This window comes from Rhizobium herbae (assembly GCF_019511375.1).
GTDB classification, from domain to species: Bacteria; Pseudomonadota; Alphaproteobacteria; order Rhizobiales; family Rhizobiaceae; genus Pararhizobium; species Pararhizobium herbae_A.
On record NZ_JAEUAO010000006.1, the window covers coordinates 171,580 to 229,250 of the forward strand.

Below are 57,671 nucleotides of genomic sequence, written 5' to 3' on the forward strand. Positions count from 1 at the left end.
TGCCCACTCCATGGGCCGCCATCACTTCAGTAACCTGCTCGCCCACCGTCATCAGGGGGTTGAGCGCCGACAGCGGATCCTGAAAGATCATGGACACGACGCGGCCGCGCAGCTGGCGCAGCTTTTTTGCCGGCGCGCCAACTATGGTCGTTCCATCGAGATTGATCGCACCCGAGGAGACCTGAATAATCTTGGGCAAGAGGCCCATGATTGTGTTTGCCGTTACCGACTTGCCCGAGCCGGACTCGCCAATAATGCAAAGGATCTGACCACGCTTGAGGTCGAACGAAACGTTTTCGACGGCATGAACCCGTTCCATGCCTTTCGGCAGGTCGACTGTCAGAGCACGCACCGAAAGCGCTGCGTCGCCTGCTGTAACAGCGTCAGTCATAACCGCCATCGATAATCTCCTTTTTCTACGCAGCTTCTTGATTGAAGTTTTGTCGCCGCCTTACGCGTGCTGCTCATAAACTCTCGAGCGGTGCACAGCTTGTACCTTCAGCGTCATTCGCAACCAATCGGCCTTGGTTCTGTGACTAATATAAGATTGGTCTTGCCATTGGTGTCAACATAGATCAAATTGGTTTCGCAAAATATTTGTTGGAGGTCATATGAGCGTGGTGTTGAAAGACTTCATTGAAGCGGAAGGTCTGGAACCAGGCGATCGACTGCCCCCTGAGCGGGACCTGGCGCTGAAACTCGGGCTGCCGCGTACCGCCCTTAGAAGGATGCTCAGTGCGCTGGAGCAGGAAGGTCGCCTCATCAGGCATGTCGGCAGAGGCACCTTCATCGCCGGCAGTGGCGTAAGCTCCAGCGCCCTCCGCCGGCCGGCAGGCAGTGACGGAGACACGTTGCGGACCTATCCGGCGGAAGTCTTCGAGGCGAGGCTGATCATAGAGCCCAAGATAGCGGCGTTGGCAGCGTTACGCGCGACCAGGCAGGAAGTCGAAGAAATGCAGAAATCAATAGCCCGAGGTAGCGCATCGGAATCTCTGGGCGAATTTGAGAAATGGGACGCCGTCTTTCATCGCATTATCGTCCAAGCCGCGCGTAACGGTCTTCTTGCCTCGCTCTATGAAGGTATTCACGCGGTACGGGCCGGTAACCTCTGGGGAAAAATGAAGGAACAGTCGCTGACCTCTGAGCGCATGACGGCCTATATCGTCAGCCATCAGGCCATTCTCGATGCAATAAAGGATCGTGATAGCAGAGAGGCGGAGCGAAACATGTATGATCACATCATTGATGCCAGAACGAACATACTCGGTCCAAGTATCTGAGAACTTGGTCTGAAAATTGGTTCTGAGCGTGGCGACGCGCGTCCACCGTCTCGGCCGCGATCCTGATGTCGCCGATTCAGCCGATGGTCTGCGTAAACTGTCGGCGAAGCCAGGACAGGAAGCTTCGTTTCCTGGTATCGCGTTCGAAAGGAAGGCGGCTCAACAGGATGTAGCTGTAGCCGTTGTTGGAGAACCCCTGGGGAGCCACCAGTTGCCCGCTTTCCACAGCGTCGGCGACTAGCGGCTCTGGGCCGATCGCAGCACCCAGCCCAGCGATTGCCGCCTCGATACTCAAATAGAAATGTTCGAAGACCTGGCCGCCGGGTGGATTTGGATCTCCGATCTGGTTATCGGCGATGTACCGCGTCCACGCATCTCGACGCGTGGCCGAATGAATGCGGGGCAACGAGAGGATATCATTGCCGCCGGAAGCCAAAAGACTTGGCGCGCAAACGGGGCCGACACGTTCTTCGACAACTGTTTCCATGAAAAGTTCCGGCGGCCAGCTGAAATCGCTTCTCCGGAGCGCCAGATCAATATGGCTCCTGTCGAAGTTTACAGGGCCGCCAGCGGCCAAGACGTGAACCTCAATCTCCGGATGAAGTGCGTTAAATAGCGGAAGGCGCCGGATCAGCCAGCGTTGCGTGAATGTCGGTTCGCACGAGAGTACAAGCGGTGCCGAACCGCCACCTTTGATTTCATCGCAACACTCGCTGATCTGCCGAAACACTTCGCTCATCGTTACAAGCAGACGCCGTCCAGAGTCAGTCAGGAAAACGGCCCTGTTTCTTCGTTCGAAAAGGGCCACTCCCAAATCTTCCTCGAGCAAGCGGATCTGCTTGCTGACGGCGCTGTGCGTGACGAACAATTCATCGCCGGCACGCCCGAAATTCAAGTGCCGTGCAGCTGCTTCAAACACTCTAAGCGCGGATAAGGATGGGAATCGTGCGGCCATATCTGTGAGATAAAGTGACGGATTTCGGTCAGAATTGATCGTTTTATCGGCAAAAGCAATAGCGCTAATATCCTCGTCGCCACACAAAAACCGATAGGATGCCGACTTTGAAGGTAGGAATTCTGGCCGATGATCTGACAAGTGCAACGGATGGCGCCGCACCATTCGTGAGCATGGGGCACAGATGCCTTGTCTTCACCGACTCCGGACGATCGTCGCCTGGAAATGTCGCGATCATCTCTGTCAACAAGGCAAGTCGTGCCGCATCCGTGAAGGATGCTGTCGATCGGGCAACGCGGGCGGCAAAAAGCCTGGCGTCCGCAGAAATCCTTTACAATACCGTTGATTCCACCATTCGCGGCCACGTTGGAGCTGAGATAACAGCCGCGCTCGCGGCGTCTGGCCGGACCATCGCAATCGTCGCTCCAGCTTTTCCTGCAGGTGGACGCACTACTGAAGGAGGTCGTCAGCTTCTTCATGGCGTGCCGTTGGAGGAAACCGCGTTTGCAAAGGACCCGCTCCACCCCGTATCGGACTCCCATCTTCGGGCTCTGTTCCGGGATATCCCAGAGGCCGAAATCCGCCACCTTGGGCTTGAAGAAATCCGTGGATTGAAGCCCGGCGAGCTGACCGCAGATCACCGGGAGTTGTTGATCGCCGATGCGACCACGCAGGAGGATCTGGCCCGGCTGGTGAAATCGGCGGCGGATCCGAAGTACATCCTTTGGTGCGGTTCTCCAGGATTGGCAATCGCACTGGCAGACTATGTGGGTCGCGCCGATAACACCGCACCCTTCGCGGCGGTCAATCTCTTCGTCATTGGCAGCGTCAACCCCCTGAGCCGAGAGCAATGCTTGCGGCTTATGCGCACCGACAAGGTCCGGCAGATCATCATCGACGCCGAGGTGGCGTCTGGCTCTGCCGACCTTGCGGCCGAGGACGCCGCTGCCCAATACAGACAATCCGGAGCCAGCGGTGATGTAATTCTAACCACGTCGCACCGAGGCGCTTCCGCCGATCCTCGGTCCATCGCAATCGCTCTTGGCAAGGCTGTCCGCGCGATTATGGAGCATCATCCGGTAACCGGCCTCTTCCTGACTGGCGGTGACACCGCCGAATCCGTGCTGAGCGAACTTGAGCTCGGCTCTCTCAGTCTTCTCGGCGAGGTCGAGCCCGGCATCCCGGTGGGCCGCACGACCGGTCCCCATCCTATTCGCATCATCACAAAGGCGGGCGGCTTCGGTTCGTCCAATATCCTGCTGAAATCAGCCGAGTTGCTTCGGGGCCTCTGGCTGGGAGATAAGAAATGAAGAAACCTGTAGGCATAACGATGGGCGATCCCTGTGGAATCGGCCCGGAAATCATCGCGCGCGTTTTCGCCGACGGACTGCCGGAGCAAGCGGTGGTGATCGGCGACGCAAAGGTGATGGAACGCGCGGTTCGGGCCCTCGCTCTTCCTCTCCAAGTGCAGCCCGTCGCGTCGGTCGATGAGGCCGTCCGCGACGCGGCACTGATACCCGTACTCAACGTCTCGGATCTCCCGAACGATATGCCCATTGGTCAGGTGGACGCTCGCGCCGGGCGCGCGAGCTACGACTATGTCGTGAGAGCGATCGACGAAGCGCTGGCAGGAAACATCGGGGCGATCGTGACCGCGCCGATCAGTAAGGAAGCAATGAAGAAGGGCGGGCTCAATTATCCGGGCCATACCGAAATCCTTGCTGAACGGTCGGGGACCGACAAGTTCGCGATGATGCTGGCAAACGACGAACTGCGTGTCATCCTGGTGACGATCCACGTATCATTGCGCGACGCAATCGACCTGGTGACGCAGGATTCGGTGTTCAGAACGATCGAACTGGCGCACAAGGCAGGCAAGGCTTATGGCATCGGCTCGCCTCGCGTTGCGGTCGCCGGCCTGAATCCCCATGCCGGTGAAAACGGCATGTTCGGACGCGAAGATCTCGACATCATCGCGCCGGCGATCAGGCGCGCCCAGGAATGTGGAATAAACGCGTCCGGCCCCTGGCCCGGAGACACGATTTTCATGCGAGCCCGCATGGGCGAGTTCGACATAGTCGTTGCACAATACCACGACCAGGGGCTCATTCCGGTCAAGTATCTCGGGATCGACAACGGCGTCAACGTCACCATCGGCTTGCCCTTCATCCGTACCAGCGTCGATCACGGCACCGCATTCGACATCGCGGGCCAGGGCACGGCCGACCATTCCTCTCTTCGCTATGCCTTCGATCAGGCACTGATCCTCAATGCAATCTAGGAGCGCTTTCGATGCCCAAGTCTCCCCACTTCATTTTCATGCTGACCAACCAGGATCGGACCGTTGCCGACGCGGCCGAGCGCCTCAAGGATGTGCTTGCCGCAGGCATCAGACATGTAGGGTTCAAGGATATTGGCCTCCCGTTCGATGAACTCTTTGGCCTTGCTTCGGCCATCAAGAAGGCGGGTGCGACGCTCTATCTGGAAGTTGTCAGCCTCGACGAGGAGAGCGAGCGCCAGTCCGCGCAGGCTGCGGTCGACCTCGGCGTCGACATCTTGATGGGCGGAACCCGACCGGATGTCGTTCTGCCAATTATCGCTGGGAGGAACATCCAGTACTATCCCTTCCCCGGCAAGATCGTTGGTCATCCGAGCAAGCTCGATGGGACGATCGAAACAATTTTGGACAGTGCCCAGCAAATGGCCGCGCTCGACGGTGTGAGCGGTCTCGATCTGCTCGCCTATCGCTTCAACGGCGATGTCGAAGCGTTGATGACGCGCGTATGCGAGGCCATTGACAAGCCCGTAGTCGTTGCCGGATCGATCGACAGTCCTGAAAGGATGGCAGCGGTCGTACGAGCTGGCGCCGCAGGGTTTACCATCGGAACGGCGGCTTTCAATGGCGCCTTCTCAGGCAGTTCCAATCTGCGGTTGGAGATCGAGAAGGAGATCGAAGCGCTCATGCGGATTCAGGCCGACGCGGGTGATATTGCACTGTCACCATTAACAGCTGGCTGAATCGAACCTTTACCGACCATTAATTGCAATCTTTACGGTTTAGCGACAAGGTGAATTTCCAATTTGGAGATCAGATAGATGGATCTAACGACGTTCGACCCCTCCACTCGCTTGGCGACCACGACCACCCTCGAGACGCTGGAAACGCCCTGTCTGGTTCTGGACGCGGACCGGATGGACCGGAATATCACCCGTCTCAGGAACCGGCTCGATGACATGGGCGTGTCGCTTCGGCCGCATCTGAAAACGGCGAAGTCTATCGACGTGGCTCGGCGGGTCATGAGTGCGGCCGAGGGGCCGGCGACGGTTTCCACGCTGAAGGAGGCCGAGAAATTCGCGGCCGATGGTGTTCGCGATATGATCTATGCGGTCGGCATCGCGCCGGCAAAGCTTGCACGTGTCGTCGAGCTGCGCTCCAAGGGCGTCGATCTCGTGGTCGTACTGGATACCCTTGAGCAGGCGCAGGCGGTTGCCACGGCGTCCCGAGACGCCGGAATGCGGCTCCCAGCCATGATCGAGATCGATTGCGATGGCCACCGCTCGGGAGTGGTGCCAATCGATGACGTTCAGTTGCTGGAGATCGGAAAGGTCCTGGCCGCAGGGGCGGAGCTGCGTGGCGTTCTGACCCACGCCGGCGACAGCTACAAAGGTGGAGGCGACGAGGCCCAGCAGCACTATGCGGAAGCGGAGCGGTTGGCCGTTGTTAAAGCCGCGCAGCTTCTTCGCTGTGCGGGTCTGCCGTGCCCGGTCGTCAGCGTCGGTTCGACGCCGACAGCCCATTATGCGAAGGATCTAACCGGGGTGACTGAAGTCCGCGCCGGCGTGTTCGTGTTCTTCGATCTGGTGATGGCCGGCATCGGCATTTGCCAAGTCGATGACATCGCGCTCAGCGTTCTGGCGACGGTTATCGGACACCAGCGCGACAAGGGTTGGATCATAACTGATGGCGGATGGATGTCGCTGTCGCGGGACCGTGGAACCGGCAAGCAAGCCGTCGACCAGGGATATGGCCTCGTCTGTGATATCGACGGGAATGCCTACCAAGATGTCATCGTTGCCGATGCGAACCAGGAGCATGGCATCATCGCCACGCGGCCCGGCTCGCACGCTCGCCTGCCCGATCTGGCGATCGGAGACCGGGTGCGGATCCTGCCGAATCACGCCTGCGCAACCGCTGCGCAGCACGCAGTCTATCATGTGGTCAGTAGTGGTTCGCATGCCGTTGAGGCTTGCTGGCCACGCTTCGGAGGCTGGTGATGTCGAACATCATTACCGTAAATACCGATCGCGCCCCCGGCCCTGCCGGTCATTATGTCCAGGCGAAGTTGGCGGGCCGGCATCTTTATATATCAGGGCAGCTCCCGATCCGCCCGGACGCGGCGCCGCTTCCCGACGATAAGTTCGAGACGCAGGCGGGGCAGGCCATCGAGAACATGCTGGCGGTTCTGGAAGCCGCAGGCGGTAGCCCGGATGATCTCGTCAGGGTGACCGCCTACATCGTTGGCGTCAGCAACTGGCCGGGCTTCAACCAGGTTTATGCTGCGCGGCTGGGAGAGGCGCGCCCGGCGCGCACGGTGGTTCCGGTGCCCGAACTCCACTACGGCTATCTCGTCGAGATCGACGCGATCGCCGTGCTCGCGCAAGACGCGCCTGCGCGGCAGCCATAGAACAGCTCCGACTAATCCAATTCAGGTCAGCCACGATGTCACCACTCCTCAAACGCATACAGAGCGATCAAGAGCTTCCGGCAAAGGCCGACGTCGTCGTGATCGGCGGCGGCATTATTGGCGCGTCATCGGCATTTTTTCTCGCTGAGCGGGGGCTGTCCGTTGCTCTGATCGAAAAAGGATATGTCGGAGGTGAGCAGTCAAGCCGAAACTGGGGCTGGTGCCGCCGGCAGAACCGGGATGAGCGCGAGCTGCCGCTCTCAGGGATATCCATGCAGGCGTGGGACCAGTTTGCTGCTAAAATCGAAGAGGACGTCGGCTTCCGACAATGCGGCCTATTCTATGCGACAGATAACCCGCAGCAGCTGGCGGAATGGGAACAATGGCTTGATCTTGCCCGGCAATTCAACGTCAATACGAAGATGCTAACTGCCCGGGAGACGCATGACAGAGTTCCCGCGCAAGGTCGCCGCTGGCTCGGCGGCGTCCATTCAGTCGATGATGGAAAGGGCGAGCCGGCCATAGCGGCGCCGACGATCGCGAATGGTGCCCGCAAGTTCGGAGCGACCATCCACCAGGAATGCGCCGCACGAGGTCTAGATATCGTCAATGGTGCCGTTGCTGGGGTCATTACCGAAAAAGGGATAATCAGATCGCAGGCCGTCCTGAATGCCGGCGGTGCGTGGGCCTCCCTGTTCTGCCGCCGATATGGCGTGCGGTTCCCACAGGCAAGCGTACGCCAGACCGCAATTCGTACACGACCCACAACCAATCTCGGCGAGGCGATCTATACACCAGAGTGCTCGCTGACCCGTAGGTTGGATGGCAGTTACACACTTGCTGTCAGCGGCAGGGCGACCTTGGATATCACGCCGCAAGGCCTGCGCTATGCGCGCTGGTTCATGCCGATGTTTCTGAAGCGACTGAGGGCTGTCCAGATTGGCGTCGGCAGATCCTTGTTTCATGGGCCCGAAGCGTTGGCAAGCTGGAACGCGGATAAGCTTTCGCCCTTCGAACGGATCCGCGTTCTCGATCCAAGACCGAGCCGCCGGACAATCGCGGCTATTCTGAAGGGCGTCACCGAACAGTTCCCGGCGCTAGGGGGCATTGAGATCGCCGACAGCTGGGGCGCTTACGTGGATTGCACACCGGACGCGGTACCGGTCATCTCGGCGTCCGATCATGTGAAAGGCCTTTATTTGGCCGCTGGCGGTTCCGGCCATGGCTTCGGCATTGGCCCGGGCATCGGCCGCCTGGCAGCCGACCTGGTTGCGAACGATAGGCCTTGCGTCGATCCGACGCCCTTCCGGCTGTCGCGTTTCTTTGACGGATCAAGGGTCGAGGTTGGCGGGCTCTGATCAGCAGAAGGCTAGTGTAGGACAAGAAGTTCCTAGCCGAGCCTGTCCAGCATCTTGTAAATACATGCCGACCAGCGGCAGGAACCAGGGCATTCCGAAGTGCCCCGGTACGGCCGGCCACGCGTGCTGGAATGTCCGAAAGTGCGATGCTTTCTCACCTTCGAACGATAAAGAGAAGGGGCGAACGGAGCGCCCCGGTCTCATCCTAGCAACAGCGCCTCGCGAGTCTGCGACCTTCGTCAACAATGAAGAGAGTTGACGCATTATGAAGCCGATGATATCGATGTGAGTAATCGATAACCCAAAGCGCTCCATGACCGTATCTCTCAACGACATAGCCGAACGTGCCGGCGTCTCCGTCAAGACGGTGTCGGGTGCACTGCATGGCGGCTCGGCACGCATGTCAGACGACACACGCCTGCGCATCAAGGAAATCGCCGAGGAGCTCGGATACGTCACCAACTTCGCCGCGCGAAGCATGCGGCAGGGCTGGATGCCGCTTATCGGCGTTATCGCCGACGAACTGGTGACATCGCCGTTCGCCACCGGGATCATCGGTGGTCTGGACAGTGGCGCGCGCGCCGCCGACATGGCCGTTTTCGCAATGACGCTCAGCGGGCGCAGAACGGTGGCCTCGGTGCTGGAGGAGATGCACCGGTTTCGCCCGCGTGCGGTGGCCTACGCTGCGATGTATCATAAGCGGGTGGAGTTGCCTGCGGAGTTTGCAGATACCGTCGGCGTGATGATCAATTGCCGCGAGGCGAACGATCGTGTGACATCCCTGGTGCCGGATGAGACCGGTGCTGCGCTGGAGATAACGAACTATCTGCTGAATGCTGGCCGGAGAAAAATCGCCTACATCAGCCTGCCGGGACTGCTTGCAAGCGAACTCCGCGAGATCGGCTTCAGGCAAGCGCTCGATCAGGCTGGCCTCAACGGGACCGAGGCCACCGTTCTGCCCGCAGTTAACCGAGCAATCTACAATGATCGCGCTCAAAGCCTCGTCCATTCGCACGTTCAGCGGCTGACGAGCTCTCCCCAGCGTCCCGACGCCATTCTGTGCGGGAACGATCGCGTCGCCATGGAGGTTTATGCCGCCTTGCGGCGTTGCGGCGCGACGATCCCCGATGATGTCGCTGTTGCAAGCTTTGACAATCAGGTCGAGATCGCCTCGCGGCTCGACCCACCGCTGACCACCATGGCGCTCCCGCATCGCGCCATGGGTCGAACCGCTGCACAGATTCTGCTTGCCGAAGACCGTGCTCCGGTCGAAGTGAAGAAACTCCCGTTCCGGTTGGTGGAGCGGTCATCCGTTTAGTAGCAGTGCATGCCCATTTCAAATGAGGAGGAATCTATGGGTAAACGTTTACTTTCATCTCTGATCCTGACAGCGGCCATGTCCGCCATGGCGCACGCGGCCGAAACGAAGGTCATCCACGTCATGCATCAGGGCGATCCCGCCAGCGTCGCGGCGATCGGCGCCGTTGCGAAAGCCTTCGAAGCCGAAAATCCCGACGTCAATGTCGAAACGATTTACGCGCCGCACGACGCATACAACGAAAAGTTCAGCGCCGCCGTCATGGCGAAACAACTGCCCGACGTGATGGAGCTCGATGCGCCGTTCCTCGCCAACTATGTCTGGTCGGGTTATCTCCAGCCGATCAAGCCGCTCATCGACAAGGACGTCCTCGATGACATGACGGACTCCAATATCGTCCAGGGCACCTATCCCGTCGACAAGGACCTTTATGCAATCGGGCTCACCGACTCCACGGTCGTCCTTTACGGCAACAGGAAATATCTCGAAGCAATTGGGGCGCGGATTCCCAAATCCGTCGACGATGCCTGGACGCGCGAGGAATTCGAGGGCTATCTTGAAAAGCTTTCGAAGCTCGACGGCGTGAAGTGGCCGATCGACACCTTCCGCGGCTACGGCATCAAGACCGAATGGATAACCTATGCCTACGGGCCTATCCTGCAATCCTCGGGTTGCGATCTCATCGACCGGACAACATGGAAGTCGGCAGGTACGCTTGACAGCGATCCTTGCGTTGATGCCCTGACCATGATGCAGAAATGGGTGAAGAACGGCTGGGTCGTGCCGCAGTCGGCGGGGACCAACCAGTTCTACGCCGAAGGCCATCCGGCGGCGCTGGCCCTGGGCGGACACTGGTTTTACGCCGAGGCCGCCGCAGCGATGAAGGACGACATCGTCGTGATGCCGCTTCCCAAGTTCGGCGCCAAGGGCGCGAGCCCGAACGGCACGTGGATCTGGGCGGTCACCAAGACCTCCGAACATCCTGACGTCGCCGGGAAGTTCATCAGCTTCATGCTGAAGGACAAGGAGTACCGCAAGTTCGTCGCCAGCAAATCCGGCTACCCGGGCTTGAAGAGCTTCGCAGCCGAATCGCCACTCTACGCCTCCGGCGGAGCGATGGCGATCGCTTACGAACAGGCGTCGAAGACGGCGATCGCGCGACCGCCGTACCCGGCCTATCCAACTATCACATCGGCCTTCATGCAGGCCGTCGATGAGGCCTTCAACGGTGGCGATCCCAAGGCGGCGCTTACGGCCGCAGCCGAGAAGATCGACGAGGACATCGAGGATAACGACGGATATCCGCCCTTCGGTGATCAGCAGTAACCAACCTTGAATCCAGACGATCGTCTTGCGATGCGGGCTCGGGTCCGCATCGCAACGGCCGCCGATTGGCCCCAGGCTCGGAGAGGAGGACTCCATGAACATGCAACAATCCACATTGCGGTCACAGGCCAAACGCCCAGCCGGGGGCAAATCGGACAGGGGGCGTCTGTTGCAGGAAGCCAGCATGCTGGCCCCTGCCGTGGTGCTGCTGACGCTCTTCCTGATCGTCCCGTTTATCCTGTCCTTTTGGACGGCGATGACGAACCAGCCACTGGTGCCTCGTCCGACGCCTCTGCGCTTCATCTGGTTCACCAACTTCGTCCGCATCTTCCGGGACGATCTGTTCTGGACGGCGCTGTGGAATGTATCGCGCTTCACCTTCTGGATTTTGCCGGTGCAATGCGGTCTTGCCTTCGCAACTGCCCTTTTGCTGCATCAGAAGATGCCGTTCCGCAATCTTCTGCGTGGCATGTTCTTTCTTCCCGCAATCACGTCCATGGTGGTCGTCTGCGTGATCTGGGGCACGCTGTTCCAATATCCGACCGGTCCCTTCAACCAGGTTCTCGGGTTCGTTTCGGGAGGATATATTCAGCCGATCGACTGGCTGGGCGATCCTGAATGGGCGATGTTCTCGATCGTGCTTTTGTCTGCCTGGCAGGCCTATGGCTTCCAGATGATCGTCTACCTCGCGGGTCTGCAGGGCATCCCGGACGAACTCTACGATGCCGCTCGGATTGACGGCGCGAATGCCTTACAGCGCTTCTGGCACGTGACCATGCCCGGCCTGCGTCCGACCCATGTCTTCGTTCTCCTCATCACGACGATCCAGGCCTTCAAGCTTTATACCCAGGTTGCGATTCTCACCCAAGGCGGGCCCAAAAGCAGCACCGAAACCGTGGTCCACTACATGGTGCGGGCCGGCTTCGAGGAGCAGAAAATGGGTTACGCGTCGGCAGTCTCGGTCATCCTGTTCGTGATTGTTCTGATCATCGCGCTCGTGCAGCGCCAACTCTTGAGGCGTTTCGATGTCTGATATTGCGCTTTCCGTATCGCGGCCGAACGAAAAGCCGGTGCGCTCCGCTGCAGGAACCCTTCGTACGATCCAGACCGTCTGCATCTTCATCGTCGCGCTGGTTATCGTCTCGCCCCTGTTCCTGCTGGCCGTTGCCAGCCTCAAGGATGATCGCTTCGAAATCCTTGCCGACATGGGCAGCTTCCGGGCATTCTGGGTCTCGAACCCGACACTCAACAACTTCAACGAAGTCGGTCATTTTTCCGGCGAACTGGCATTCGGCCGGTATCTTTTCAATTCGCTGGTCATCCTGGTGACCACCGTCTGCGCGGGCGTGATCGTCAACTCCATGGCCGGCTTCGTCCTCGCATGGGGTTCGGTGAAAGGCCGGGCTGCGATCCTGTCGGTTGTGATCGCACTTTATGTCATCCCGCAGGAAAGCATCATCATGCCACTCGTCGTCATGGTGTCGCGGGCCGGCATGACGGATACCTTTGCCGTGCAGATCGTGCCCTGGATCGCGAGCCCCCTCTACATATTCCTTTTCTACCAATTCTTCGCGCAACTGCCTAAGGAACTGCTCGAGGCCGCCCAGATGGATGGCGCCTCCATTTTCCGAATCTATCGCTCAATATTCCTGCCGCTCAGCCTTCCAGCAGTTGCAACCGTTTCGATTCTGATGGGGATCGAAACATGGAACCAGTATCTGTGGCCGATCCTGGTGACGCAGACCGACTACGCCCGGCCGATCGCGGTCGCAATCGCCACCTTCTTCGGCCAGGACAGCATCTACTGGGATCGCGCCATGGCGGCTTCCGTGCTGATGATGATCCCGATCCTCGGGCTCTACCTCGCTTTCCAGCGCTGGTTCGTTAGTTCCTTCGTCGGTTCCGCGGTGAAGGGTTGACCATCATGCATCAGGCAACCGCACCATCCCTCGAATACATGCAGGCGACGATCAGCGCGATCCTGCCTGCCGGAACAACGGCCCATATCTGGCTCAAGGCCCTGCAGGAGGAAACTCCTGCAAGCCTTTTCGCAACAGCGGATGGCATCGAGATCGGCGCTGTCACGACCGACAACACCGAGGAATTCTCGTTTCGGACCCTGAGCGTCAGCCAGGGCGGCGAGACCACGTTCAGCTACGATCCTTCGACCACCGAGCTTTCCATCGTCTACTCCTATAGCAGGCAAAGCGCGATGACCGAAGGTGTCCGTGTTCTCTACACGCGACCGACGAACGCCATGCCCGAGCTTCCGGGCAGCTATCACTTCCGTCCCCCCTTCGGGTGGATGAATGATCCAAACGGTTTCGGGCGCTTCGGCGAAAAGATCCATCTCTTCTATCAGCACTATCCGCATACGCCGCGCTGGAATACGATGCATTGGGGACATGCCGTTTCCGACGACTTTTTGCATTGGACGCATCTTCCGGTCTTCCTTTTTCCGCCTTCGGAGCTTTCAGCGCGGGCCGATGGGCTGGGCGGCGCTTATTCCGGTTCGGCAATAGCCTTGCCGGGAGAGCAGGGTGGCGTCCGCATCTTCTTCACCGAGCACATCAAGGGCCGCCGGCCAGAAGAACAGAGACAATTCGCGATGAAGATCGAGGATATGATCAGTGCGGATGCCGCCGAACTGATCCTGCCGCAGCGCCCAGAGGGCCTGGATCTGAAGCTGGATTTCCGCGATCCTTACGTCTTTAAAGGGCCGGACGGCCGCTGGAAGATGCTGCTGGGAAGTCGCGACCACAGCGGGGGCGTCATCCTGCTGTATGAGACGGATGATCCGCAGGCAGCAGGAGGCTGGCGTTTCATCGGTGTCCTCCATCGCGAGGACCGTTTCAAAAAGAAACCCGCAGAATGCCCTTGCATGGTGCCGCTCGGCGGGGCGCCGGACGACCCGGATACTCGATGGGCGCTCATCTTTGGGCTTTTGACCAGCCGGGACCTAGCGACCGGCCGGCACAATATCGCGATCGCTACTGTCGGCCGGTTCGACGGGATGAGCTTCGCACCTGAATTCGAACAGGAGCTCGACTTCGGCACCGACGCATACGCGTTCCAAGCTTTCGTCGATCGGTCCGGACCAGTGGGCATCGCCTGGCTCGCCAACTGGAGCGATGTGTCCAAGGACGCTGATATGCCGACGGCGATGACTTTGCCGCGCCGTCTTCTGCTTCGGGACGGTGCGCTTCTGACGCCGCCCGTCGATGCTGTCTTGACACTTCGCCAGAACCGTATCGACAGCGACGGACTTCTGGCCGGCGAGACCGTCTGCCTCGGCAATGGAATGGTGGAAATTTTCCTGGATCTTTCCTCGCCCGGGAATGCCTTCAAGCTGGAATTCGAACATCCGGAGACCGAATTGTCGGTGCAACTCGACAGTGAGGGACTGAGCATCCCCTTCGCCCGTGCAGGCGATACGATATTTCCGCGCTACATCGCGGCTGGAGCGCGCCCTTCGTCCATCCGCATTTTTCTCGATGCCGGCTCAATCGAAGTCTTTGCCGACGACGGCCGATGGACTGGAACGAAACGCCTGCCCGGCTTCGAGGGAGTCCGGACGGCTCGCCTGCACGCCCCGGACGGCAATATCGCGTCGGCCGGTATCTGGCAGCTCAAGCTATAAATTTGGGAGGAAGAAACGAAAATGGCATCGGTTACAATCGACAATGCCCGCAAGCAATTTGGCGCCCTTTCGGTGATCCACGGCGTTTCCGTCGACATTGAAGACGGTGAATTCGTCACCCTGGTCGGTCCCTCGGGTTGCGGGAAGTCGACGCTCCTGCGGATGCTCGCAGGGCTCGAGGAGATTAGCGACGGTGAAATCCGCATCGGCGGCCGGGTGGTGAACAACATCGCACCCAAGGAGCGCGATATTGCCATGGTCTTTCAGAGCTATGCGCTCTATCCGCACATGACTGTCGCGGAGAATATGGGATTTGCGCTGAAGCTTCAGGGCCGCGACAAAGCCACCATCAACAAGCTGGTAACGGAGGCCGCCGATATCCTCGCGCTCGGGCCATTGCTCGACCGTCTGCCGAAGCAACTGTCCGGCGGCCAACGCCAGCGCGTCGCCATGGGCAGGGCGATCGTGCGCCATCCGCAGGTCTTCCTTTTCGACGAGCCGCTGTCGAACCTCGATGCCAAGCTGCGCGTCACGATGCGGGCCGAGATCAAAGAACTGCACCAGCGCCTCAAGACAACGACGGTCTATGTCACGCACGACCAGATCGAGGCGATGACGATGGCCGACAAGATCGTCGTGATGCGCAACGGTCGGATCGAGCAGATCGGCAAGCCGCTCGAGCTTTTCGACCGCCCGGCCAACACCTTCGTCGCCTCCTTCATCGGCTCGCCCTCGATGAACCTCTTCGAGGGGACGATTGACAGCGGCAGGTTAATCCTGGATGGAGCAGACCTTCCACTCCCGGCGGGCCACGAGTATGCCGCCACCAAGACCTACGGCATCCGTCCCGAGCACTTCTCGATCCGGGATGGTGGCGTTCCGGCAACCATCGTCGTAGTCGAGCCGACCGGCTCGGAAACCCACGTCAACGCTAAACTCGGAAGCGCACATGTCACACTGCTCTTGCGAGAAAGAGTTGAACTGCAACCGGGTCAAGAGATTTCGATCGCTCCCGATCTCTCCAAGGTTCATCTCTTCGACAAGGACGGGCTCCGCTTGAACTGAACCCAGCAGCCCGCGCAAGGTTTGGCTGGAGCGCGCTACCTCCATTTCATTTTCGACCTGCACGGGGCAGAGTGGCATTGATTGTCAAGTTCTATACCGGGGCGCTATTCGCAGGATATTCCGGATATCGACAAAGGTCGCCGTCTCGGTGAACGTGTCGCTGCGTGCCGCTGGGCGAGTGTTTCGGCCATCGCGAGGAAATTTGCGACTTCCCGGCGGACGATCACGCGCCTACGAGATGAAAGTTACGCTCCGTTCGCTCGTGAGAGCGCAGGAGTTTGAACTGCTCTTGTCCGGACCCCTATTTGTCGTGAATCCGCGAGGGCCGATCACCCCGGAGGGAGTGACCCGCCCGCGACCGATTTACTCAGCCGAACTAAGCGTCATGAGCGATGCTCCCGCCTCCAACCTCGTGTTCAGCCACGGCAGGGGCAAGGTGACGGTTGCTACCCGGTGTGTTCCGGCCGCGTTGGAAAACCCCTTGATGGAATCGCACCACGGCCACCTTCGACAACATATCCGACGAGGTGCTGGTCCCACGCATGGCGCCGCGATGGTGTCGGTGGCCGAGGTCTTCCAGGACTCGGCGAGAGATTGCAGATCGTTTCCTCGTTCGGCATCACTCCGAAATCGCTTCGGCGGATTCTGCAGATCACCGAAGGTATCACCGCCAAAATCTTCCATATGATCGACACCCTCGCGGTCAACGCCATCGAGAGTGGCCGCGAATGCATCACCGAGGAGTCGGTTGAGGCCACAGAAGCGCCTACCGAAAGGGAAACCCCGGAGAAGCGCGTACAGCAGCATGAAGTCGACATCGGTTGCCTGAATGTCCTGTTTTTGGCGCCGGCTTATCGGTCATTTGGATCTTGGTTGTGAGAATAGTCTGATATCCTTCGGGCAGACCCTGAAACCATCGCTTTTACAACGGCGGTGCATTTTCCCTTGAGAAATCCGTTCGCCGGACTTGCCGTTCGGAAAAACGCGCATATACTCAGGAATAATTATTTCCACAGAGTGAAATAACTAAGGGAACAAATCATGGCATTGAGCTGGCGTTTTTCCGCCCTTGCAGACCGGCATCGGGCGCTGGGGTCAAAACTCGAAGACTGGAGCGGCATGGGAACCGCCTGGACCTACGAAAAGGATATTTACGAGGAGCACATTGCCGTGCGCACCAAGGCCGGCATCATGGATGTCTCCGGCCTGAAGAAGGTTCATCTCGTTGGCCCGCACGCGATTGCCGTCCTCGACTACATCACCACGCGCGACATGACGAAGCTCTATCCGGGCAAGTCGGTCTACGCCTGCATGCTGAACGATCGCGGCCATTTCACCGATGACTGCATCGTCTATCGCAATGGTCCGAATTCCTGGATGCTGGTGCACGGCTCGGGCTCCGGCCACGAGGAGATCGTCAAGCAGGCCGCCGGTCGCAACTGCGCCGTCCTGTTCGATGACGATCTGCATGACCTCTCGCTGCAAGGCCCGCTCGCCGTCGATTATCTCGAAAAATACGTGCCTGGGATTCGCGAGCTCAAATATTTCCATCACATGCAGACAACACTGTTTGGCGCACCCGTGATGATTTCGCGCACCGGCTATACCGGTGAGCGCGGCTACGAAATCTTCGTGCGCGGCCAGGATGCCGGCATGGTCTGGGACCGGATCGTCGATGAAGGCAAGGCGATGGGCATCATCCCTGTCTGCTTCAGCGTTCTCGACATGCTGCGCGTCGAAAGTTACCTCTTGTTCTATCCCTACGACAATTCTCAGATGTATCCGTTTGCCAACGAGCAACCGGGCGATAGCCTGTGGGAGCTCGGCCTCGATTTCACCGTCAGCCCCGGCAAGACCGGCTTCCGCGGCGCCGAAGAACACGCTCGCCTCAAGGGCAAGGAGCGATTCAAGATCTTCGGCCTCCTGGTCGATGCAGAAGGTCCGACCGATCTCGGCGACGAGGTCTGGGCCGACGACAAGAAGGTCGGCGTCATCACCTGCCCGTCCTATTCCAAGCTCACCAACCGCTCGATGGCGATCATGCGGGTCGACGTGCCTTACGCAGTGCAAGGCACCAGGCTCGAGGTAAGGGGCAAAAAAGTCAGCGCGCCGGCAATCGCCCATACGATCACCTTCGACGATCCGGAGAAGAAGAAGCGGACGGCGCAGGGCTGAGGAGATCGGCATGCTCGTTGCAGGGATCAAAAGCAGACCGGAATACAAGGGGCTCGACGTCGATCCCCACGCCAAACGCCACCTCTTCGCCCTCGAGGGCGAAGGGGCCGCCGCCTTGATCGATCAGGTCGGGATCAAAGGTAAGGAGTTCCTTTCGAAATCCGAGATACTCTATCTGCCCGCGGGTTCTGCCCCGAAGGACTATGGGACCTCTCTTTCAGCGCTCGGCCCCGACAGCTTCTGGCAGGCACCGACACTCCAGCCGCTCCTCTTTCGTTTTCGTGCCTGTCTCGATCTCGCGCGGATGGGAACGCGGCTCTACATCGCCGGGACAGAAGGCTTCATCGGCCAGATCATGCAGGTCGCGATGGAATACGGCATCGACTACAATTCGATCCACACCGAGCATCGCGGCTCGACAGCCAGGCGCGTGCAGTGCGTGCACTGCAAGGGCATTACCGACAATGTGACGACGAGCCCCTTTGCCTGCACTCATTGCGGCCTGCCGCTTCTGGTGCGGGATCATTACTCCCGACGGCTCGGCGCCTTTCAGGGCGTCAACATCGATGCGGAAGAACCGGGTACCGCCCCAGCGCCCGAGGAGATGTTCCCGTGAGCTTGAATACGGATATGCCCGTCAGGGTCGCAGCGGTAACGCAAGTGACCGACCTTGTAAAACGCTTCCGCTTCGAGCGGATGGACGGCCATCCCATGCCGTTCTTCTCCGGCGGTGCCCATGTCGTCGTGTCGATGAACGACAACGGCATTCTGCGCCGGAATCCCTATTCGCTGATGTCCAATCCCGACGACAGCAGCGCCTACGAAATAAGCGTGCTGAGGGTCCCCAACTCGCGCGGCGGCTCGATTTTCATGCATGAACAGGTCCGGCCCGGCGACCAACTGACCGTCAGCCAGCCGGTCAATCTCTTCGCGCCGGACCATCGCGGCCGCAAGCACATCCTGTTCGCCGGCGGCATCGGCATCACGCCGTTTATCGCCATGATGGAGCAGTTCAGCCGCGACAACATCGCCTTCGAACTGCACTACGCCATCCGCTCACGCTCGCACGGCGCCTATTGGCAGCAATTGCTCGACCGCTACGGCCCGCGTCGCATCAAGATCTACGTCGATGAGGAAAAGACCTATATCCCGGTCGCCGAGATCGCCGACAACCAGCCGCTTGGCACCCATCTCTATGTCTGTGGCCCGGCCGGCATGATCGACGGCGTGCTGATGACGGCGCTCGAGGCCGGATGGCCGAAGGAGAACCTCCATTCGGAGCGCTTCCTCGCCCCTCCCGCCGGCCAGCCGTTCCAGGTCTTCCTGGAGACCTCCAACATCCACATGACCGTCGGCGAGCATCAAAGCATCCTCGAGGCGGCCGAAGCCCATGGCTGCGACGCCCCCTACATGTGCCGCGGCGGCGCCTGCGGCCAGTGCGAGACGGAGGTGCTCTCCTGCGACGGCACGCTTCAGCACAACGACATTTACCTGTCGGACGAAGAAAAGGCGTCCGGCAAGAAGATCATGATCTGTGTATCGCGTTTCAAAGGCCAGCAACTCGTTCTTCAACTCTAGTGCCACGGAGCCGGAAAGATGACCATCACGTTCAGGAACGAGACGTTCCGCGACGACTTCACCTTCCGCAACAGCCTTTACAACATCAGGCGCTTTCCCTTTCCCTTCGACCGCGACGAATACATGTACTCGGTCAACATGGAGCCGCATGTCCGGGGCAAAAAAGACAGCGTCTTCGAGAACCTGATCGACGTCGACGAGCACTACGTCGCCGAAATGCACGACCGGGCACTGGTCTTGAAGGAAGACCCTTTGCGCTGCCAGGCCCTGCCGCACATGATGGCGGCGCAATGGGATACGCTGGAACTCCTGATGGAACATCAGGCCCAGGACTATCCCGAGCATTTCACGCTCACCAAGAACGGCGACCGCTGGCGCTGGATCAACCGGCCGATGGGCATCGACGACACCTTCACCTTCGGTGATCCCTCCACCCTGCCCTATCCGCCGATGGAATACATCACGCGCCAGGCCCAGGGTGATTTCTGCATCGTCGACCAGCGCGACAATAATCTCTGGATGGATGCCGGCATGGTCACCACCCAGGCCGATTGGTCGCTCGACTTCGACATTGGAATGAATTTCATGGAATGGCACGGACCCGTGCCGCTCGCGCATCAGATCGGCGTCTTCGACCGGGCGCTGAAATTCCTGCTCAACCTGCAGCAGGGCAAGCCCACCCGCAGGCTCAACTGGACGATGACGGTCAACCCGCGTCTCGATACCAGCCCGGAGAATTACCATAAATGGGGGCCGGATCGCACGACGGTAACGCCCGAGAACGTCGGCGAGAAGATGCACCTGCGCGTCGAGCTGCAAAGCCTCTGGCGCCTGCCGCGCTCCAACGCCATCCTCTTCGTCATCCGCTGCTATCTCATCAGTTTCAACGAACTGGTGACCGTGCCGAAATGGGGCCGCCGGCTGCCGCGGGTGCTGAAAAGCCTGCCGCCGGAGATCGTCGACTACAAGGGCCTCTCCCGCAACCGCCCGATCATGCTGGACTGGCTGGCGAAATATGACGACGGGGCTCCGACGAGTGCGGGAATTTTCCCGGATTGAACAACAGAATTTTGAGGCGGTGAAGGTGACCTCCTCCCTCCGTCATTCCTGTGCTTGTCACAGGAAACCAGTCACGCGACGTCTGTCGCGTGAAAGAGTCCTCTAGCGGCGCGGACGCGCCGCTGCTGGATCCCCGGCCGCAAGGGCGAGGATGACGGAGAGCAAGGCAGACTAACGACCAAGACAAGGGCGACAAAATCACGCCCGGAAACAAAGGGAACTGAAAAACATGACCAGAGTAGCCGTGATCGGCGCAGGGCCCTCGGGCCTTGCTCAATTGAGAGCCTTCCAGTCAGCCGCCCAGAAGGGTGCAGACATTCCCGAAGTGGTCTGCTTCGAAAAACAGGCCGACTGGGGCGGCCTCTGGAACTACACCTGGCGCACCGGCCTCGACGAATACGGCGAACCTGTGCATGGCAGCATGTACCGCTATCTCTGGTCGAACGGCCCGAAGGAATGCCTGGAATTCGCCGACTATTCTTTCGAGGAACATTTCGGCAAGCCGATCGCCTCCTACCCGCCGCGTGCCGTGCTATGGGACTACATCAAGGGCCGGGTCGAAAAGGCGGACGTACGCAAATGGGTCCGCTTTTCCACCCCGGTGCGCATGGTCCGCTTCGATGAAGCCACGAAAAAGTTCATGGTCACGGCCCACGACCGCGTCGAAGACCGCATGTATGACGAGGAGTTCGACTACGTCGTCGTCGCTTCCGGCCACTTTTCGACCCCGAACGTTCCCTATTTCGAGGGCGTGAAAACCTTCAACGGCCGCGTCATGCACGCGCACGATTTCCGTGACGCATTGGAATTCAAGGACAAGGACGTGCTGATCGTCGGCCGCAGCTATTCGGCCGAGGACATCGGCTCGCAGTGCTGGAAATACGGCGCGAAATCAGTAACCACGAGCTATCGTTCCAAGCCGATGGGTTTCAAATGGCCGGAGCGCTTCGAAGAGCGCCCCCTGCTGCAGAAACTCGTCAACAAGACCGCCCATTTCGCCGACGGCTCGACCAAGGAAGTCGATGCGCTGATCCTGTGCACCGGCTATCTGCACCATTTCCCGTTCCTGCCCGATGACCTGCGCCTGAAGACCGCCAACCGCCTCTGGTCAGACAGCCTCTACAAGGGCGTTGTCTACGAGACCAATCCGCAGTTGTTCTATATCGGCATGCAGGACCAGTTCTACACCTTCAACATGTTCGATGCGCAGGCCTGGTGGGCGCGCGACGTCATGCTGGGCCGCATCAAGCTGCCCAGTGCGGAAGAGATGAAGGCGCATTTCAACAGGTGGCGCGCCCGCGAAGAACGGCTCGAGGATGCCGAACAGATGATATGGTTCCAGGGCGACTATGTGCTGGAACTGCTGGAAGACACGGACTATCCGAAGTTCGATGTCGAAGGCACCAACCAGACCTTCATGGAATGGGAACACCATAAGGCGGAAAGCATCATGGGCTTCCGCGACAATGCCTACCGCTCGCTGATGACCGGCACCATGGCGCCCAAACATCATACGCCGTGGCTGGAAGCACTCGACGATACGCTGGAAGTCTATTTGAAGAACTGATCTCGGCAGCGTCTGCTAAAGAAAATTCTGAAGGTCAGAACCTCTGACCTTCAGAATCGATCTTCGTGTTCTGAGCCAAAGGTCAAAGCCTAACAGAATATTATCCATCAGTGTCAACGCTCTTCCAACTCACCCTCCAGCAATCATCAGGTTAACCATGGGCTTTCAGAGCAGTGTTCTCAGTCGCATGAATGGATTTCTTTATCGGTGCCGCGCGGACGAGCACTATACGATGCTGGATATGACCGACGGCATTGAGCGCATCTTCGGCTATCCGGTCGATGAAATCGTCGGCAATCGCGTGCGCACATTCACGTCCATCATGTGCGAGGAAGACGTGCCGATGATGGACCAGGTGGTCGGCAAGGCGCTGGAAAGCCACACCGACTGGACGCTGGAATACCGCATCCGCCACAACAGGGGCCACTTCCTCTGGGTCACGGAAACCGGCGGCGGCGTATGGGACGACAAGGGCGAGTTGCTCTATCTGGAAGGCAGCATTGTCAACATCGAATCCCTCTATCAACGCATCGACGAGCAGACAGCAGAAATGCGCGTGATCGCCTCACGGACCGCCGAGATTCTGCACTCGCTACGCTACCTGAAACTGCTTGCCGTCAACGCCGGCATCGAGGCTGCACGGGCCGGAACGGCAGGTGCCGGCTTTGCCGTTCTCGCCTCGGAGATGCGCACCCTTGCCAATGATTCCGAGGCTGTCGCCCGGGAAATCGCCACGGCCCAGCGCAAGTCGAGCTGAACATCGCGCTCAATGGCCGCGCCATATCACGACCGCGGCTTCAGCTTCTCCGGATCGTAATGCGCAAACGGCACGATCCGCCCCGGCAGACGCTTCTGCTGGCCGTCGAGCTTGCCAATCTCGACATCTGTGCCGACAGCCGAATGCAAAACATCCATCCGCGCCAGTGCGATCGTCTTCTTGAGCAACGGCGAACGCGTCGAGCTGGTGACGACACCGACCTGTGCCCGGCCGATATGCACCGTATCGCCATGGCCAACAGCTTCATTGGCATCAATATCGAGCCCGACCAGCTTGTAGCGCGGGTTTTCCTTGCGCTGGATCAGCGCTTCACGGCCAATGAAATCCTCGGTCTTCGATTTCAGCGGCACGGTGAAGCCGATGCCCGCCTCGAAGGGATCGGTCTGATCCGAGAAATCGTAACGAGCAAAAACGAGCCCCGCTTCGATGCGCACCATATCGAGCGCTTCGAGACCCATTGGCTTCAAGCCATGTTTCTGCCCAGCCTCCCAAACGGCATCGAACACGGCGAGCGCGTCCTTCGGATGACAGAAGATTTCGTAGCCGAGTTCGCCAGTATAACCGGTACGCGACACGACCACCGGAGCGCCCTCGAAATGCCCGATGCGGCCGACGGCGAAGCGGAACCATTCGAGTTCGCCGATCGAGGGCTGCGCTGGCGATGTCCAGATGATCTCCTTGATGATCTCGCGGCTCCTCGGCCCCTGCACCGCCAGATTGTGCATCTGGTCCGTCGAGGAACGCACCCAGGCCTTGAAACCCTTCTTCTCAGCCTGCTCGCGCAGCCAGAGGCCGCTGACATCGTCGCCGCCGATCCAGCGGAAATTGTTCAGCCCCAGCCGGAAGACCGTACCGTCGTCGATCATGCCGCCGTTCTCGTAGCACATGGCCGTATAAACCACCTGCCCCGGTGACAGCTTGCGGATATCGCGGGTGACGCAATATTGCAGCAGCGCCTCGGCGTCCGGCCCCGTCACCTCGAATTTGCGAAGCGGCGACAGGTCCGTGACGATGGCCTTTTCGCGGCAGGCCCAATATTCCTCGATCGGGCCGTCGTTGTTGAAGCGGTTCGCCAGCCAGTAGCCGCGATATTCCGTGAGGTTGCGGGTCAGCGCCGAAAAGCGCGGGTGGAAGGCGGTTTCCTGGGTCATTTCCGGCTCTGCATCGGGGGTCATTCGGATGGCGACGGCACGCGAGAACTTCTCTCGTCCCGAATAGGTGCGGACGTGAATATCTGTAGGGTCCCACCCATTGGCCGCATCGATATCGTCCGGGCAGGACGAGGACACGCAGACGAGATCGGTCATCGCCCGCATCAGCACGTAGTCGCCCGGCCTCGACCATGGCTCGTCGAGATAGAGCTGGTTATGGTGGTCTATGTTGGTGTTGTAGAAATAGTTGAGAGCTTCCCAACCCTTGCGCGGCGCAATGCCGTAGGGCTTAAGCGCATGGTTGAAATTGTCGGTACAGTTGGCATGGCCGGGATAGCCCATGTCGTCGTAGTAGCGCGAATTGCATGCGGTCGCGAAGGCATCGTGGCGCCCGACCGTATCCTGCACGATCTCCACCAGTGGCTCGAAATCCCGATCGAACGCCTTCGATGGCAGGCCAGGCGTCGGGTAGCTGCGCCCCAGCAGCGTGCGCGTCACGGTCGCGTCGAGCGCAAGGTCCAGTCCCTTGTCCACCTTGCGGGCTGCGAAGGCCTGAAAATCGGTGCACTGGCGCCCACTGACATCGATGATCTGGATGAACTCGCCAGCTCGCACGAAATAGGCAGAGGCCGTGGCAGCGCGGATGCGCAAATCCTGGATGGGATCAGCCATCGGCTCGGGCAGCATCTCCTCGTAGCTCCGCTCGATGGTGCTGCGCACCACGCTGAGCTCGAGCGCGGTGGTCGTGTTCTGCCGTTCCGCATCCATGTCGGGCCCGGGAGCCGCGACGATCAGCAACCCGTCAAGCACGATCGTCAGTTCCACACACTCGCCAGCCGGCGTAGTTTCGCCGAATAGGACCAGCGCCTGCGCCCCGGCGAGAGCGACGCCCCGGCGCTTCAGCGCATTGAGCGTTCGCCGTGCGCCGTCGTCATCGCGCGACAGAATCTCCAGCAAGCCGAATGCGGGCCGCGAAAATGTAGCCCCCAGCCCGGCAGCATTGAACCGGCCCCTGCTATCGACGAAACTGACCTCGCAGAGTTGTCCGCCCTCAACATCCTTGATCGTCGCCCGGTCGCCTGCAGCCAACTTGACCACGGTCGTTCCCCGTCCTTTGACGCGGTAGCGCTCGACGCCGGCCGGCAAAGCCGGAATGCCCGGCCTTCGAATGACGCTCGGCCGTGGTGGAGCAAGAACCCCTGGAAATCTTTTGGAATCGGTCATCTCAGCTCCCTACCGAGGGCACAGTCGTGCAGGCGCTCTGCAAGCGTCCCGTGGTGCACCGTCAATATGGCCAAACTATCCTACGGGAGGCTTGCCAAAGTAAAGAGAGACTTGACCTATAGGAAAAAAAATTCACTATGAGGATAAGTTGCGAGCGACAAAATTAAGATGGGAACCCGGGCGGCGACACTGCAAAAGCAGGCTCCGCCCAGAAAGAACGCCGCAGCGAGAACAATTGACAAAGGGGACGCGCGACACCGCGCTCTATACAAACTGGTCGAGGAGACTGTTTATGGCAACTATCGTTGAGACCGAGGGGTCGGCGGCTGCACCTAGAAGCGAGTTGATCCGTGCGCTGGATTGGAAAGGAGCATTCTGGGTCGCCGCCGGCGTCCCCCCGCTCGTGCTTTTCTCCATTGGCGGCATCGCAGGCACGACGGGCAAACTCGCCTTCGTCGTCTGGATCATTTCGATGGTGATGGGGTTCCTGCAATCCTTCACCTATGCCGAAATCGCCGGCATGTTCGGCAACAAGTCCGGCGGCGCCTCGATTTATGGCGCTACGGCCTGGCTGCGCTATTCGAAATTCATCGCGCCCTTGTCGGTGTGGTGCAACTGGTTCGCCTGGTCGCCGGTTCTGTCGCTCGGCTGCGCCATCGCGGCCGGCTATATCCTCAACGCCCTGTTCCCCATCCCCGGCGCCGACTCCCCGGCCGTCATGGAATGGATCAATGCCAATATGGCAACACTGACGGCCGATAGCCCGCGCGTCGTCGAATGGCTTGCGGCCAACGCGGGCAAGACACCGCAGGACGCCATTTCGGCCCTTCTGTCGACCGATGCCATCACTGCGCTGACGCCTGCGATCCGCACCTGGTCGCTCGCCACCTTCGACATCCCTTTCCTTGCCACGGCAAACCTGAACGCCACCTTCGTCATCGGCGGCATCCTCATGCTGGTGATCTTCGCGATCCAGCATCGCGGCATCCAGGGAACGGCAAGCGTTCAGAAATGGCTCGCCATCATCGTCCTCCTGCCTTTGCTGGTCATCGGCTTCTACCCGATCTTCTCCGGACAGATCGACAGTGCCAACGTCACCGGTCTGATACCCCCGACGGCGGCCTATTCCGGCCTCGATGGCATCTGGAGCAATGGCGGCTGGACGCTGTTCCTCGGCGGCCTCTATATCGCGGCGTGGTCGACCTACGGCTTCGAGACGGCTGTCTGCTACACCCGCGAACTGAAGAACCCCAAGACCGATACCTTCAAGGCGATCTTCTATTCCGGCCTTCTCTGCTGCCTGTTCTTTTTCCTGATCCCGTTCACCTTCCAGGGTGTTCTCGGCCATGCGGGCATGCTCGCACCTGGCGTCGTTGATGGTACGGGCGTAGCCGAAGCGCTCGGCAACCTCGTTCATGGCGGCAAGATCGTCACGCAGATCCTCGTCATCCTGATGATCATGGCGCTCTTCCTGGCCATCATGACGGCGATGGCAGGTTCGTCACGGACGCTCTATCAAGGCGCGAAAGACGGTTGGCTGCCGAAATATCTCGACCACGTGAACGAACACGGCGCGCCCACCCGCGCCATGTGGACCGACTTCGTCTTCAACCTCATCCTGCTTGCCATCGCCTCCGACGTGGCCGGCTATTTCTTCGTGCTGGCCGTCTCCAATGTCGGCTACATCATCTTCAACTTCCTCAACCTCAATGCCGGCTGGATCCACCGCATGGATTCAGGGCATGTCGCCCGCCCGTGGAAGGCACCGACCTGGCTGATCGGCCTCAACACCGTTCTCGCCTTCGTCAATGCGCTCTTCCTCGGCGCAGGCGCCAAGGTCTGGGGATATTCCAATGCGCTCTGGGTCGGCTTCACCTTCGCCGCCCTCATCCTGCCGGTCTTTGCCTATCGCCACTACGTGCGTGACGGCGGCAAGTTCCCGGCCGGCGCGATGGAGGACCTCGGCCTCGTCGGTCAGGACCTGGGGGTCAGGAAAGCCGGCATCCTGCCCTACGCCGCACTGGCTGCCGGCCTGGCTGTGGTCCTGGCGGCAAACGCCTATTTCCAGCTTCCGGCCTGATCAGATAGGGAGCCGCGCAGCGAAGGATGCGCGGCTTCGCTCGACAACAAGGTTAGCAGCCGCGGCGAGCGCTGCCATGGGTGAACGGCCAGTGGCGAGATGAGGTTAAAATCTCTGTGCAAGCCTGCGCAGGAAGCCGTGATATGGTCGGAAACCACTTTACCACGGCGATGGTCATTCCACCGCCGTGGTAAACGCCGGTACTCGTTGTTCGAAGAATTTTGAAAATGAGGCAATGCGCGGTGGTAGCGCCTTGTACGGCGGGTAATAGAGTGTCAGCCACAAGTCCGCAGCGACCAGTTCTGAAGGACATGGACCAACCTTCCCGTGCGCAGATCTTCGGCTACGTGGAACTTCGGAAGCATTGTCACCCCTGGCACCTTCGGCAGCCATGTCGGCCAGAACGCCACCGTTGTTGGCGTTAAACGCACGGCCTTACACGATCGAACGGATCGCCTTGCCGGCCGTGCGATAGCCCGGCGCCGGGCAGAAAGAACTCAGATTGAAGACATCCCACTCGACAGGCCCCTCTAGATTCCCCAGACCACGGACTGTTCGTGGCGCTTGATCAGGTGCCTGAGATTTTCGAAGCTCTTGCGGATATACGCGGCGAATGCCTCGATCGCCGGGGCGCTCGGATCTCCCGTTCGTCGAAGCAAGCCGAGCGCCCGCTCCGGATGCGGGATGTGGACGGGGAGCGCCGTGATCGCCTTGTCGTTGCGATAGGCGAACACGACGCTGTGCGGCAGGATCGTCAGCGCGTCGCTGGCCTTCATGTAGTTGATCGCGCTGGTCAGCGAGCCGCCGGCGTAGCGGATCTTGGTCTCGGTGGCACCAAGTGACAGCACGAGGCTGCGCAGGTCGGACAGAAGAGGGCTACCGGGCGGCGGCGCGATCCAGGGATAGTCGAGCAGTTCGGGACCGGCGAGCTTTCGCTTGAGCAGCAGAGGGTGCGTCACCCGGCAGGCGACGACGTTTCGGCCCGGCAGAAGCTCCTGGAAATGCATGCCGGAGCCCTCGTCCAGCACATCGATCGGGCAGATGGCGAGATCGATCCGGTCGGCGATGATCGCCGCGCGCAGTTCCGTGAGATAGCCGTAGCTCTGCTCGATCCGCACCTCGGGAAGGGCGTTCTGGAAGCCGGCGATCATTCCCGATATCAGCGCATCCATGAAGAACGGGGTGCCGCCGACGCGCACCAGGCCCGTCCGACCATGCCGGAAACCCTCGACCAGCGCCGATGCCTTGCGCGACGCGGTCAGCACGGCTTGGCCGTGATCGGCGAGCGCCCTGCCGAGCGGCGTCGGCTGCAGCGGCCGGCGGCCCTTGATGAACAGCGGCTCACCCAGGCGCTTTTCCAGCATGGCCAGCGTGCGCGACACCGCGGGCTGGCTGAGCCCCAGCATCGTCGCGCCTTCGGTGACGCTGCCCGACTGGACGACCGCCGCGAGCTGCACCAGATGCCGTTCGTCGATCTTCATAACAAATATGCATATAAATCCCGAAATAAATTATCAACCGGCAAAATCACATCTGTTAGCTTCCCTCTCATGGGAGGAACCATGGCGGGAAAACCGTTCAGCGAAAGCAATTCCGCGCAGCTCGTGGCCGAGAGGCTGGACGTGCATGCCGACATGCGGCTGCAGGGGTTCATGGTCCCTTTCATCACCCACCTGCACAAACTGATCCAGGAAACGCGCCCGAGCCAGGCCGACTGGCGGCGAACGATGGAGTTCCTCACCGATGTCGGCCACGCCAGCGACGGCCGCCGGCAGGAGTGGGTCCTGCTCTCGGACCTGCTGGGTGTCACGGCGCTGATCGAGGAGATCAACACCCGCCGCCCCAGGAGCGCGACGCCCAACACCGTACGCGGCCCCTTCTACCGGGCGGACGCGCCGCGGCTGCCGCTCGGCGCCAATATTTCGCTCGACGGCTCCGGACCCGTCCTGTGGGTGACGGGAACGGTGCGCGATCTCGACGGCAATCCTGTCGCCGGCGCAACGGTCGAGACCTGGCAGGCCAATCCCGACGGGTTCTATGAAAACCAGCAGCCGGACCAGCAGCCCGAATTTAACCTGCGCGGCGTCTTCACCACGGATGCGAAAGGCGCGTTCCGTTACCGGACGGTCAGGCCGGGCGGCTATGCGGTGCCGGCGGACGGGCCGGTGGGCCGGTTGCTCGGCAGCCTCGGCTTTCCGCTGCGCCGGCCGGCGCATCTGCATTTCCTCATCAAGGCCGACGGTTTCGAGACCATCAGCACCCATGTCTATGACGGCTCCGATCCCGATCTCGGCCGGGACGCGCTCTTCGGCGTCAAGGACGAACTGATCGGCAAATTCGAGCCGGCAGACGGAGGCGACGGCTGGGCGCTGGATTTCACCTTCGTGATGGTGCGGGCCAGGAAGGGACGGGCATCCACATGACGCTTTCATTCACCTACCAGGGAAGTGCAGCGCGAATCGTCTTCGCGAACGGTGCGAGTGCCAATGTCGGGCTATGGGTCGAGAAGCTCGGCTGCAGCCGCGCGCTGGTGCTGACCACGCCCCACCAGGCTGCAGACGGCCGGGCGCTGTCCGACCGCCTCGGCGCGCTTTCCGTCGGCATTCTCGCGGAGGCCAGCATGCACACGCCAGTCGAGGTGACCGAACGGGCGGTGGCGCGCGCGGCCGAACTCGCCGCCGACTGCGTCGTGTCGTTGGGTGGCGGCTCTACGACGGGGCTCGGCAAGGCCATGGCCTATCGCACCAACATCCCGCAGATCGTCGTACCGACAACCTATGCCGGTTCGGAAGTCACCAACATCCTCGGCCAGACCGAAGGCGGCCGCAAGACCACGGTGCGGCATGAATCCATCATCCCCGAGATCGTCATCTACGATCCGGCGCTGACGCTCGGCCTGCCCGTCGGCATGAGCGTGACGAGCGGGCTGAACGCCATGGCGCACGCGATCGAGGGCCTCTATGCCGAGGACCGCAACCCGGTCTCCAGCCTGATGGCGTTAGAGGGCCTGCGCGCCTTCGCCGACAGCCTGCCCGACATCGTCCGGGAGCCCCGGAACCCAGAGGCCCGGTCCAAAGCGCTCTACGGCGCCTGGCTCTGTGGTACCGTTCTCGGTGCCGTCGGCATGGCGCTGCACCACAAGATCTGCCACACGCTCGGCGGCTCTTACGACCTACCGCATGCGGAGACCCATGCGGTGATGCTGCCGCATACGGCGGGCTTCAACGCATCCGCCGCCGGGGAGGCGCTTTCAGGCGCCGCGGAAATCTTTGGCGGCACGATCGGCGGCGGGCTCTGGGATTTCGCCAAATCGCTCGGCGCACCGCTGACGCTGCACGAGCTGGGACTCGAGGAGAGCGACCTCGACCGCGCCGCCGAAATCGCGGGGCAGAACCCCTATTACAATCCGCGCCCGATCGACCGAGCCTCGATCCGGGCACTGTTGCAGGCAGCCTGGGAGGGTCGCCGGCCCGATCAATAGAGAGACATTGGCCGGTGATGGACCGGCCCTTCGGAGGAATGAAGATCATGGGAGGCAGCATGTTTACGAGACGCGATTTCCTCAAAACGACCGCGGCCGGCAGCGCGCTGGTGGCCACTTCCGGCCTCGCCGCGCCGGCCATCGCCCAGACCACCAAGGTCAAGCTCGGCTATGTTAGTCCGCAGACCGGACCGCTGGCGGCGTTCGGCGAGGCGGACACCTTCGTCGTCACCAACTTCCTCGAGACGGCCAAGCAGATGGGCCTCGAATACGAGGTCGTGGTCAAGGACAGCCAGTCCAACCCCAACCGCGCCGCTGAAGTCGCCAAGGAACTGATCGTCGACGACGAGGTCAATCTCGTCCTCGTCTCCTCGACGCCGGAGACCACCAACCCGGTCTCGACCACCTGCGAGGCGGAGGAGATGCCCTGCATCTCCACCGTCGCGCCCTGGCAGCCCTGGTTCATCGGCCAGCAGGCCAATCCCGGTGACCCGGCCTCCTGGAAGCCATTCAATTATTCCTACCACTTCTTCTGGGGGCTCGAGGACATCATCGCCGTCTTCACCGGCATGTGGAGCCAGGTCGAGAGCAACAAAAAGGTCGGCGGCCTCTTCCCCAACGACGGCGACGGCAATGCCTGGGGCGACAAGGTGGTGGGCTTTCCGCCGGTACTCGAAAAGCTCGGCTACAGCCTGACCGATCCGGGCCGCTTCCAGAACCTAACGGATGACTTCTCCGCACAGATCAACGCCTTCAAGCAGGCCAATTCCGAAATCATCACCGGCGTTGTCATTCCGCCCGACCTCACCACCTTCTGGAACCAGGCCAAGCAGCAGGGCCTGAAGCCGAAGGTCGCCTCGATCGGCAAGGCGCTGCTCTTCCCGCAGACCGTTGAGTCGCTGGGCGATGCCGGCCACAACCTGTCGACCGAAGTGTGGTGGACGCCGACCCATCCGTTCAAGTCGTCGCTGACCGGCCAGAGCACCAAGGAGGTCGCAGACGCCTTCTCCAAGGCAACCGGGCGTCCGTGGACGCAGCCGATCGGCTTTGCGCATGCGCTCTTCGAGATCGCTGTCGACGTGATGAAGCGTGCCGAGGCTATCGGCGAAGGCGCGTCCGTCGCCAAGGCGATCGCCGACACCAAGCTCGACACGCTGGTCGGCCCGATCTCCTGGGGCTCGGACAAGCTGCCGCCCTTCGCGCAGAAGAACGTCGCCAAGACGCCGCTGGTCGGCGGTCAGTGGCGGCTGAAATCCGGCGGCGGCTACGACCTCGTCGTGGTCGAAAATGGGCTCGCGACCAACGTGCCGCTCGGCGGCAAGATGGAAGCGCTGGCCTGATGGCGGGGCCGCCGCCCATGCCAGCAACGAACGTCCGACCGATCGCCGAGAAGCAAGACTGACCGGAAGACCTCATGCCCATACTCGAACTTGAAACCGTGTCTAAGAGCTTCGGCGCCCTTGTGGTGGCGGAGAAGATCGGCTTTTCGGTCGAGCCCGGCGAGGCGCTCGGCGTCATCGGGCCGAACGGCGCGGGCAAGTCGACGCTGTTCAACCTGATCAACGGCAATATCGGGGTCGCCTCCGGCATTGTGAAATTCGACGGCCGGGACGTCACCCACCTGTCGCCCATGCAGCGCTGTCTCGCCGGCATGGGCCGCACCTTCCAGATCCCGCAGCCCTTCGAGCGGCTGACGGTCTACGAGAATTTGCTGGTATCGGCGGCCTTCGGCGCGGCGAAGTCCGAGCACGAAGTGGCGGACGCCTGCGCCAATATCCTCGAGGAAACAGGACTGATCGACCGGGCAAACGATCCGGCCGGCTCGCTGTCGCTGCTCCAGCGCAAGCGGCTCGAACTCGCCCGCGCGCTCGCCACTCAGCCGAAACTGTTGCTGCTCGACGAGATCGCCGGCGGTCTCACCGAGGGCGAATGCAACCAGCTGGTCGCCACGATCCGCCGTGTCCACCAGAAGGGAATCAGCATCATCTGGATCGAGCATGTGCTCCATGCGCTGAACTCAGTGGCCGAGCGGCTGCTGGTGCTGAATTTCGGCCGGGTGATCGGCATCGGCCAGCCGGCCGAGATCATGGCCTCGCGCGAAGTCCGCGAGATCTATCTCGGCATGGAGGTCTGATGGCACCGCTTCTCGAAACACGTGGCCTCCGGGCCTCCTATGGCGACTTCCAGGCGCTTTTCGGCGTCGACCTGACGCTCGACGCGGGCGAGATGATCGCGGTCATCGGCGCGAACGGCGCCGGCAAGTCGACGCTTATGCGCTCGATCGCCGGCACCATCCGAAATGCACCGAACGACATTCTCCATCGCGGCACGGAGATCGGTGCGCTGCCCGCTCCCGATGTCATGGCGCGCGGCATCGCGCTGGTGCCGGAGGGCCGCAAGCTCTTCCCGTCGCTCACGGTCGAGGAAAATCTCCTCGTCGGGACTTATGGCCGGAAGATCGACGGGCCATGGTCGCTCGGGACGGTCTACGACCTCTTCCCTGTCATCGCCGAACGGCGCAATTACCCGGCCACCGCGCTTTCCGGTGGTCAGCAGCAGATGGTGGCAATCGGCCGGGCGCTGATGTCCAATCCGGAAGTGCTGCTCTGCGACGAACTGAGCCTCGGCCTCGCCCCCATCGTCATCCGCGACATCTATGCCGCCTTCCCGCGCATCCGTATCGCGGGTGCCGCGATCGTCATCGTCGAGCAGGACATCGCCCAGGCGCTCAAGGTCGCCGACCGCGTTTATTGCATGATGGAGGGCCGCGTCACGCTCTCGGGCCGCCCGTCCGATCTCGACCGATCCGCCATCCATGCCGCCTATTTTGGAGCCGAGGGACATGAACTGGCTTGATACCATCTTTCAGGGCATTCTGCTCGGCGGCCTCTATGCACTGTTTGCGGCGGGGCTGAGCCTCGTCTTCGGCATCATGCGGCTGGTCAACCTCGCGCATGGCGACCTCATCGTCTGCGCCGCGTTCCTGATCCTACAGCTGGTGTCGGCGTTACAGATCAACCCCTTCATCGCGGCGCTGATCGCGGCGCCGGTGATGTTCGGCATCGGCTGGGTCCTGCAATATCACCTGCTCAATCGCACGCTCGGCAAGGATATCCTGCCCCCGCTGCTAGTGACATTTGGCCTGTCGATCGTCATTCAAAACGGGCTGTTGGAAAGCTTCAGCGCCGACAGCCGCCGGATCTCGGCCGGCACGCTCGAATCCGCTTCCCTCGGTATAGGCGTATTGAGTGCCGGCGTGATGCCGCTCCTCACCTTTGCCTCGGCGATCCTCGTCGTCGTCGCGCTCAACCAGCTGATCTACCGTACCGCGCTTGGCCGCGCTTTCCGAGCGACGTCGGACGACGTGGCGACCGCCGGGCTGATGGGCATCCGCCCCAACCGCATCTTCGCCACCGCCACCGGCCTCGCCATGGTCGTCGTCACAATCGCCGCGCTGTATCTCGGCACCCGCGCCACTTTCGACCCGACGGCGGGACCGGCGCGCCTGATCTACGCCTTCGAAGCCGTGATCATCGGCGGGCTCGGTTCGCTCTGGGGCACGCTCGCCGGCGGCGTGATCCTCGGCGTCGCCCAGACTCTCGGCGCCGCCATCAATCCCGAATGGCAGATCCTCGCCGGCCATGTCGCCTTTCTCCTGGTGCTTCTCGTGAGGCCGCGCGGACTGTTCCCGCGGGCGGTGGACTGACATGGTGGCGAACCGGGAAGCCTCGCCCCCTACGACCGCCGCCGGCGCCAGCGGGTCGCGCTGGCGCGTCGAGACGCGCACGACACTGTCGACGGCCTTCGGCATTGTTGCAATCGCGGCGATGCTGCTCCTGGCGCTAACGCCCTTCTTCGCCTCGCGCGGCGTCGTCCAGGATCTGTTCTTCATCCTGACCATGCTGGTGCTGGCCCAGAACTGGAACCTGCTTGCCGGCTATGCCGGCCTGATCTCGGTCGGCCAGCAGCTCTTCGTCGGCTGCGGCGCTTATGCGCTCTTCAGCTTCGTCATCCTGCTCGGGCTCGATCCGCTTCTGGCGGTGCTGCTGTCAGGCGTCTTCGCAGCGCTCGTCTCGGTGCCAACCGCCTTCTTCGCCTTCCGGCTGCATGGACCCTATTTCGCGATCGGTACCTGGGTGATCGCCGAAGTCGGCCGCCTGCTGTTCGCCCAGTGGAAGGCGCTCGGAGGCGGCACCGGCACGTCGCTGCCGCGCGACGCCACCCGCGACATGATCGGCATCGGCTTCCTCAAGGAAACGCTGGGACTCAAGTCGGCGGCGGCGGTCGATGCGCTGACCTTCTGGGTGGCGCTCATCCTGCTCGCGGCCACGATGGGCACCATGTACCGTCTGCTCAGGAGCCGCAACGGCCTCGGCCTCGCCGCCGTGCGTGACAACGAAGTCGCCGCGCGCGCGCTCGGCGTCGACGCGATGCGGATGAAAGCGACGGTCTATGTCGTCACCGCCTTCCTCACAGGCATAACAGGCGCGCTCACCTATCTGCAGAAGGCGCGGATTTCACCCGAGGCCGCCTTCTCGCTCACCGACTGGACGGCCTATATCATCTTCATCGTCGTGATCGGCGGCATCGGCACGATCGAGGGGCCGATCGTCGGCGTCATCGTCTTCTTCCTGATGCAGAACGCGCTGTCGAGCTACGGGTCCTGGTACCTGCTGCTGATGGGGGCGCTCGCCATCGTGACAATGCTTTTCGCGCCGCGTGGCCTCTGGGGCCTCGCCTCCGACCGCACCGGCATTGAACTCTTTCCGGTCCGCCGCATCCTCAAGCGCGGACCCAATCATCAAGGGACCAAGGGAGGGCCTCATGGCTGACATAACAACTGACGTACTGATCATCGGTACCGGACCGGCGGGCTCGGCGGCCGCGGCGCTGCTTTCGAGCTACGGCATCGAGAACATGGCAATCAACCGCTACCGCTGGCTCGCCAACACGCCGCGCGCCCACATCACCAACCAGCGCACTATGGAAGTGCTGCGCGACCTGGGCCAGGACGTCGAGGCGGAAGCCTACCTGCATTGCAGCCCGCAGGCGATCATGGGCGAGAACGTGTTCTGCGCCTCGCTATCAGGCGAGGAACTCGGCCGGCTCAAGACCTGGGGCAACCATCCCAATTCCAAGGCCGAGCACCTGCTCTCCTCGCCGACGGAGATGAACGACCTGCCGCAGACCCTCATGGAACCGCTTCTGTTCAAGACCGCCTGCTCGCGCGGTACGCAAGCGCGGATGTCAACGGAATATATCAGCCACGAACAGGACGCCGAGGGCGTCACAACGACCTGCCGCGACCGCCTCACTGGCAGGGACTTCACCGTCCGCTCGAAATATCTGGTCGGTGCCGACGGCGGCAATTCGCTGGTCGCCCAGCACATCGGCCTTCCCTTCGAGGGCAAGATGGGTGTCGCCGGCTCGATGAACATCATCTTCAGGGCCGACCTGACCCGCTATGTCGCCCACCGGCCCTCGGTGCTCTATTGGGTGCTGCAGCCGGGCTCGAATGTCGGCGGCATCGGCATGGGCCTCGTGCGCATGGTCCGGCCCTGGAACGAATGGCTGATCAACTGGGGCTACGACATCAACGAGGGCGTGCCCGACGTCGACAACGCCTTTGCCGAGGGCGTCGCCCGCGACCTGATCGGCGATCCCGATATCGACATCGAAATCACCTCGGTTTCGACCTGGACTGTCAACAATTGCTACGCCGCCCGTGCCCACAAGGGTCGCGTCTTCTGCATGGGCGATGCGATCCACCGCCATCCGCCCTCAAACGGGCTGGGCTCCAACACCTCGATCCAGGACAGTTTCAACCTCGCCTGGAAGCTCGCCATGGTGATCGAGGGCGAGGCCGGCCCCGCCTTGCTCGAGACTTATACCGACGAGCGCGCGCCGGTGGCCAAGCAGATCGTCACCCGCGCCAACAAGTCGATCGAGGAATTCGGCCCGATCTTCGGCGCGCTGGGTCTGCTCGACTCCATCGATCCGGTGAAGATGCAGGAGAATATGGACCGCCGCTGCGAGGACACACCGGCCGCCGAGACCCAGCGCGCGGCGCTGCGCGCGGCGATCGCCGCCAAGGTCTACGAGTTCGACGCCCACGGCGTGGAGATGAACCAGCGCTACCGTTCAAGCGCGGTGGCCACCGACGGCCAACCCGAACCGGCGTTTGCCCGCGATCCCGAACTGCATTTCGAGCAGACGACCTGGCCCGGCGCGCGCCTTCCGCATGCCTGGCTGTTCAACGATTCCAACCGGAAGGCCTCGACGCTCGATCTTTGCGGCCACGGCAAGTTCACGCTCCTGACCGGCATCGGTGGCCGCGCGTGGGTCGAGGCGGCCGATGCCCTGTCGGCGGAACTCGGCCTGCCGATCACGACGCATCTCATCGGCCCCCGGCAAGAGTGGCAGGATCACTATGGCGACTGGGCCCGCGCCCGCGAGGTCGGCGATGCCGGCGTGGTGCTGGTACGGCCCGACCATCATGTCGCATGGCGCTCGGAAGGCATGGTCGCCTCGCCCGAAGCCGAATTGCGGCGTGTCCTCAAATCCATACTCGATCGGTGAGGCGGACATGGAAGCGCATGAAAAGGGCTATTTCACCGAGGAGAACTCGGTCGAGGTCGTAACCGGCCGCAATGCCGGCGCCAAGGACGAGCGGCTCAAGCAGGTTATGGAAGTCGTCACCCGCAAGCTGCACGAGGCGGTCAAGGAGCTTGAGCCGACGCAGGACGAATGGATGCAGGCGATCCTGTTCCTGACCCGCACCGGCCAGATGTGCAACGAATGGCGGCAGGAATTCATCCTGCTGTCGGATGTGCTCGGCGTGTCGATGCTGGTCGATGCCATCAACAACCGCAAGCCCTCGGGCGCCTCGGAAAGCACGGTGCTGGGGCCGTTTCACGTCGCCGACGCCCCGGAACTGCCGATGGGTGCCAATATCTGCCTCGACCACAAGGGCGAGGACATGGTTGTCGAGGGCCGCATCCTCGACACTGAGGGCAAGCCGATCGCCAACGCTGTCATCGACGTTTGGCAGGCCAACGACGAAGGCTTCTACGACGTGCAGCAGAAGGGCATCCAGCCCGACTTCAACCTGCGCGGCATCTTCAGGACCGGACCCGACGGCCACTACTGGTTCCGGGCCGTGAAGCCGAAATACTATCCGATCCCTGATGACGGTCCGGTCGGCCAGCTGCTCGGCCATCTCGGCCGTCATCCCTATCGGCCGGCGCATCTTCACTACATCATCGGCGCCGACGGTTTCGAGACGCTGACAACGCACATCTTCGATCCGGATGATCCCTACATCAATTCGGATGCGGTCTTCGGCGTGAAGGAAAGCCTGCTGGCGAAATTCGACCGGGTGCACGACCCCGAGCGTGCAAAGACCTACGCGTTTGCCGGCGACTTCTGGGACGTGAGCCACGATTTCGTGCTCGCACGGCGCAAGACATAGTCCGGCACGACGACGAGAGAAGAGCGTTTCATCCAAGAACTCATCTCGCAGCCGCCCATTGAAGCTTTCGATGAAGGCGTTCTGGATCGGTTGCCCTGCACGAGTGCCAATCCACCTTGGTCGGATCCGTCCATTGCAGGATCGCGTTGCTGGTGAACTCCCTGCCGTTGTCGCTGACGATCATCTTCGGCTTGCCACGTTCCTCGATGATCCGATCCAGCTCACGGGCGACCCGCAGGCCGGAAAGCGATGTATCGGCGACGAGTGCCCGGCATCCCCTGGTGCAATCGTCGACGACCGTCAGAATGCGGAACCTGCGGCCATCGGTGAGTTGATCCGACACGAAGTCCAGCGACCAACGGTCCTTGGCTGCCATCGGGATCAGCATCGGTGCTCGGGTGCCGATCACTCGCTTGCGGCCGCCGCGCTTGCGCACCGTCGCTTCTCCTCCCGATAGAGCCGGAAAGAGCCTCTTGTGGCTCACAAGGTGACCCTTGCGCCTGAGCAGCACATGAAGGCGTCGATAAGGAAGCGGCGGCGTTCATGCGCCAACGCCTTCATCCGCTCGCGAAGGCCATGATCGTCGTCGCGTCGGGTTTCGTAACGGATCGTCATCCGGCAAACGCCGATGGCTTTACACGCCCGCCGTTCACTCATTTGATGGTGGCTCATCAGATGCGTGACAGCGTGCCGCTTTGCTGCGAAAGAGAAGGGGCGGAACGGAGCGCCCCGGTCTCATCATAGCAACAGCGCCTGAGCCCTGGTTCTTTCAGGCGCGCTTGAGAGCTGGCTCCAGGCCGACGGCGGCGGCTAGCCCACCGATGTCCTTGATCTCGGTGTATTCGTAAAAGGGGTTGGCCGGCTCATGTCCGCGGTTGACCCAGACCTTGCTCTTGATGCCCAGGTCATAGGCGGTCATCAGGTCGTAGCGGAAGGATGAGGACACATGAGTAATGTCTTCGGGCCCGCAGCCGAGCTTGTCGAGCATGTATTCGAAGCCCTTCATCAGAGGCTTGTATGCCCCGACTTCTTCTGCCGTGATGACCATATGGATGGGCGCGCCCAGTTTTTCCACGTTCGACATGATCAGGCTGTTCATGGAGTTCGAGAGGATGACCAGCGGAATTTCCTTGGCCACCCTGGACAGGCCAGCCGGGACGTCCGGGTGCGGACCCCAGGTTGGCACCTCGTCATAGATGCGTTGCGCGTCTTCGGGTTTGAACGGGATACCGATCCGTTTGCAGCTGCGTTCGATTGAATTGTGCACCACCTCGAGGAACGGTTTCCATGGGCCCAGCACCTCGTCAAGGCGATAGCCCCTGAAAGCCTCGACGAAGGCGGCCATGGCTTCAGGGGAGAGGCGCTCGCCGTAAACGCGTCGCGCAGCGCCGGCCATATCGAAATTCGTGAGCGTGCCGTAGCAGTCGAAGGTCACGTACTTCGGTCGAAATTGAGTCATGGCGTGTCTTCCTTCCAATGTTCATGGCAACGCTGTGCCTATCCAAGGTCATCGTAGCGGCTTGCCGCCAGTCTAAAGAGGTTGCGGTTCAGATAGACCCCAATGCGGCAGCGGCGCAGGTAGCTTTACGAATCCGTAACTGGTCATTTCCTCTGCCTTTGCTGATGCCGGATCCATCCACTCAAGCGGAGCACTCCAACTTGTTTGCTGCATTCCCGCCAGTGGGGGCACACTGGCATAACTTTGTTGCGATGGCAACATATTGTCCAACAATTTTTTAGTGATCAATCATCCTGCCGCCTTGCGGCAGCTTTAATACGTCGCTCTTCAAGAAACACGGCTTTCTCACTATATAGCTGAAAATTAAGGTTTCCTGCACACGAATCCTTCAGAACGCCTGCGCAGTCGTCAACCGTCAATCGCCGGAAAGAGATCCAACCCAGTGGCAAAAAGTCTCGGCGAAGAATAAATTGTTGTACAAAAATTGAGATGTGCGATAGTGAGGCCATAAGCTGCCCATTCCCGAGGCAGGATCTGAATGAGTTGAAGATGGATCACAAGCATCAGTATGGGCCAGCCCGCGTCCCTGAGCTTTCCGAGGCGTGCCATCGCGTCGGCGCTGCGGAAGCCGAAGAAATCGCCGAACGACTATATGGCGCGCGTGGCTCTGTTACGCGTTTTGAAACCGAGAAAGACGACACGTTCCTCCTCGACTGCGCCGCCTGGGGGAAGTTCGTGCTGAAGATCGCTCATCCTTCCGAGCGGATGGAGGAACTCGATTTCCAGGTCGCGCTGATGCGTCATCTCGAGCAGCGGGCCCTTGATCTACCCATCCCCCGTGCACTTAGCGACCTCGAGGGCGCGGATTTGCCCATCGTCACCACCAGTGCCGGCGAGCGGCGCGCTGTGCGGCTCATTACCTTCCTTGCCGGTACTCCGCTCGACCGGACATCTTGCACAGCCCCACAGCGTGAACGGATCGGCGAAATCCTGGCAAAGCTGCGTCATTCCATGGCCGATTTCTCGCACCCCGCAGACGGCCGGACGGTGGCATGGGACGTCACCCATTTGCTCGACCTCACCGATCTGTTGAGCTTCATCCCGGGAGGCGGCAAGCGGGCCTGGACGGTCCGTGCGCTCGAGCGGTTTGCCGAAGTCAAGCCGAAGCTCGACCTGTGCCGGCGGCAAGTGCTTCACAACGACTTCAATACGTCGAACCTGGTCGTCGATCATGCCAGTCCGCAGTTCCTGACCGGCGTCATCGACTTCGGCGATGCGGTCCGTACCGCCATCGCCGTCGATGTCTCCACGGCATTGATGAACCAGATGCCAAAAACATTCGACCATGGGAACCGGCGTGACCTGTTTGACGAACCGCGCGATGTTCTGCGCGGTTATCTCCGCCATGCCGAACTGACGGATGAGGAACTCCGGCTCATCCCCTTCCTGTCAATGGGCCGTCTTGCGGTCCGTGCGCTGCTGACGTGCTGGCGCGCCGAAATCTTCCCGGAGAACAGCCGCTATATCCTGCGCAATACCGAAGCCGGCTGGGCCCACCTCGAGTGGTTCCACTCGATTTCGACCGCACAGATTTCCGATCTTCTGACACGATAGGAACAGCAATGTCCAAAGAAGCGACTACCCTGCCCAAGGGCTTCCGTGGCGACATGCCAAATGGCTTCAACCCTCAGGACACGTCTCATCTCACAAGTGAAGATCGGGCGCATGTAGCCAGGCGGCAAAGGCTGCTCGGGCCAGCTTATCGGCTCTTCTACAAGTCACCGGTTGAGATCTCCCGTGGTAAGGGCGTGTTCCTCTATGACAAGCACGGAAACGAATATCTCGATGCCTACAACAACGTGGTGTCCCTGGGTCACTCTCATCCGCGTGTCGTCGAGGCGATCCAGAAGCAGCTCGAGGTACTCTGTACCCACACGCGTTACATGCAGGAGCCACTGCTGGACTATGCCGAAGCCCTGATCAATACGTTTGGTGGCGAACTCGGTCGAACCGGATGCGCGATGTTCACATGCACGGGCTCGGAAGCCAACGATCTCGCTTTGCGTATCGCGCGTTACCACACGCGCAGGACCGGCGTCATCGTCACGGCCGAAGCCTATCACGGCAACAGCGGCGCGGTGGCGGCAATCTCGCCGTCGCTCGGCAAGAAGTCGGCCCTTGATCCCTATCTTCGCACGGTCGCCGCGCCGGATTCCTATCGCCTCCCCGTCGAGGAAATCGGCCGGCGGATGGCGGAGGATGTCGCGCGGCAGATCGCCGACATGGAGCGGCATGGCGGCGGCCTAGCGGCCTTCATCGCCGATTCCGTCTTCTCCTCCGATGGTCTCTACGTCGACCCGACGGACGTATTGGCGCCGGTGGCGGAAGTGGTGCGCAAGGCGGGCGGCCTGTTCATTGCCGACGAGGTTCAATCCGGATTCGGGCGAACCGGCACCCATCTTTGGGGTCACTCCCGACACAAGGTCGATCCGGATATCGTCACTATGGGCAAGCCCATGGGCAACGGCTATCCCGTTGCCGGCGTCGTCCTGCGGCCCGAGCTCGTCGCCGAGTTCGGATCCAGCATGCGCTACTTCAACACGTTTGGGGGCAACTCCGTCGCTATCGCCGCTGCAAGAGCGGTGCTCGACACGATCCTCGAAGAAGGCCTGCTGGAGAATGCCGTCAAGGTCGGCGGCGAAATCCTCAACGGCCTCCGGAACCTACAGAAACAATATGAATTCGTCGGCGATGTTCGCGGGGCCGGCCTCTATTTCGCCGTCGAACTCGTCAAGGATCGGGACCGGAAGACGCCGGACATGGACCGCGCGCTTGCAGCCGTCAATGCCTTGCGCGACCGGCGTATCCTCATTTCCGCCACGGGAGCGGACGCGCACATCCTGAAGATCAGGCCCCCGCTGATCTTCACATCGGCCAACGCGGCGCGTCTGCTCGAGGGTGTCGACGAGGCGCTTCGGTCCGTGCAGATCTAGGAACCCGCCCCCGTGCAGCCGGGCGGCACATATCATCTGCCTTGCCCTGCGCCGCCGCATATGGCGTAGGTATACGAACAAACTCAACGAGCAGAGCCATAGCCATGCCGCCGCTGCCCACCAAGCATCAAGCCGAAGATCTTGAGATGAATGTCGAGCCCTTGCCCGCTAGCGCGGTGGAAACCCTGACACACGCCTTGCGACGACGCGTCTTGTCGGGGGATTTCCGACCGGGCGAGTTCCTCCGCGACGTGAAGATGTGCGAAGAGCATTCGACCTCGAGGCACACATTCCGTACAGCAGCCCAGGTGCTCGTCACCCAGGGCCTGCTGCGTCAGATACCGAACCGAGGCTTTGTGGTGCCCGAATTCGGACCAGACGATATTGTCGATATCACACGCGTGCGCGGCGCCATCGAGGGCGAGGCCATTCGTCTGATCGTGCTGACCGGCGTCATCCCATCTCAGGCGCTGGAGGCGGTCGACGTTATGCACAGGTCGACGCTATCCTCCGACAGATCCCTGCTGGTTGCTGCGGACCGCGACTTCCATCGTGCGATCATCGCCGCCAGCGGCAGCGCTCGGCTGAAGCGGACCTATTCAGATCTCGAGGGCGAGATCGAACTCCTCCTGGCACAGCGGCAGGATTTCTACGCCACCGCCGAAGAGATGGCGGAAGAACACGAGCGGCTCATCGACAGCTTGAGAAGCCGCCACTACGATACGGCGCGCGATGCCTTCCAGGAGCATTGGGAAGATCTCCAGATCAAGTTGCTCGATCAACGCTGAGCAACGCTCTGTGCGGACCGCTCGGGAAGGATACTCTCTCAGGCGGCGCTGAGGTTGCCGGTGCAGCGGGTTCGACGCGGAGCAAGCACCATCTCGGATGCTTTCTCTCCGGCTCCGCCAGAGCTGCTTCATCGGCGGGTTCGCGGCGCCGACGCTAACCGTATGGCGCCGAAGACGCTGTTGCGGCCCCTGCAAGCAAGCTTGACCCAAGAACGCTATTGAGAAGTTTGATGCGTTCCATCGCAGCCCCGACGGCGTTGGGCTCGCTGCGTCGGCGTCACCCGCATCATGCGCTACGCTTTCAGGTTGGCCCAATCCCGACGGCAGGCACTTCAGACTTTCACGTCAGCCAATAGCTTGGCTCGCAAGGCAGAAAGTTTGAACGGCCGGTGTTTCAGATTGGCCCGCGGCGCCGCGGACCATCGCAATGACGGTGCCCTCCCGACGCAGCCCCCAGTCTTCGAGCGGTGACGAAAGGCCGGTCTGTTCGGGGATATCGACGCGCACGATGCGACCTTCCTTGCTGGAGAGGATGAAGGCAAGCAGGTCCCTCGCCTGTTCCGAGTTTTCCGCAACAACAGGCCCGACGACTTGACCCTTTCCGAACAACCGCGTTGCCGCAAATGCGACGATATGATCACCTTTCCGGATGGCGGCGAAACTCCCCTCCTTCGCCAGGGCATTGTATAGCGCGTCGCGGTCGGCCCCGAATGCCGTACGGTCGAGCGCTTTGACTGCCGGCAGCGCGTCAGGCCCGATCCACTCAACATTCTCAGGAGCACCGGCCTTACCGGCAATGCCTTGATGACGGAAGATTTGGTGGGTCGCGACAAATCCCAGTTTTTCATAAAGAGGCAAGCCGTCATTCGTCGCCGTCAATCGGCATTCACGCTCACCAGCAAGTCCCAACACGGCGGTGGTCAATTTTCTTCCCAATCCCCGGCCACGCTGGCTTTCGTCGACAATAATCATGTTAATGGCTGAGCAAGTGTCGCCGAAGGGAGTCATGAGTGCGGTACCCACAACCCGGTCGCCGGTGAGCGCAACGCGACCTTCGCTCAGAGACCGTATCATCTCCCAGTCTTCCCTCCTGTGCGCCCAACCCGCAGCACGCGACAGCGCGAGGGCGCCGCGCACATGATGCGCCTCGAAAGGCGCAAGAACGATTGATTCCGTTTGCATGAGTTCATCCATTCGTGGTCTCTGGCTCATCAGTGATAAGAACAATGGGTCTATGAAGCCGCGGCTAAGGATCGAGTTTCCCGACCGTACCGGACGAGACGGACACACAAGACGAGCAATGGGGGGCGGAAAACCCGCCCCCCATTGCAAGAGGCGCCGAGCGAAACGGCTTGCCTGCCGCGTAAAACGGCATCGTTTGCCTGAACGATCAGGTAACGGTGACGAAGATCTTCCGCACCGTCTCGATCGTCTTCCAAACTCCGACATAGCCCGGCTTCATCACGAAGCTGTCGCCCGCGCTATAAATGACCGGGTCCTTGCCCTTCTCTGTCAACTCGATCACACCGTGCACAAGATGGCAAAATTCAAATGTTTCGCCCTTGATGGAGTGCGTTTCACCGGGCGTCGCCTCGAAAACACCGGTATTGACCTTGCCATCCTTGGCGGTGTCCTGGAGCCAGGTCCTGAAGGCGGGGCTGCCCGCAATGAGGCGCTCCGGCTCGGCAGCTCTATGCTTCGGCTCGAAGGATGGATTCGGGTCGATGGTTTTCAGTAGGGACATTCATCTCTCCTATTCTTGCTGCAGTCACCCGCGTCGTTGTTCCGTGTTTCGAGCCTGCGTGACGTCGGCACATGATCGCCGACTGGCAACCGCGTTGCTCGAGACAACCTACCAAGTGACGGCGATGTACTTCGTTTCGAGATATTCGAGCATGCCGTGATGGCTGCCTTCGCGCCCGAGGCCGCTCTGCTTCATGCCGCCGAACGGCGCCGCAGCGTCGGAAACCACACCGCGGTTAATTCCGACCATGCCACTTTCCAGCCTGCCGGCGACTGCAAGCACACGCTTGAGGTCTCGGCTGAAGATATAGGATACCAGCCCGTATTCGGTGTCGTTGGCCAGATCGACGACCTCGTCCTCGGTATCAAACACAATCACTGGCGCAACCGGACCGAAGATTTCTTCGCGAAGTATCTCGGCGTCCGGAGAGACATTGGCGAGAACGGTTGGCAAATAATAGAAACCCTCGCCGCTCAGCCTGCTACCGCCTGTCACCAGCCGGGCTCCCTTGGAGATCGCGTCGTCTACCAAGCGCTCCACCTTGGTGACCGCTGCATCGGTGATCAGTGGGCCAAGCTGCGTATCCGGTGTCAGTCCTGGCCCGACGTTGAGCGCTGCCATCTCCTCGGCGAAGCGCCGAATGAAGTCAGCATAAATTCCCCTTTGAACGTAGAAGCGGTTTGCGGCCGTACAAGCCTCACCGCCGTTGCGCATCTTTGCAACCATTGCGCCGGTTACCGCCGTTTCCAGGTCGGCATCGTCGAATACGATGAAAGGCGCGTTGCCGCCCAATTCCATTGAGCAACTGACGACCTGGTCCGCGGCCTCGCGCAGCAGGATCCTCCCAACGCCGGTTGAGCCGGTGAACGACAGCTTCCGCACTCGCTTGTCATGCAGCATTGCACTGACCACAGGACCGGCTTTTTTCGTGGGAACGATGTTGACCACGCCGGCGGGAACACCTGCCTGCCGCATCAGTTCTCCAATCGCGAGCGCTGTCAGAGGCGTCTCGGCTGCGGGCTTCAGGATGCAGGTGCAGCCTGCAGCCAGTGCCGGACCAATTTTTCGGGTCGCCATTGCTGCCGGGAAATTCCACGGCGTTACCAATACGGCGATACCAATCGGCTCATGGTTCACAATGATCTGGTTTGCGCCCGAAGGTGATGGTCCAAATTCACCTGGAGCCCTCACAGCTTCCTCGGCATACCAGCGGAAAAACTCGGCCGCGTAGGCGACTTCCGATCTCGCATCGGGAAGCGCCTTGCCATTTTCCACTGTGATCAGTTGCGCCAGCCACTCGGCTTGTTCGAGAAGTAGGTGAAAACACTTCATCAGGACATCCGAGCGCCGCCGCGGCGAGGTTCCCTTCCAGGCCGCGGCTGCTTTTTCAGCCGCGTCGACGGCGGCCATCGCGTCCTGGATGTCGCCGTCACAAACTGTGGCGATTGCTTCCGCAGTCGAAGGATCGATCACCTCGAAAGTCTGACCACTCTTTGCGGAAACCCATTCGCCGCCAATGAAGAGTTGTGTCGGAGCGTTGCATGCCACAGCAGCCGCCTGCGAAGGCGCATGGCTTGTTTCAAGTGTCGGAGTTGCTTTCACGGTCACCACCATTCGCTACCAATCAGGATCGTTATGCGATCAATATAGAATTGGTTTAGCCATTGGTGTCAATATAGATCAAATTGGTCTCGCGATTATTTTCGATATTCTGAAACCGCGGTGCGGCTGCGATGAAGAAAAACAGCTCGAAGCGCCCGGCGTTCTCTGCCCTGTCTAACGGGAGAACGCCTGCGAAAAGGGGCTCTCTCGGTCGACGCGAATGATCGTCAGGCGGCGCGCTCGTACGCCACTTGATGAGCCGCTTCTCGGCCTCAAACGCCATGACGCAGATCGGTGGGCAAGGTCGAGGTCCGCTGCGCAGGACCCGTTCAATCGTTCTAGATTCAGAAGAGGCCCGCTTCTTTCGTAGGATGAAGTAGCCGTGGAACGACCGCGCACGTTGCCCTGTTCAACTCGCCGGGAGTCTTCATCTCCGACTTTCAGTGACCTCGCGCACCGCTGCGATAACCTCGTCAACGGCGGCACGATCGACGTCGAGATGGGTGACCCAGCGCATTCGCCCACCTGGCCAAAAACTAGCCGCAATGCCGCGCTCACGCAGCTCATCGGATAGCCGGGTCGCCAGCTCGGGCGCGAGCTCAACAAAAACCATGTTGGACTGCGGCGGTTTAACCGTCAGCCCTGTGATTTCCGAGAATCCATCAGCGAGAGCCTTGGCGTTGGCATGATCCTCAGCCAGACGTTGGACATGATGATCGAGGGCGTACAGCCCCGCCGCCGCAACCATTCCCGCCTGCCGCATCCCTCCGCCCAGCATCTTGCGCCAACGGCGTGCCCGCCCGATCAACGTGACGTCCCCGACCAGCACTGATCCGAGCGGCGTCCCGAGCCCCTTTGAGAGGCACACCGACACGCTATCGAAGCCCTCAGCCAGACAAGCGACATCTACGCCGAGCGCCGCGGCCGCGTTGAATATCCGCGCACCATCAAGATGAGTGGCGAGCTTCCGATCCCGTGCAAACTCGACAACCTCGTCCAGATGACCGCGCGGCAGTACCCGCCCGACGAACGTATTCTCGATTGTGATAAGTCTAGTGACCGCAAAATGCGGATCGTCCGCCTTGACCGCCGCGTGAAGATCTTCGACGCGGATCGTGCCGTCAGCCCGGACTGGCAAGGGCTGCGGCTGGACCGATCCGAGCACGGCGGCGCCTCCAGCTTCCCACAGATAGGCATGGGCCTCATTCCCACAGAGGTATTCCTCTCCGCGCTGGCAATGGCTCATGATCGCGGCCAGATTGGCCATGGTACCGGTCGGCAGTAGCAGTCCCGTCTCTTTGCCGAACAGTTCGGCGACGCGCGTCTCGAGCGCCTTAACCGTGAAATCATCCCCCAACACATCGTCGCCCACCTCGGCGGCTGCCATCGCCGCGCGCATTTCCGCAGTTGGGCGGGTAACCGTATCGGAGCGAAAGTCGAGGCGAATAGCATTGGCTTGCATGATCGAGACCCTATTGGTTTGGCTGCATCGGTCATACTAACGAAAGGATCGGCTTGGACTATCGATATAAACTGACGGAATATGGTGATAGACGATCACCAATCATGCGATATAGCCTCGTCGAGTCAACGCGCCAGATCAATTTGGCGTTGCAACTACCTTTAACCCACCACCTGCAACATCGATCTTTGGCTCGATCTTTCGCAGCCTGTCTGGAACCGAGGCAGCGTATGTGACGTTACAGGGCGGCAGCCGCTTCCCACAGCACACGGCTGCCGTCTTCGATGGAGACAACATCCGCGACGTTGCCGTCCTGTCCTACTCTGCAGATTCGAGGAGCCGCGCTTCAGAAACCGTTCGCCTCGACCGATCCTCCGTAACGATCGAAATCGATATGCTTTTAAACATACCGGTGATAGTTTGTCACCAATGAAGCGGTCGGACATTCCATCCCTCGATGATCTGCGTGCCTTTGAGGTCGTTGCGCGCCTGGGTTCCGTGCGTGCGGCCGCGGCTGAGTTAAATTTGACGCACGGTGCTGTCAGCCGGCGCGTTTCCAAACTTTCCGAACACCTCGACATTCGTTTGCTGGAAGTTGATGGGCGTGGCCTAAGGCTGACGGGAGAGGGTTCGCGGCTCGCGCAGGCGACGACAGACGCTTTGTCGCTCGTTTCAGCGGCGCTGGAGGATATCCGCAAAGTCGACCTGTCACCGCCGATCGTCGTGTCATGCGAACGATCCGTCGCCATGCGATGGCTGATCCCACGCCTCTCGGAATTTCAGGATCGCCATCCTGAAATCGACTTTCATCTTTCTGTCGGTGGTGGGGGGTTCGATTTCGCGCGCGACCGTATCACCATTGCGATCCGCCGGCTGGATTTCGCGATCGATGCTAACTGGCAGGTCGAACGGTTGATCGAGGAGGAAGTGGGCCCTGTCATGCACCCCGCCATGACGGATCGGTTTGCTGCCGGCGGTTATGTCGCGCTTGCTGCAAAGACCCGGCCGGATGGATGGCAGAGGTGGTCCACGGCCCATCCGGACGCGCCAAAGCCGCGCTCGACGCGCTTTCTCGACCATCATTTCCTGATGGTGGAGGCCGCAGCCAGCGGTCTTGGTGTGGCCATGTGCCCAAAGATCATTGCCATCGACGATATCCGCAAAGGCCGCCTGACCGCACCACTCGGCTTTCACCCTGATGGTTCACATTACGGCGTTATTCGTTCGGCGCTGGCGAAGAGGACGGCTGGAATCGATCAATTCGTGTCTTGGCTCCTCGCCACCATCCAAGAAGATTTCTATGCTGCGTCATGAGAGAAGCGATGGAGATGAGTCGGTTCGCCTGGATTCATCAGAGCTGTCCAGTCCCTCTCCCGTGACGGCTCCTTCAATTATGCCATCGGGGGCCCAAACTTTCTCAAGGCGATGAGCAGACGTGCTCGTTCGGGTGGACTCTTGGCAGAGTGGCGCATGAGGCGCAGGAGGCGGACATTCTGAGCTAGCTAGTCTCCAGTGCAGCGTTGAACCCCGATCAGCTTCAACTTTCAAAGAACGTGCCGGCACTTCGTTCTTCGGCGCGCGCGAACGCCAGCGTGGCAACAGCGGTATCCTGAACACCGGTCCCCGTAAGATCGGCTATGGTGATGTCCGACGCATTTCTGCGGCCTGGTGTGGCGCCCGCAACGACTTGACCTAGTTCCGGAAAATCAGCGTCACTTGCGACGAGACCTGCGTCGATGGCATGGCGCAATTCACCCAGTCTTCGCGTTTGTTTGAGGCTGTCAGCCACGTAAACATCTGCCGCTTTAATAGCAATGGGGTCAATCTCGTTCTTATGTTCTGCGTCCGAACCCATGGCGGTCAAGTGCTGCCCCGGCTCAAGCCACGATGCATGAACAATCGGTCGGTCGGCAGGTGTCGTCGTGACGACGATGTGTGACCCGGCGATCGCGCTGCGCGGATCCTCAAATGCGGAGATGGAAAGATTTTGTCTTGCTCCGAGCTGCTCAACGAGCGCTTGCGCCCGCCGATAGTCACGCGCCCAAACGCGTATCTTTCGAATAGGCCTCACCAGCAGGAGGGACTCGAGTTGTAGTCTGGCCTGAACGCCCGCTCCGAATACCGTTGCGATCGACGCGTCCTTTCGTGCCAGATGGCGTGCCGCGACAGCGCCAGCGGCCGCTGTGCGAACGTCGGTGAGGTAGCCATTGTCCAGCAAGAGAGCCTGCACCAAACCGGTTTTGCTCGAAAGCAAGACCATAAGACCGTTGGTGCTCGGAAGCCCGATCTTCGGATTATCAAAGAAGCCCGGGCTGACTTTGATGGCAAAGCTGCTCAAACCAGGAATATAGGCCGTCTTCACATCGACTTCGCCCCTGCTGTCGGGCACGTCGAGGCGCAAAATCGGGGGCATCTGAACCGCATTTTCCAAGGCCAATGCGCGGAAGGCGTTTTCAACGCAATTCACCGCATCCATGTCGAGCGGAACGATGGTTCGAAGCTCTGACTCGGTCAATATCCTTATTTTCGGCATCAGTTTCCCTCACCAATTGTGTCAAGGCCGTTGGCCACCTTCATGTGCAACGCCATGTCGATGTTCCCGCCCGAAAGAATGGCAACGATCGGGCCTTCAACCTGCGCCAGTTTACCCGAGAGCAGCGCAGCAATGCCGACTGCCCCAGCACCTTCGATTATCGCACGCTCACACGCGTAGGCGTGACGTATGCCGGCGGCTATCTCGCGCTCGCTGACAAGCACCACGTCGTCAAGAAGGGTTTTGCACATCGGATACGTCCAGGTATTGGCCAATCCGATGCCGCCGCCGAGCGAGTCGGCGAAACTTCGATACTCCTCAACCTGGACCGGGTGCCCCGCATCGATGCTAGCCTTCATCGCTGCTCCCCTTTCCATAGTTATACCGATCACCTTGGCGTCGGGTCGTACCGCCTTGACAGCCGCCGCGACGCCTGCTGCCAAACCGCCGCCGGACAGGGGAACGAGAACCGCGGCGACGTCAGGCATCGCCTCGATGATTTCAAGTCCGACGGTGCCCTGGCCGGCGATGATCCAGGGGTGATCAAAGGGCGGGATCGCGCTCAGGCCCTCCTCGGCGATGAGACGATCAACCTCAACCTGCGCTTCATCTTGGGATGACCCGACGATCCGTACGCGAGCGCCGAGCCGGCGGATTTCAGCCACCTTGTTTTCCGGCACGAGGTGCGACATGCAAATGGTCGCTCGGGAGCCAATCGCGCCGGCGGCATAGGACAGCGCGCGTCCGTGATTGCCAGTGGAAGCCGCAACGACGCCTCGATCCCGCTCGGATTGGGTGAGCTGCAACATTGCATTGGTTGCTCCACGAAGCTTGAAGCTTCCGGTCAACTGGCGATGCTCCAGCTTCAGACTGACCTGCGTCCCGGCCAGTTCCGAAAGTGCCGCCGACACGACGACAGGCGTGATGCGGATGTGCCTGCTGATGCGCTCGCGCGCCTGCTCGATCGTTTCCAGACTAACCATGTCTGTTCACCTCAGCTCCGGCCTTTTCCAGTTGTTGTCTGCTGCGCGTAGGGTCAACGCAGGGGCTTGATTGCAAGAGGACGGCACGAACCTTTTGCGGCGCCGTGGCGGACTTGCAGAAACGAGTATGGTATCTGAACCTCAGCCCTTCAGGCGTCTGAGGAGCATCTTCCTGTCGTGGCGCGCATACATCGAGTAAACGATAGGAATGAACCAAGGTTTGCCGTTGAAGAATGGCACGGCCTTGGGAGCGGCATCGAAATCGAACGCAGAGCGCGATTGTTCCGCGTCACCGAGGATCTTGAACGCCGCCTTCTTGCCCAGCCATCTGGCCCACACGACGCCGGAGCCGCAATAGCCGGTCGCATAGACTGTATTTCCGCGGGAGAACATGCGCGGAATCATGTCGCGGTTCATGGCGACATAGCCGAACCAGCTGTGGGTAAGACCTATTCCTGCGAGTTCGGGAAAAAGCCGCGCAAGTTCGCTTTGCAGATGTGCAACCGGAGCGGCGGAGTCTCCTTCAGTGCTCCCGTCGCGTCCGCCGAACAGGATCCGGGATCCATCGTGCGACGGCCGATAATAGTAGCTGAGCTTACGCAGGTCGCCATACATCATGCGTGGCGGCATCAGTCGATCCATCACCTCTCTGTCGAGCGGTTCAGTCGCGATTATCCTGCTGCGGACAGGGACAAGGCGGCGACGGAGCCACGGGTCGAAACCGTCGGTGTAGCCATCAGTGCAGACAAGCAGCTTTCTGGCGAAAATCTCTCCGCGCTGCGTTCGAATTCGCACGCCTCCGGCTTCGCTGGTCGATCCAAGGACGGCGGTATTTTCGTGTATGACCGCCGTCGATGAACTTACCAGGCCGATCATGGCCGCAAGAAGCTTGGCCGGTTGCAGCCCACCGATGTCTTTGCGCACAAGGCCTCCCACATAAAGGTCCGTTCCGATGAACTTCGGGACATCTGCCCTTTCCACCGGATATGCCTCGATGCCGAGACTTTGATGCAGAAAAGTCTGCCTGACGACGGAGTTCGTCGGCTTGATCATCCGTCATGGCCCCGCTGAAGGCACCAGACAGCGAGAAATCACATTCGATATTCTCGTCTCTGAGAAAGCGCCAGAGATCCTCTCGCGCCGCCTTGCCTTCCAGGAGGACGGCTTGCGCCCTCTCCTGCCCGAACCGCCTGACCAGATCCCTGCGCTCCGGGCGAATGCTTCCGCTGGCCATGCCTCCATTGCGGGCTGATGCCGCAAGGCCAAGGGCCTGACGGTCGAACAGCTGGACATGCTTGCCGGCACGGGCAAGTTCGAGCGCCGCCGACAAACCAGTGTACCCTCCCCCAACGATCGCCACGTCGCACGTCTTCTCGACGTGCCGCGGTGACAGGGCGGGAAACGTACTGTCTTCCCCCCAGTAGGGCGTGGACTTAACGGCATGCGGTTGAGCCTGGGCCATGAGAGCTTAAGTTCCGGAGAGATGATTTGAAGTGATGATGGCTTAGTCTCGGCTGACCCAGAGCTTTCGAGTGGTTTCGATCACCCTCCAGGTTCCGACGAATCCCGGATGCATGGCGAAAGCGTCGCCGGTAACGATGCGCCGCGGCGCACAGCCATCCTCAATCAGTTCGGACACGCCCGAAAGAATGACACAGAATTCGAAAGTTTCACCCTTGATCGATCGGTAGGCGCCGGGCGTCGCTTCCCAGATGCCGGAGCGAACGGCGCCGTCGCCTGTCTGCGCGATGTCCCAGGCGAGAAACTGCGGATTTCCCTCAACCAACCTTTCAGGCGCGGGCTGGCCTTTACGCGGTTCAGGCAGATTGTCGTAATCGACGAAAGTGAGTTTGGACATTGAAGGACCTTTCTTGGATCTGTTTATCGGGCAAACGACAGCCGCCGTTCGAGGAGTTTCAAGCCCGTCAAGACGACGACGTTTATGGTGAGATAGAAGGCTGCGGTGATGATGAAGATATCCATGATCGCGAAAGTCTCGCTCATAAGCCGCTTCGCATATCCGGTGATTTCCAGAACGGTGATCGTCGACGCGAGGCTGGATTCCTTCACGATGATCGCCGCTTCGCTGCTATAGGCGGGAAGTGCCTGGCGCACGGCTAGGGGAAACTTCACCCTGCTAAACACGTGCCACGGGTGCATGCCGCAGGCTTCTGCCGCCTCGATAAGCCCTTTCGGCAAGGAGAGGAAGGCCGTGCGGAAAATCTCCGCCGTGTAGGCACCTGTGTTGAGCACCACGGCAAGGATTGCAGCGTTCAGCCCGTCTCCGATCATCCACCACAGAACCGGGTTCTGACGAATGAAACTCACCTGGGCCAAGCCGTAATAAATGACGAAGACCTGGACCAGCATAGGCGTGCCGCGGAAGATCGCACAGTAGGCATCGCACAGGCGGCGCAATGCCCGGCTCCTGGAGCAGCGCGCGAGCCCGACGGCGACACCAAAGGGAAGCCCGATACCAACGCCAAATACGGCGATCAGCAACGTCGTCTTGGCACCTATGACAAGGAACGGAACGGCATATGCAATTATCCCAAGATCCATGTCATCGCCCTCGGAAGCCGCGGTCGAGCGCACGTTCGGCGCTGGAAAACGCGGTTTGACTGACTGCGGTCATACAGAAGAAGAGTGCCGCAGCGATGCAGTAGAACAGCAGCGGGGATCGCGTGATTCCTGCACCGATGGCAGCCGTCCTCATCAATTCCTGCAACCCGACGACCGAAACGAGTGACGTGTCCTTGATCGTCATCTGCCAGACGTTGTTAATTCCACCAAGCGCCAGACGCAGTGCCAGCGGAAACGTGACGCGCATAAACGTTACGCCTTTTGGCAAGGCGAGCGACTGAGCGGCTTCCAGCAGACCGTAAGGCACCGCCTGAAGCGCACCCCGGATGACTTCGATCGAATAGGCGCACGAGATGACGGCAATCGCGACCACTCCGACGATGTACGGGTATGCGTTATCAGCCGAGTCCTGATAGCCGAACGCAGCCGTAATCGCCTTCACCCACTCAATCGACCCGAAAAACAGGAGATAGATGACCAGCAACCCCGGAACGCCACGAACAAGGATGCTGTACCCGTCGACTAGTTGCGAAACGACCACGACCTTCCGCCAGCGCATTATGGCCAAGGGGGTTGCAACGAGAAAACCGAGTGCCATTCCGATCAAACCGATTGCGATCGTGACGACACTTCCTTTCAGCAGAGCCAGCGCCCAACTCTGCTCCACCATCAACACCCAAAGGTCACCCAACATGGACACAATCCCCGTGACCTGCCTTGGGCCGTGCCAAGGCAGGTTTCATGTTCGAAACGATTACTTGCAGGGAATCGTGTAGTCGTCCTGGAACCACTGCATCGAGGCTTCCTTGACCTTGCCATCGTTGATCATCTTGCAGAGGGCGGCATCGACCTTGGTCTTGAGTTCGGTATTGCCTTTGCGCATGCCGACTCCCATGCCATGGCCAAGAACGTCTGGGGCATCCATGGCCATGATCTTCAGGTCGATCCTGGTGAAGTTGGCGCCGTCAGCCGTTGCGAGAAAATCCATCCATGTCGGCGAATCCGCGAAGGCGACGTCGATGCGGCCGCTCGCGAGATCGGCGGTCAACTGCGTGACGGCGTCGTATGTCTTAAGATCGGCGCCGTGCATCCGCTTCTCCATGAACCTGGCGTAGGTCGTCCCGGTGACGACGCCGACACTCTTGCCCTGGAGGGCCTTCTCGATTTGGGCGAGGCTCTTGAGACCTGCGAGCGGGGAGTCCTTGGCGACAGCGAAATAGAGCGGTGTTGTCGCATACGGGATGGAGTAGTCGATCTTCTTCTGACGTTCGGCGGTTATACCGAGGCCGGAAATGATGACGTCAAAGCGATCTTTATCCATGGAGGGCACAAGCGAGCTGAATGTCTGTACGACGAATTCACACTTCAGTTTCAGCTCGGCGCAGATGCCGTTGGCGATATCGGCGTCGAACCCGGTTACGTTGCCGCTCGGATCGGCCATGCTGAACTTCGGCGCATCGCCCTCCGTCCCGATGCGCAGAACGCCGTCCTTTGCCGACGCGCCCGTCGCCAGTGCGCAGAGGAGAAGGCTGGTTGCAAATGCTGACTTGATGAGATTGCTGCTGATCATAATTGTTACCCCTTTTGGTTTTCGTTGTAGCCCGCTTTCAGCCGTTGGCCGCCATCACTGTCGATAGAAACCGCTTCACCCCTTCCGTTGCGGGATTTCGAAACAGTTCCTTCGGCTCGTCATCCTGCTCAAGGCGGCCGTTTTGCAGGAATATCATCCGGTTCGACACATCGCGTGCGAACCGCATTTCATGCGTGACGAGGAGGATCGTAGCCCCTGCTTCTGCCAGCGCCCTTATGACTTTGAGCACTTCACCCACGAGCTCGGGGTCCAGTGCAGATGTCGGCTCATCGCACAGCATGAGTTTTGGTTTCATTGCCAGAACACGCGCGATTGCGACGCGTTGTTGTTGCCCGCCCGAAAGCTGTTGCGGGTAGCGGTCACGGAAACTCGCCATGCCGACTTTCGACAAGGCCGAGAGCGCAACCTCTTCGGCGTCTTTCTTCCCGAGTTTCAGCACCCAAACGAGTGCCTCGGTCACGTTGGATAGGACGCTCAGGTGAGGCCAGAGATTGAAGTTCTGGAACACCATGCCGATCTGTCTGCGAAGGTTCCTGATATCGCGACCGTTGACGATCTGGCTTCGGCCGCGCTCATCAGTGACGACGGAGACGGACTTGCCCATGCACTCGATCCCACCTGATGTCGGCGTCTCCAGAAAATTGATACAGCGAAGTGCGGTGCTTTTTCCACATCCGGACGAACCGATCAGAGAGATGACCTCACCTTCTCTCATGTCGAAGCTGATACCATCCAGCACCTTCGTCGATCCAAACGTCTTTGTGAGTTCGTGAACCTTTAGAATTGCGTTCATGCGCAAAGCCTCAGATGATTGCCCATTCGTTATCCCGCCAGTCCTTGGGCGTCCAGTTCCCGCAGCACCTCGTCAACGGCAGCCCTTGCAATCGCAACCATTTCGTCGATTTCCGCTTCCGTCATCACAAGTGGCGGTGCAAAGCCCAGAATGTCTCCATGCGGCATTGCGCGCGCAATGAGGTTGCGGTTTCGAGCGGCTTGGGAGATGCGCGCGCCGACCTTCAGGCCCGGATCGAACGAAGCCCGGCTGCCGCGATTGGAAACGAATTCGATGGCTGCAAGCATGCCGACACCCCGAACTTCCCCGACGATCGGATTCTGCTCGAACTCTGCCTTCAGCCGTCGCAAGAGATAAGCGCCTTTCGTCGCGGACTGGCCCGCCAGATTTTCACGCTCGACGATATCAAGCACTGCGTTCGCCGCCGCGGCGCCGATCGGATGACCGGAATAGGTGTAACCGTGTGAGAAGGAGCCCACACGTGGCGTCGCCTCCTCTATGACCTCGTAGACTTTCTGCGAAACGATGGCCGCCGACAGCGGCACATAGGCTGACGTCAAGCCCTTGGCGACGGTGATCAGATCGGGATCCATACCGTAGAGATCCGAACCGAACATGGCACCGGTGCGGCCAAACCCGCAGACCACCTCGTCGGCAATCAGCAGCACGTCGTACTTCTTCAGCACAGCCTGGATCTTCGGCCAGTATCCTGCCGGCGGCGGTGTAATGCCTCCCGTTCCAAGGACCGGCTCCGCTATGAAGGCGCCGACAGTGTCCGGCCCTTCGGCGAGAATGAGCGCTTCCAATTCATCGGCGCGACGCTGTGAAAAGGCTTCTTCGGTCTCGCCAGGCATCGCACCGCGATAGAAATGCGGCACGCCGGTACGCAGAATCCCCGAAACCGGTAGATCCATATGATCGTGGTAAAAGCTCAAGCCTGTCATGGAAC

Annotated in this window: 52 protein-coding genes and 3 pseudogenes (2 of these 55 only partly in view); 34 read left to right on the top strand and 21 right to left on the bottom strand. The window is 60.6% G+C overall.

Annotated elements, in window-relative coordinates; all coding sequences use genetic code 11:
- Positions 1-400 carry the start of an ABC transporter ATP-binding protein gene (locus JNB71_RS21555; protein ID WP_220373831.1) on the bottom strand. Its footprint begins 1,244 nt before the window's first position, so only the first 400 of its 1,644 coding nucleotides appear in the window; it begins with the start codon at positions 398-400; the stop codon falls past the left edge of the window.
- Between the two features lie 211 nt (positions 401-611).
- Here JNB71_RS21555 and JNB71_RS21560 point away from each other — a divergent pair, with 211 nt between their 5' ends.
- Entirely contained in the window at positions 612-1,280 is a 669-nt protein-coding gene (locus tag JNB71_RS21560) for a FadR/GntR family transcriptional regulator (RefSeq protein WP_220373832.1), read from the top strand.
- A 76-nt stretch (positions 1,281-1,356) separates the two neighbouring features.
- Here the strand turns inward: JNB71_RS21560 and JNB71_RS21565 are convergent, their stop codons facing one another.
- Positions 1,357-2,322 carry a LysR substrate-binding domain-containing protein gene (locus JNB71_RS21565; protein ID WP_223215949.1) on the bottom strand — a complete coding sequence of 322 codons (966 nt, stop codon included), beginning with the start codon at positions 2,320-2,322 and terminating at the stop codon, positions 1,357-1,359.
- A gap of 11 nt (positions 2,323-2,333) precedes the next feature.
- Between JNB71_RS21565 and JNB71_RS21570 the strand changes: the two genes are divergently transcribed.
- The 19 genes from JNB71_RS21570 to JNB71_RS24690 all read left to right on the top strand — a co-directional run bounded on the left by JNB71_RS21570 (position 2,334) and on the right by JNB71_RS24690 (position 22,763).
- Complete coding sequence (locus JNB71_RS21570; RefSeq protein ID WP_223215950.1) at positions 2,334-3,545, top strand: four-carbon acid sugar kinase family protein; 1,212 nt, start codon at positions 2,334-2,336, stop codon at positions 3,543-3,545.
- Entirely contained in the window at positions 3,542-4,516 is a 975-nt protein-coding gene (gene pdxA, locus JNB71_RS21575; RefSeq protein ID WP_220373834.1) for a 4-hydroxythreonine-4-phosphate dehydrogenase PdxA, read from the top strand. The genes JNB71_RS21570 and pdxA overlap by 4 nt, the downstream gene beginning before the upstream one ends.
- 11 nt (positions 4,517-4,527) lie before the next feature.
- Positions 4,528-5,253: a 4-hydroxythreonine-4-phosphate dehydrogenase gene (locus JNB71_RS21580; protein ID WP_220373835.1), complete on the top strand. Its 726-nt coding sequence runs from the start codon at positions 4,528-4,530 to the stop codon at positions 5,251-5,253.
- Between the two features lie 78 nt (positions 5,254-5,331).
- Entirely contained in the window at positions 5,332-6,510 is a 1,179-nt protein-coding gene (locus JNB71_RS21585; protein ID WP_220373836.1) for a DSD1 family PLP-dependent enzyme, read from the top strand.
- Positions 6,510-6,920 carry a RidA family protein gene (locus JNB71_RS21590; RefSeq protein ID WP_220373837.1) on the top strand — a complete coding sequence of 137 codons (411 nt, stop codon included), beginning with the start codon at positions 6,510-6,512 and terminating at the stop codon, positions 6,918-6,920. The genes JNB71_RS21585 and JNB71_RS21590 overlap by 1 nt, the downstream gene beginning before the upstream one ends.
- A 35-nt stretch (positions 6,921-6,955) precedes the next feature.
- Positions 6,956-8,278, top strand: a complete 1,323-nt coding sequence (locus JNB71_RS21595) for an NAD(P)/FAD-dependent oxidoreductase (protein WP_220373838.1) — start codon at positions 6,956-6,958, stop codon at positions 8,276-8,278.
- 313 nt (positions 8,279-8,591) lie between these two features.
- Positions 8,592-9,596: a LacI family DNA-binding transcriptional regulator gene (locus JNB71_RS21600; protein ID WP_220373839.1), complete on the top strand. Its 1,005-nt coding sequence runs from the start codon at positions 8,592-8,594 to the stop codon at positions 9,594-9,596.
- A 36-nt stretch (positions 9,597-9,632) separates the two neighbouring features.
- Positions 9,633-10,922: an ABC transporter substrate-binding protein gene (locus JNB71_RS21605; protein ID WP_220373840.1), complete on the top strand. Its 1,290-nt coding sequence runs from the start codon at positions 9,633-9,635 to the stop codon at positions 10,920-10,922.
- Between the two features lie 94 nt (positions 10,923-11,016).
- Positions 11,017-11,955: a carbohydrate ABC transporter permease gene (locus JNB71_RS21610; RefSeq protein WP_220373841.1), complete on the top strand. Its 939-nt coding sequence runs from the start codon at positions 11,017-11,019 to the stop codon at positions 11,953-11,955.
- A complete protein-coding gene (locus JNB71_RS21615; protein ID WP_220373842.1) occupies positions 11,948-12,841 on the top strand; it encodes a carbohydrate ABC transporter permease in 894 nt (297 codons plus the stop codon). The genes JNB71_RS21610 and JNB71_RS21615 overlap by 8 nt, the downstream gene beginning before the upstream one ends.
- A gap of 2 nt (positions 12,842-12,843) precedes the next feature.
- Complete coding sequence (locus tag JNB71_RS21620; protein ID WP_220373955.1) at positions 12,844-14,562, top strand: glycoside hydrolase family 32 protein; 1,719 nt, start codon at positions 12,844-12,846, stop codon at positions 14,560-14,562.
- A gap of 21 nt (positions 14,563-14,583) precedes the next feature.
- The gene (locus JNB71_RS21625) at positions 14,584-15,627 is read left to right on the top strand and encodes an ABC transporter ATP-binding protein (protein WP_220373843.1); all 1,044 of its coding nucleotides are present in this window, start codon (positions 14,584-14,586) and stop codon (positions 15,625-15,627) included.
- A 594-nt stretch (positions 15,628-16,221) separates the two neighbouring features.
- The gene (locus JNB71_RS21630; protein WP_220373964.1) at positions 16,222-16,506 is read left to right on the top strand and encodes a hypothetical protein; all 285 of its coding nucleotides are present in this window, start codon (positions 16,222-16,224) and stop codon (positions 16,504-16,506) included.
- Positions 16,507-16,668: 162 nt separating this feature from the next.
- The gene (locus tag JNB71_RS21635) at positions 16,669-17,802 is read left to right on the top strand and encodes an aminomethyltransferase family protein (RefSeq protein WP_220373844.1); all 1,134 of its coding nucleotides are present in this window, start codon (positions 16,669-16,671) and stop codon (positions 17,800-17,802) included.
- A gap of 10 nt (positions 17,803-17,812) precedes the next feature.
- Positions 17,813-18,418 carry a dimethylamine monooxygenase subunit DmmA family protein gene (locus tag JNB71_RS21640; protein ID WP_220373845.1) on the top strand — a complete coding sequence of 202 codons (606 nt, stop codon included), beginning with the start codon at positions 17,813-17,815 and terminating at the stop codon, positions 18,416-18,418.
- Positions 18,415-19,380: a PDR/VanB family oxidoreductase gene (locus tag JNB71_RS21645; protein ID WP_220373846.1), complete on the top strand. Its 966-nt coding sequence runs from the start codon at positions 18,415-18,417 to the stop codon at positions 19,378-19,380. Before JNB71_RS21640 ends, JNB71_RS21645 begins: the two co-directional genes overlap by 4 nt.
- Before the next feature lie 18 nt (positions 19,381-19,398).
- Complete coding sequence (locus JNB71_RS21650) at positions 19,399-20,439, top strand: heme-dependent oxidative N-demethylase family protein (RefSeq protein WP_220373847.1); 1,041 nt, start codon at positions 19,399-19,401, stop codon at positions 20,437-20,439.
- A gap of 229 nt (positions 20,440-20,668) precedes the next feature.
- Entirely contained in the window at positions 20,669-22,006 is a 1,338-nt protein-coding gene (locus JNB71_RS21655; RefSeq protein ID WP_220373848.1) for an NAD(P)-binding domain-containing protein, read from the top strand.
- 157 nt (positions 22,007-22,163) lie between these two features.
- Positions 22,164-22,763 (top strand): methyl-accepting chemotaxis protein, encoded by a 600-nt coding sequence (locus JNB71_RS24690; protein ID WP_220373849.1) that lies wholly within the window; start codon positions 22,164-22,166, stop codon positions 22,761-22,763.
- A 26-nt stretch (positions 22,764-22,789) separates the two neighbouring features.
- On the opposite strand, the gene JNB71_RS21665 is transcribed toward JNB71_RS24690, so the two are convergent.
- On the bottom strand, positions 22,790-25,159 hold the full coding sequence (locus JNB71_RS21665; RefSeq protein WP_220373850.1) for a DUF1989 domain-containing protein: 2,370 nt from the start codon (positions 25,157-25,159) through the stop codon (positions 22,790-22,792).
- Between the two features lie 292 nt (positions 25,160-25,451).
- Here JNB71_RS21665 and JNB71_RS21670 point away from each other — a divergent pair, with 292 nt between their 5' ends.
- Positions 25,452-27,239, top strand: coding sequence for an APC family permease (locus tag JNB71_RS21670; protein WP_220373851.1), 1,788 nt, complete (start codon positions 25,452-25,454; stop codon positions 27,237-27,239).
- Positions 27,240-27,413: 174 nt separating this feature from the next.
- Here the strand turns inward: JNB71_RS21670 and JNB71_RS21675 are convergent.
- Positions 27,414-27,674: pseudogene (locus tag JNB71_RS21675) on the bottom strand (LysR substrate-binding domain-containing protein); the annotation flags it as partial.
- 95 nt (positions 27,675-27,769) lie between these two features.
- Positions 27,770-28,720 (bottom strand): LysR family transcriptional regulator, encoded by a 951-nt coding sequence (locus JNB71_RS21680; RefSeq protein WP_220373852.1) that lies wholly within the window; start codon positions 28,718-28,720, stop codon positions 27,770-27,772.
- Positions 28,721-28,801: 81 nt separating this feature from the next.
- Here JNB71_RS21680 and JNB71_RS21685 point away from each other — a divergent pair, with 81 nt between their 5' ends.
- From JNB71_RS21685 to JNB71_RS21725, 9 genes are all read left to right on the top strand, one after another.
- Positions 28,802-29,662 carry a dioxygenase gene (locus JNB71_RS21685; RefSeq protein ID WP_223215951.1) on the top strand — a complete coding sequence of 287 codons (861 nt, stop codon included), beginning with the start codon at positions 28,802-28,804 and terminating at the stop codon, positions 29,660-29,662.
- Positions 29,659-30,720 (top strand): maleylacetate reductase, encoded by a 1,062-nt coding sequence (locus tag JNB71_RS21690; RefSeq protein WP_220373854.1) that lies wholly within the window; start codon positions 29,659-29,661, stop codon positions 30,718-30,720. Before JNB71_RS21685 ends, JNB71_RS21690 begins: the two co-directional genes overlap by 4 nt.
- A 59-nt stretch (positions 30,721-30,779) precedes the next feature.
- Positions 30,780-32,060, top strand: coding sequence for an ABC transporter substrate-binding protein (locus JNB71_RS21695; protein ID WP_220373855.1), 1,281 nt, complete (start codon positions 30,780-30,782; stop codon positions 32,058-32,060).
- Between the two features lie 74 nt (positions 32,061-32,134).
- Positions 32,135-32,854, top strand: a complete 720-nt coding sequence (locus tag JNB71_RS21700; protein ID WP_220373856.1) for an ABC transporter ATP-binding protein — start codon at positions 32,135-32,137, stop codon at positions 32,852-32,854.
- Positions 32,854-33,576: an ABC transporter ATP-binding protein gene (locus tag JNB71_RS21705; protein ID WP_220373857.1), complete on the top strand. Its 723-nt coding sequence runs from the start codon at positions 32,854-32,856 to the stop codon at positions 33,574-33,576. Before JNB71_RS21700 ends, JNB71_RS21705 begins: the two co-directional genes overlap by 1 nt.
- A complete protein-coding gene (locus JNB71_RS21710) occupies positions 33,563-34,426 on the top strand; it encodes a branched-chain amino acid ABC transporter permease (protein ID WP_220373858.1) in 864 nt (287 codons plus the stop codon). The genes JNB71_RS21705 and JNB71_RS21710 overlap by 14 nt, the downstream gene beginning before the upstream one ends.
- 1 nt (position 34,427) lies before the next feature.
- Positions 34,428-35,552 carry a branched-chain amino acid ABC transporter permease gene (locus tag JNB71_RS21715; protein ID WP_220373859.1) on the top strand — a complete coding sequence of 375 codons (1,125 nt, stop codon included), beginning with the start codon at positions 34,428-34,430 and terminating at the stop codon, positions 35,550-35,552.
- A complete protein-coding gene (locus JNB71_RS21720; RefSeq protein WP_220373860.1) occupies positions 35,545-37,299 on the top strand; it encodes an FAD-dependent oxidoreductase in 1,755 nt (584 codons plus the stop codon). Before JNB71_RS21715 ends, JNB71_RS21720 begins: the two co-directional genes overlap by 8 nt.
- Before the next feature lie 7 nt (positions 37,300-37,306).
- Positions 37,307-38,191: an intradiol ring-cleavage dioxygenase gene (locus JNB71_RS21725; RefSeq protein WP_220373861.1), complete on the top strand. Its 885-nt coding sequence runs from the start codon at positions 37,307-37,309 to the stop codon at positions 38,189-38,191.
- Positions 38,192-38,206: 15 nt separating this feature from the next.
- Here the strand turns inward: JNB71_RS21725 and JNB71_RS21730 are convergent.
- Together JNB71_RS21730 and JNB71_RS21735 are read right to left on the bottom strand one after the other, a co-directional pair.
- Positions 38,207-38,893: pseudogene (locus tag JNB71_RS21730) on the bottom strand (DDE-type integrase/transposase/recombinase); the annotation flags it as partial.
- A 67-nt stretch (positions 38,894-38,960) separates the two neighbouring features.
- Positions 38,961-39,650 carry a haloacid dehalogenase type II gene (locus tag JNB71_RS21735; protein WP_220373862.1) on the bottom strand — a complete coding sequence of 230 codons (690 nt, stop codon included), beginning with the start codon at positions 39,648-39,650 and terminating at the stop codon, positions 38,961-38,963.
- 549 nt (positions 39,651-40,199) lie between these two features.
- On the opposite strand from JNB71_RS21735, the gene JNB71_RS21740 reads away from it, so the two are divergent.
- From JNB71_RS21740 to JNB71_RS21750, 3 genes are all read left to right on the top strand, one after another.
- A complete protein-coding gene (locus JNB71_RS21740) occupies positions 40,200-41,264 on the top strand; it encodes a phosphotransferase (RefSeq protein ID WP_220373863.1) in 1,065 nt (354 codons plus the stop codon).
- Positions 41,265-41,272: 8 nt separating this feature from the next.
- Complete coding sequence (locus JNB71_RS21745; protein WP_220373864.1) at positions 41,273-42,643, top strand: aspartate aminotransferase family protein; 1,371 nt, start codon at positions 41,273-41,275, stop codon at positions 42,641-42,643.
- Between the two features lie 104 nt (positions 42,644-42,747).
- Positions 42,748-43,431 (top strand): GntR family transcriptional regulator, encoded by a 684-nt coding sequence (locus JNB71_RS21750; protein WP_220373865.1) that lies wholly within the window; start codon positions 42,748-42,750, stop codon positions 43,429-43,431.
- Between the two features lie 345 nt (positions 43,432-43,776).
- On the opposite strand, the gene JNB71_RS21755 is transcribed toward JNB71_RS21750, so the two are convergent.
- From JNB71_RS21755 to ltaE, 4 genes are all read right to left on the bottom strand, one after another.
- Positions 43,777-44,625 (bottom strand): GNAT family N-acetyltransferase, encoded by an 849-nt coding sequence (locus JNB71_RS21755; RefSeq protein WP_223215952.1) that lies wholly within the window; start codon positions 44,623-44,625, stop codon positions 43,777-43,779.
- Positions 44,626-44,821: 196 nt separating this feature from the next.
- Positions 44,822-45,175: a cupin domain-containing protein gene (locus JNB71_RS21760; protein ID WP_220373866.1), complete on the bottom strand. Its 354-nt coding sequence runs from the start codon at positions 45,173-45,175 to the stop codon at positions 44,822-44,824.
- 108 nt (positions 45,176-45,283) lie between these two features.
- On the bottom strand, positions 45,284-46,789 hold the full coding sequence (locus JNB71_RS21765) for an NAD-dependent succinate-semialdehyde dehydrogenase (protein ID WP_220373867.1): 1,506 nt from the start codon (positions 46,787-46,789) through the stop codon (positions 45,284-45,286).
- A gap of 415 nt (positions 46,790-47,204) precedes the next feature.
- Entirely contained in the window at positions 47,205-48,239 is a 1,035-nt protein-coding gene (gene ltaE, locus JNB71_RS21770; RefSeq protein ID WP_220373868.1) for a low-specificity L-threonine aldolase, read from the bottom strand.
- 429 nt (positions 48,240-48,668) lie between these two features.
- Here ltaE and JNB71_RS21775 point away from each other — a divergent pair, with 429 nt between their 5' ends.
- Entirely contained in the window at positions 48,669-49,553 is an 885-nt protein-coding gene (locus JNB71_RS21775; protein WP_220373869.1) for a LysR substrate-binding domain-containing protein, read from the top strand.
- Positions 49,554-49,776: 223 nt separating this feature from the next.
- On the opposite strand, the gene eutC is transcribed toward JNB71_RS21775, so the two are convergent.
- From eutC to JNB71_RS21820, 10 genes and pseudogenes are all read right to left on the bottom strand, one after another.
- Positions 49,777-50,772 carry an ectoine utilization protein EutC gene (gene eutC, locus JNB71_RS21780; protein WP_220373870.1) on the bottom strand — a complete coding sequence of 332 codons (996 nt, stop codon included), beginning with the start codon at positions 50,770-50,772 and terminating at the stop codon, positions 49,777-49,779.
- On the bottom strand, positions 50,772-51,755 hold the full coding sequence (gene eutB, locus JNB71_RS21785) for a hydroxyectoine utilization dehydratase EutB (RefSeq protein ID WP_220373871.1): 984 nt from the start codon (positions 51,753-51,755) through the stop codon (positions 50,772-50,774). The genes eutC and eutB overlap by 1 nt, the downstream gene beginning before the upstream one ends.
- 141 nt (positions 51,756-51,896) lie before the next feature.
- Positions 51,897-52,808 carry an NAD(P)/FAD-dependent oxidoreductase gene (locus JNB71_RS21790; protein ID WP_262927116.1) on the bottom strand — a complete coding sequence of 304 codons (912 nt, stop codon included), beginning with the start codon at positions 52,806-52,808 and terminating at the stop codon, positions 51,897-51,899.
- Positions 52,809-52,818: 10 nt separating this feature from the next.
- Positions 52,819-53,217, bottom strand: a pseudogene (locus JNB71_RS24670) (NAD(P)/FAD-dependent oxidoreductase); the annotation flags it as partial.
- A 42-nt stretch (positions 53,218-53,259) separates the two neighbouring features.
- Entirely contained in the window at positions 53,260-53,613 is a 354-nt protein-coding gene (locus tag JNB71_RS21795) for a cupin domain-containing protein (protein WP_220373872.1), read from the bottom strand.
- Positions 53,614-53,636: 23 nt separating this feature from the next.
- On the bottom strand, positions 53,637-54,317 hold the full coding sequence (locus JNB71_RS21800; protein ID WP_220373873.1) for an ABC transporter permease: 681 nt from the start codon (positions 54,315-54,317) through the stop codon (positions 53,637-53,639).
- Between the two features lies 1 nt (position 54,318).
- The gene (locus tag JNB71_RS21805) at positions 54,319-55,032 is read right to left on the bottom strand and encodes an ABC transporter permease subunit (RefSeq protein WP_220373874.1); all 714 of its coding nucleotides are present in this window, start codon (positions 55,030-55,032) and stop codon (positions 54,319-54,321) included.
- Between the two features lie 60 nt (positions 55,033-55,092).
- Positions 55,093-55,908, bottom strand: a complete 816-nt coding sequence (locus JNB71_RS21810; protein ID WP_220373875.1) for a transporter substrate-binding domain-containing protein — start codon at positions 55,906-55,908, stop codon at positions 55,093-55,095.
- Positions 55,909-55,945: 37 nt separating this feature from the next.
- Complete coding sequence (locus JNB71_RS21815; protein WP_220373957.1) at positions 55,946-56,722, bottom strand: amino acid ABC transporter ATP-binding protein; 777 nt, start codon at positions 56,720-56,722, stop codon at positions 55,946-55,948.
- Between the two features lie 29 nt (positions 56,723-56,751).
- A protein-coding gene (locus JNB71_RS21820) for an aspartate aminotransferase family protein (RefSeq protein WP_220373876.1) crosses the window boundary here: on the bottom strand, positions 56,752-57,671 show its 3' portion. The gene runs 478 nt beyond the window's last position; 920 of the gene's 1,398 nt are visible here — the last part of the coding sequence; its start codon lies off the right edge, out of view — the gene reads right to left on this strand; its stop codon occupies positions 56,752-56,754.

Coding starts and splice junctions, on each gene's coding strand:
- JNB71_RS21755 (WP_223215952.1), bottom strand. CDS start 44,625: ATGGATGAACTCATGCAAACGGAATCAATCGTTCTTGCGCCTTTCGAG.
- JNB71_RS21815 (WP_220373957.1), bottom strand. CDS start 56,722: ATGAACGCAATTCTAAAGGTTCACGAACTCACAAAGACGTTTGGATCG.
- JNB71_RS21760 (WP_220373866.1), bottom strand. CDS start 45,175: ATGTCCCTACTGAAAACCATCGACCCGAATCCATCCTTCGAGCCGAAG.
- JNB71_RS21705 (WP_220373857.1), top strand. CDS start 32,854: ATGGCACCGCTTCTCGAAACACGTGGCCTCCGGGCCTCCTATGGCGAC.
- JNB71_RS21610 (WP_220373841.1), top strand. CDS start 11,017: ATGAACATGCAACAATCCACATTGCGGTCACAGGCCAAACGCCCAGCC.
- JNB71_RS21710 (WP_220373858.1), top strand. CDS start 33,563: ATGAACTGGCTTGATACCATCTTTCAGGGCATTCTGCTCGGCGGCCTC.
- eutB (WP_220373871.1), bottom strand. CDS start 51,755: ATGGTTAGTCTGGAAACGATCGAGCAGGCGCGCGAGCGCATCAGCAGG.
- JNB71_RS21790 (WP_262927116.1), bottom strand. CDS start 52,808: ATGATCAAGCCGACGAACTCCGTCGTCAGGCAGACTTTTCTGCATCAA.
- JNB71_RS21650 (WP_220373847.1), top strand. CDS start 19,399: ATGACCATCACGTTCAGGAACGAGACGTTCCGCGACGACTTCACCTTC.
- JNB71_RS21585 (WP_220373836.1), top strand. CDS start 5,332: ATGGATCTAACGACGTTCGACCCCTCCACTCGCTTGGCGACCACGACC.
- JNB71_RS21665 (WP_220373850.1), bottom strand. CDS start 25,159: ATGACCGATTCCAAAAGATTTCCAGGGGTTCTTGCTCCACCACGGCCG.
- JNB71_RS21810 (WP_220373875.1), bottom strand. CDS start 55,908: ATGATCAGCAGCAATCTCATCAAGTCAGCATTTGCAACCAGCCTTCTC.
- JNB71_RS21590 (WP_220373837.1), top strand. CDS start 6,510: ATGTCGAACATCATTACCGTAAATACCGATCGCGCCCCCGGCCCTGCC.
- pdxA (WP_220373834.1), top strand. CDS start 3,542: ATGAAGAAACCTGTAGGCATAACGATGGGCGATCCCTGTGGAATCGGC.
- JNB71_RS21625 (WP_220373843.1), top strand. CDS start 14,584: ATGGCATCGGTTACAATCGACAATGCCCGCAAGCAATTTGGCGCCCTT.
- JNB71_RS21690 (WP_220373854.1), top strand. CDS start 29,659: ATGACGCTTTCATTCACCTACCAGGGAAGTGCAGCGCGAATCGTCTTC.
- JNB71_RS21605 (WP_220373840.1), top strand. CDS start 9,633: ATGGGTAAACGTTTACTTTCATCTCTGATCCTGACAGCGGCCATGTCC.
- JNB71_RS21670 (WP_220373851.1), top strand. CDS start 25,452: ATGGCAACTATCGTTGAGACCGAGGGGTCGGCGGCTGCACCTAGAAGC.
- JNB71_RS21700 (WP_220373856.1), top strand. CDS start 32,135: ATGCCCATACTCGAACTTGAAACCGTGTCTAAGAGCTTCGGCGCCCTT.
- JNB71_RS21740 (WP_220373863.1), top strand. CDS start 40,200: ATGGATCACAAGCATCAGTATGGGCCAGCCCGCGTCCCTGAGCTTTCC.
- JNB71_RS21800 (WP_220373873.1), bottom strand. CDS start 54,317: ATGGATCTTGGGATAATTGCATATGCCGTTCCGTTCCTTGTCATAGGT.
- JNB71_RS21600 (WP_220373839.1), top strand. CDS start 8,592: ATGACCGTATCTCTCAACGACATAGCCGAACGTGCCGGCGTCTCCGTC.
- JNB71_RS21775 (WP_220373869.1), top strand. CDS start 48,669: ATGAAGCGGTCGGACATTCCATCCCTCGATGATCTGCGTGCCTTTGAG.
- JNB71_RS21680 (WP_220373852.1), bottom strand. CDS start 28,720: ATGAAGATCGACGAACGGCATCTGGTGCAGCTCGCGGCGGTCGTCCAG.
- JNB71_RS21750 (WP_220373865.1), top strand. CDS start 42,748: ATGCCGCCGCTGCCCACCAAGCATCAAGCCGAAGATCTTGAGATGAAT.
- JNB71_RS21580 (WP_220373835.1), top strand. CDS start 4,528: ATGCCCAAGTCTCCCCACTTCATTTTCATGCTGACCAACCAGGATCGG.
- JNB71_RS21570 (WP_223215950.1), top strand. CDS start 2,334: ATGCCGACTTTGAAGGTAGGAATTCTGGCCGATGATCTGACAAGTGCA.
- JNB71_RS21685 (WP_223215951.1), top strand. CDS start 28,802: ATGGCGGGAAAACCGTTCAGCGAAAGCAATTCCGCGCAGCTCGTGGCC.
- JNB71_RS24690 (WP_220373849.1), top strand. CDS start 22,164: ATGGGCTTTCAGAGCAGTGTTCTCAGTCGCATGAATGGATTTCTTTAT.
- JNB71_RS21655 (WP_220373848.1), top strand. CDS start 20,669: ATGACCAGAGTAGCCGTGATCGGCGCAGGGCCCTCGGGCCTTGCTCAA.
- JNB71_RS21735 (WP_220373862.1), bottom strand. CDS start 39,650: ATGACTCAATTTCGACCGAAGTACGTGACCTTCGACTGCTACGGCACG.
- JNB71_RS21725 (WP_220373861.1), top strand. CDS start 37,307: ATGGAAGCGCATGAAAAGGGCTATTTCACCGAGGAGAACTCGGTCGAG.
- JNB71_RS21765 (WP_220373867.1), bottom strand. CDS start 46,789: ATGGTGGTGACCGTGAAAGCAACTCCGACACTTGAAACAAGCCATGCG.
- JNB71_RS21635 (WP_220373844.1), top strand. CDS start 16,669: ATGGCATTGAGCTGGCGTTTTTCCGCCCTTGCAGACCGGCATCGGGCG.
- eutC (WP_220373870.1), bottom strand. CDS start 50,772: ATGCCGAAAATAAGGATATTGACCGAGTCAGAGCTTCGAACCATCGTT.
- JNB71_RS21595 (WP_220373838.1), top strand. CDS start 6,956: ATGTCACCACTCCTCAAACGCATACAGAGCGATCAAGAGCTTCCGGCA.
- JNB71_RS21715 (WP_220373859.1), top strand. CDS start 34,428: ATGGTGGCGAACCGGGAAGCCTCGCCCCCTACGACCGCCGCCGGCGCC.
- JNB71_RS21745 (WP_220373864.1), top strand. CDS start 41,273: ATGTCCAAAGAAGCGACTACCCTGCCCAAGGGCTTCCGTGGCGACATG.
- JNB71_RS21720 (WP_220373860.1), top strand. CDS start 35,545: ATGGCTGACATAACAACTGACGTACTGATCATCGGTACCGGACCGGCG.
- JNB71_RS21805 (WP_220373874.1), bottom strand. CDS start 55,032: ATGTTGGGTGACCTTTGGGTGTTGATGGTGGAGCAGAGTTGGGCGCTG.
- JNB71_RS21695 (WP_220373855.1), top strand. CDS start 30,780: ATGTTTACGAGACGCGATTTCCTCAAAACGACCGCGGCCGGCAGCGCG.
- JNB71_RS21560 (WP_220373832.1), top strand. CDS start 612: ATGAGCGTGGTGTTGAAAGACTTCATTGAAGCGGAAGGTCTGGAACCA.
- JNB71_RS21615 (WP_220373842.1), top strand. CDS start 11,948: ATGTCTGATATTGCGCTTTCCGTATCGCGGCCGAACGAAAAGCCGGTG.
- JNB71_RS21640 (WP_220373845.1), top strand. CDS start 17,813: ATGCTCGTTGCAGGGATCAAAAGCAGACCGGAATACAAGGGGCTCGAC.
- ltaE (WP_220373868.1), bottom strand. CDS start 48,239: ATGCAAGCCAATGCTATTCGCCTCGACTTTCGCTCCGATACGGTTACC.
- JNB71_RS21795 (WP_220373872.1), bottom strand. CDS start 53,613: ATGTCCAAACTCACTTTCGTCGATTACGACAATCTGCCTGAACCGCGT.